Source organism: Tractidigestivibacter montrealensis, from assembly GCF_024741235.1.
Lineage (GTDB): Bacteria > Actinomycetota > Coriobacteriia > Coriobacteriales > Atopobiaceae > Tractidigestivibacter > Tractidigestivibacter montrealensis.
In genome coordinates this window covers 115,344-173,014 of the sequence record NZ_JANSKA010000001.1, presented here as the reverse complement: position 1 = coordinate 173,014, position 57,671 = coordinate 115,344, and the positions used below count along the sequence as shown (strand labels likewise).

Below are 57,671 nucleotides of genomic sequence, written 5' to 3'. Positions count from 1 at the left end.
TTGACGTCGCCGTGCTGGAGCTTCCCTACATCTTTGGCACCCAGCCCGGCCGCAAGCCCGTGTGGGTCTTCCTCGTGGAGAGCATCCGCGGCATGAAGGGCGCCACCATGTGGACGCGCGGCGGCACTGCCATGGTCACGGTGCGCCAGGTTGGGCAGGCAATCGCGGGCGCCGTGGAGAGGAACCGCGGTGGCAACTGCTATCCCATCGGCTGGTGGAACATGACCTGGGAGCAGATGCTGCGCATCGTCCACAAGCACATGGGCTGCCCCGACAAGCCCATCCGCACCATCCCCAAGTGGATGTACGCCATCGGCGGCTGGAACCTCCGCCGCGACCAGAAGAAGCGCGGCATCGATGGTGGGCTTGACATGGTGCGCTATGCATATCTGCAAACGTCGGAGCTCTTCATCGACAAGTCCCTGGGCGCCGAGCCCCTCGGCGTGACCGACGACGACATCGACGCGGCGATTGGGGACTCCATCCGCCTCTCGCTTGCTGTTGCGGACAAGAAGGCCGACGTCATCTCGATGAGGGGAGAGTAGCGATGGTACAGGCAGGCGAGAAGAACAGGGCGGCCTCGGTAGGGAGGCCGCGCGTCTTCATGACCGGTGCCTCGGGCGGCATGGGCATGGCGTCGCTCAAGCAGATGCTCCCAGACGTGGGTGACAAGTTCGACCTGGTAGTTCTCGTGCGAGACTCCGAGAAGAACCGTGCCGAGATGGCGCCCTTCGAGGGCACGCCGGGCCTCGAGGTGGTGTGGGGCGACCTCGACGACAACGACGCCGTGCGCCGCTGCCTTCTCAGCACCAGCCTGGTGCTCCACATCGCGGCGTTTGTCTCGCCTGCGGCGGACTACTACCCCGAGAAGGCAATGCACGTAAACTTTGGCGGCACCAAGCGCCTGGTGGACGCGATCCACGAGCTGGGGCAGGATGAGACCACTGCCTTTGTCTACATTGGAACGGTCGCCGAGACGGGCGACCGCATGCCGCCCATACACTGGGGGCGCGTGGGGGACCCCATAAAGCCCAGCGTGTTCGACTATTACGCCGTATCAAAGGTGGCTGCCGAGCGGTACGTGATTGAGTCCGGGCTGGCGCGCTGGGCTAGCCTCAGGCAGACGGGCATAATCGGCCCCGCCATGGTGCAGATACGAGACGCCATCCAGTTTCACAACTGCCTCTTCAACGTGCTCGAGTACTGCTCGGACAGGGACTCCGGTCGTGCGATGGCGCATCTTGCGGAGTACGACGCGGCGGGCACGCTTGACCCCTCGTTCTGGTGCCACATATACAACATCGGCGGCGGCGAGCCGTGTCGCGTGAGCACCATCGGCATGTACCGCAAGCTCTACGGCGAGCTTGGCTTCACGAGCCTCGACCCTGTGGTGGACAACAAGTTCGTTGCCACTCGCAACTTTCACGGCCAGTACTACCTGGACTCTGACAAGCTGGAGAACTACCTCCACTTTAGGGGCGACTCCATGCAGTACTTCTACGACGAGTACCTCAAGGCCATGGGGCCGGCGGCAATTGGCTTTGCTCGCTTCCTTTGCCGCATCCCCGGCGGCCAGCGCCTCATGGGATCAATCATCAAGGAGTCAACGTTCGACGCACTTCTCGATGCCGAGCACGGCACACGCCACTTCATCCAGGCAGGCATGGATGACAGAATCGATGCCTACTGGGGGAGCCGTGCGGCGTGGGAGGCACTGCCCGGGAAGGTGAGCGACATGCCCGAGTTCACCGACTGGGAGCACGTGGTGCACATCGACCACGGCTACGACGAGTCCAAGCCCGAGGAGGAGCTCTCGCTCGAGGACGTGCGCGGCGCCGCGGAGTTCCGCGGCGGCAAGCTGCTCTCCACGCAGATGCGCACTGGCGACTGGCGCGGCAAGCTCCGCTTTAGGTGCGCCTTTGGCCACGAGTTCGAGGCGAGTCCGCGCCTGGTGCTGGAGGGAGGGCACTGGTGTTCCGTCTGCGAGGCCAAGAGCTGGAACTACGGTGCCCGCGCGAAGGTGGACCCCTTCTTCGCACAGGTATGGAACCCGCTCCACTCGCCAGACGAGATGCGCGAGTATCCCAAGGAGTGCTAGGCGGCACGCTGGGCCACAGGGGCCTGGTATGCCTCACTCACCCCATGGCCCGTCGCTTGGGAGGGCGTCCCGCGCGGGCGCCCTCCTCCTTTCTGCGGTCAATGCTTTCGCAGGTGACGTAGGTGTGCCGACCAACTCGATAGCCATCAAGGACTCCCGAGTCAATCATTCTCGTTATTCTACCGGGGCTTACCCCCAACTGACGTGCGGCCTCTGCTGCGGAAACATGCGGCCCGGGAAGCACGTAACCTGCGCTGGTCTCGAAAAAGACGTAGACAGACTCCGAATCCTCCGGGCACGGGGTGTTTGTGGGTGCGGGGGGCTGCTCTCCTTGTGCGAGAAGAGCCGCCACATACGTGCGCATGGCGTCTCCCGCTTGCGCAAGGGCTTCCATGCGGCTCTCGCCATAGGTGAAGCATCCGGGGAGGTCGGGAACGGTGACGTCCCATCCGCCTTCTTCGTCCCGCGTGAGAAGTACCCCATAGATGAACTTGGCCATGTTGCCTCCTTACAGCCATCCGGCAGTCTTTGCGATGTTGCGGTATGTCCCAATGGGTATCTCGTGCTTTGATGTGGGAACGACGAGCATCTGACCACGCTTGCGAAAGACAATGTGGCTCCCGCGTCCTGGAACTTCCGTCCATCCTTCGCGGCGAAGCCGACTGAGTACGTTGCGAACTTCGCGCTCCTTGGGCATACCGTTCACCTCATAACTATAAACAGTTGACAATTAATGTCAAGCAATATATAGAACGTATGTTCTATATTATCATCAAAAGGCCAGCTGCCAGTTACTTGCTCTGCCGCTGACGGCCAAAATAACGCCGCTTAGCGGTGTCTGTACAACAACGACAATTAAACGACAAATACGTAAGAACTCACCTACGCCTACCCCATACAGTACGCACAACAGGAATGCGGGCCCACAAGGCCACGCGCGGGAAGGGAAACGGCATGGCAGATTCTCGGCTGTCGTTCATCAACAAGCCAGTCTTTGACTCTCGGGTGAAGTCCGAGGAGGTGCGCCCTGCCGAGAAGATCCTCGGCTACCTGGTGGGGCCCGTTGGCCCAGCACTGGTAAACGCGGTGCTGGCCAGCTACCTCAACGTCTTCTACACCGACGTCCTTGGCCTCACCCTGCTCTGGGGCGGTCTCTTCCTTCTCGTCTTTCCCATCATCTCGAAGGTTGCCAACGCCGTGGTCAACCTCTGGGTGGGCAAGCTCATCGAGCGCACGCACACGCGCCAGGGCAAGGCGCGCCCGTACCTGCTCATCTCGGCACCCATCTTCCTTGTGACCACGGTGCTCTGCTTCACGGTGCCCCAGCTGGGCCTTGTTCCCGAGGTCATCTGGGTTGTGGTGAGCTACAACCTCTTCTACCTCTGCGCGAACTCGTTCTACACCATGGCGCACAACCTCATGGTGCCGCTCTCCACGCGAGACTCCGAGGCCCGCGGCAGCCTCTCGGTCATGAACAACATAGCCATGACCATGGCCACGGGCATCATCATCGCGATGCTCTTCCCCATGTTCGTACTGCCCGTGATTGGCGCAAGCCGCGAGGCATGGGCCGTGATGGGCTGGATTCTTGGAGCCGTCGCGCTTCCGCTCATCCTTATGGAGTACTACTTCACCCGCGAGCGCGTGACGGAGGAGCAGGGCGAGCAAGCCGCCGAGGATCCCATGCCCTTCCGCGAGCAGATTCGCACCGTGCTCACTGACCGCTACTGGGTCATCCTGATGCTCTACCTCTTCATCTACACGCTCTCGAGCAACTTCAAGAACCTGTCGCTGCTCTATTACTGCAACTACGTGCTGGGTTCCTACAACGACGGCATCACGCTCACGTTGGTCAACGTGATTGGCGGCATCCCCATGGGCCTGGGCATCTTTGCAGTGTGGCCCATCGCCAAGCGGGCGGGGCTTCGAAACACCACGCTCTGGGGCTTTGTGATCGTGGCAGTGGGCTCGGCCATCTGTGCCCTCTTTCCCACCAACATGCCGGTGGTTCTCGCCGGGCAGTTCATCAAGAACGTGGGGTGCCTGCCCGCGGCATACGTCTTCATGGCACTCTTCGCCGACGTGCTGGACCACTGCGAGTGGCGCTTTGGCTTCCGTTGCGACGGCCTCTCCAGCGCCGTGTACTCCATCATCCAGACCGTCTGCGTGGGTCTCGCCAATGGCATCTTCAACCTCATGCTGGGCATGACGGGCTACGTGCCGCCCTCGGTCGTGGATGGCGTGACCGTGGCTGCCGCGCAGAGTGACGCCACCAAGGGCGTCTTCATCTTCTTCTTCCTGGTGCTCGACATCATCACCTCTGCGGTGATCGTGGTCCTGCTCTCTCGCCTCAACGTGGAGAAGACCATCAAGCAGGAGCAGGAAGAGATCAAGGCGCGCCACCAGGGTGCCGCTGACGAGAAGCCCGCAACCACCGAGGAGGCCTAGCCATGCGTGCGACCAACCTTACCGCCGAGAGCCTCACCAACCCGCTGGGGTTGGGCGTCGCCTGCCCACACCTGGCCTGGGTCGACGAGGACGGCATCTCCCAGAGCGCCTGCCAGGTGGTCTGCGAGGATGAGAACGGCGCGACCCTCTGGGACACGGGCCGCGAGGAGTCGGCGTCCATGCAGCTTGACTGGCCGGGCGAGCCGCTTGCAAGCCGCCAGCACGTCACCTGGCGCGTGCGCGTCTGGGACGAGAAGGGCGTGGCGGGTGCATGGTCTGAGCCCGCAGGCATCGAGGTGGGGCTTCTCTCGCCCGATGACTGGTCTGCCCGCTGGATCAGCGGTGACTACGACGTGCCTACCCAGCGCGTGGGCGCCCTGGGCAACTTCAAGCAGATGATTGCTGCCATGCATCCCGCCCAGCCAGACCAGGTGGTGACCGAGCCCATCCTCGAGGGCCGCTATCCCGCGGACTGCTTCCGTCGCGCCTTTGATGTTGCGGCCGGCCTGGTGCGCGCACGCCTCTACATCACGGCCTGCGGCCTCTACGAGGCGCGCATTGATGGCGAGAAGGTCGGCGGCTTCTGCATGGCGCCTGGCCACACGGACTACCGCAAACGCGTCCAATACCAGGCCTACGACGTGACCGAGGCGCTTGCGGCCGGCGGACATGAGCTTACGGTGCAGCTTGCCGACGGCTGGTACCGGGGCTCATGCGGCGCGTGGGGGCTGCTCAACCAGTACGGCACCCAGACCAAGCTCCTGGCGCAGCTCGAGCTTACCTATGCCGATGGCATCGTGGAGAGCGTGGAGACCGGCCCGGACTGGCAGTGGTCGAACGACGGTCCCATCCTCTTTGCCGACAACAAGGACGGCGAGATCGTCGATGCCACGCGCATGCCAAGCTACTCCGGCCACGCCCGCGCGACGCACCACGACGTGGTCCCCACGGCCTCGAACAACGTGCCGGTCACGATGCACGAGCGCTTCTCGCCAGCGCCGGGGAAGACCCCAAACGGCAGGCTCCTCTATGACCTGGGCCAGAACATTGCCGGTTGGGTGGAGCTGGACTTTGATGCCCACGGGGGGCAGCATGTCCTTCTCCGCTGCGGAGAGATGCTGGACGAGAACGGCAACCTCACGCTCAAGAACATCCAGTGCACGCGCGAGGGCTTTGCCACGCCGCTCCAGCAGGTGGAGTACGTGTGCCGCGAGGGGCATAACCACTACCGCACCACGTTCTGCGTCTTTGGCTTTCGCTACGTGGAGGTCGAGACGGACGCCCAGCTGGGGGCTGGCTCTCTCACGGCCATAGCGCTCTACTCCGACATGGCGCAGACTGGGAGCTTCGAGAGCTCCAACGAGCTGCTCAACCGCTTCTTCGACGCCACCGTGTGGTCGACGAAGGGCAACTCGCTCGACGTGCCCACCGACTGCCCCACGCGCGAGCGCCACGGCTGGTCGGGTGACGCGCAGATCTTCTTCGAGACCTTCTCGTACCTCTTTGACTGCCGAACGTTCGAACGCAAGTGGCTGCACGACCTCTTCGACTGGCAGAAGCGTGACGGAAAGCTGCCGCAGGTTGCGCCCGCCGGCGGTGTGGACTCCTACATGCGCTTCCTGGATGGCTCGGTGGGTTGGGCCGACGCGGGCATTCTCATCCCATATCGCTACTGGAAGCACTACGGCGACGCGTCGGTGCTCTCGGAGTTCTATGACGGCATGCGTCGCTATGCGGAGTTCATGGTGGCGCGCTGCGGCAAGACCGGCCCCTTTGCGCCGCGCGTGCGGCTCTCGCGCGAGAACCGCCGCTATCTGGTGAACATGGGCCAGAGCTACGGCGAGTGGGCCGAGCCCGAGGACGTCCACAAGATGGACTGGAAGGACACCGTGGCGCCGCACCCCGAGGTGGCTACGGCCTACACTGCCTACGTGCTGGGCTGCATGGCCCAGATTGCTGCGGAGCTTGGCCGCGCGGAGGACGAGGAGCGCTATCGCGCCTACTCCGAGGGCTGCCGCCGCGCCTACCAGGAGCTGAGCCAGCTTCCTGAGTACACGCTCGACACCGACAGGCAGGCTCGCCTCGTGCGGCCGCTCGTCTTTGGTCTGCTCGACGAGAGCCAGACGGACTTCGCGCGGGAGCGCCTGGTGCGCGCATGCGAGAACTACGGCTGGCGTCTGGGCACGGGCTTTCTCTCCACGCCGCTTATCATGGACGTGCTTGCCTCGTACGACCTGGACGCGGCATATCGCCTGCTCGAGAACGAGCAGATGCCGGGCTGGCTCTTCATGCCCAAGATGGGGGCGACCACCGTGTGGGAGTCGTGGGAGGGCACTCAGGCGCAGGGCGGCATCGCGTCGCTCAACCACTACTCCAAGGGTGCCGTATGCGCGTGGCTCTTCCGCGTGATGTGCGGCATCGAGCCGGACGGCGAGCGGCACTTCACGGTGGCGCCCAGGCCTGGTGGGCACTTCTCGCACGCTCGTGCTGCCTACCAGAGCTCCTGCGGGCGCGTGGAGAGCGGCTGGGTCCGCACTGATGGTGGCTGGCGCTTCTCGGTCACAGTGCCTTCCAACGCAAGCGCTACGGTGGTGCTGCCGGACGGCTCGCGCTACGAGGTGGCCGCCGGCACGCACGAGTTTTCATGCACGATCCGCAGTCAGGAGGACTAGCGATGGATTCCGAGTACTCAAGCGCAGCCGAGAAGGCCGTGGCAAGCCTGAGCCGAGACCAGCTGCTTGACCTGGGCGTTGGTGCGGACTTCTGGCGCACGAAGTCGTACCCGGAGGCCGGCCTCCCGGCGCTCACCGTGAGCGACGGCCCCTCGGGGCTTCGCTACCAGAAGCCTGGGACCGACGCCAAGGGCATGGTCATATCGGAGCCCGCCACGTGCTTCCCCGCGCTGGCGACGGCCGCCGCCACGTGGGATTCGGATCTGGTGGAGCAGATGGGCGCGGCCATTGGGCGAGAGGCGCGCTCGATGGGCGTGGGCGTGGTGCTGGGGCCGGGGCTCAACATCAAGCGGAGCCCGCTCTGCGGACGCAACTTCGAGTACTTCTCGGAAGACCCCCTGCTTGCGGGCACGCTTGCCACGAGCCACGTGCGCGGGGTGCAGTCCACCGGCGCGGGCTCGTGCGTCAAGCACTTTGCCGTGAACTCGCAGGAGTACAAGCGCTTTAGCAACGACAGCCTTGTGGACGAGCGCACCCTGCGCGAGATCTACCTGCGCGCCTTCGAGATGGTGGTTCGCGATGCCAAGCCGCAGATGGTGATGAGCGCCTACGTGATGCTCAATGGCATCTACTGCAGCGACAACCGCCACCTCCTGCGCGAGATCCTGCGCGACGAGTGGGGCTTTGACGGCGTGGTGGTGACGGACTGGGGTGGCATGCACGACCGCGGCGCCGCCTACGAGGCCGGCTGCGACCTGGCCATGCCTGGCGGCGGCAAGCACCTGCAGAGGCAGGCGGCGGCCGCGCTGGAGGCTGGCACGCTGCACGAGGAGCGCGTGCGCGAGAGCGCCCGCCGGCTGGCGGCCCTTGCCATCGCGCACGCCGGCAGCGCGGACGAAGCCGCCGTGGACGTGGCGGCAAACCGCGAGGTGGCGCGGCGCGTTGCCGCCGAGGGCCACGTGCTTCTGGCCAACGATGGAACGCTTCCGCTTGCAGCAGGTGCCCGTGTGGCGCTCATTGGACAGATGGCCGAGAAGCCCCGCTACCAGGGTGGCGGCTCGAGCCACATCAACGCTCGCCAGGTGGCTACCATGCGCGAACTGCGCCCTGGCTGGACGTACGCCGCTGGCTACGACGCGCGCACCGGCGAGACGAATGACGCGCTGATAGATGAGGCAGCGCGCGTTGCCCGTGACGCGGAGGTCGCCGTCGTGGTGGTCGGCCTGCCCGAGACCATCGAGTCCGAGGGCTACGACCGCGAGGACATGCGCCTGCCCGAGGGCATGAACCGCCTGGTAGCCGCCGTGGCTGCTGCAAACCCGCGTACCGTGGTGGTGCTTCAGTGCGGAAGCCCCGTCGAGCTGCCCTGGGAGGCCGACGTTGCCGCGGTTCTCTACGCGGGCCTTGGCGGCGAGGCCGGTGCCGAGGCCACGGTCGACGTGCTGGAGGGCGGGGTGAACCCGTCGGGCAAGCTGCCGGAGACCTGGCCGCTGCGCGCGGAGGACGCGCCGTGTGCGGAGTGCTGGGGCAAGCCGCACCGCCAGTCCCAGTACCGCGAGGGCGTCTTTGTGGGATACCGGTACTACCGGACCGCGGGCGTGCCCGTGGCGCACTGCTTTGGGCAGGGGCTCTCGTACACGAGCTTCTCCTACGACCGGCTCGCGGTGGATGCCGCCAGCCGGACGGTGAGCTTCGACATAACCAATGCGGGGCAGGTGGTGGGGGCCGAGGTGGCGCAGGTCTACGTTGCCGCGCCCGAGGGCGGCCTTCCGCACCCGCGCGTGCAGCTTGCTGGCTTTGCGCGCGTGGAGCTTGCCCCCGGCGAGACCCGCCGCGTGGGCGTGCCGCTTGACGAGAAGAGCCTCTCTGTGTGGGACAACGGCTGGAAGGTTGTTGGCGGCATCTACCAGGTGCTTGTTGGGTCCTCGGTGGAGGACGTGCGGCTGCGTGGTGCGCTGGACATTGCGGGCAAGGGCATCGCGGCGCCGGGCAAGTACGCAGGGACCTGGTATCGCTCGCCCAAGGGCAAGCCCACGGAGGCGGACTTTCGCGTGCTTCTCGGCAGGGCAATCCCGCCGGAGGCACATCACACCAAGGGCACGTACGACGAGACGGACTCGCTGCTCGAGATGGCGGAGACCTCCGGTACCTGCCGCTTTGTGGCAAACCAGATTAGGGGTGCGGTCGAGCGCCAGTACGACGACCCAACAGACCCGCAGTGCCGCATGTCCATCGCGTCGAGTGCCGGCTGCGCGCTGTTTGGGCTGGTGAACTGCTCCGGTGGCGCCATGCCCGAGGGCGTTGCGCACGCGCTTCTCAACCTGGCAAACGGCCGCGCGCCGTGGCACAGGGGCTAGCCCAGGCTGTGCTACTTGGCAAGCTCCTCGAAAGAGTGGAAACGCTCGTCTGCCGCCGGCAGCTCCTGCGGCACGCAGGAGCCCGTGAATCCAAACGTGTAGACGCCGGCTGCCTGCGCCGATGCTACGCCGGAAGGTGAGTCCTCAAACGCCACGGCCTCCGCGGGGGTCGTGGCGAGCTTCTCGAGAGCGCGGGCGTAGGGCTCCGGGTTGGGCTTGTGGTGCTCGACGTCGTCCCCGCCAATCACGACGTCCACGAGGTCGGCAAGGCCAATGCGCCCGAGGACGGTCTCCACAAGTGCGTGCCGCGTGGTCGAGACAACGGCGATGCGTGCGCCGGCAGCGCGTAGACGGCGCATGACCTCCCGAGCGCCCGGCGAGGCCTTTATGGGTAGCTCTTGGTAGATGACGTCGCTTGGGCGGCGGTGCGCGAAGAACTCCTCGGCGCTTACCCCAAGGCCGTGTGCATGGAAGAGCGCTGGAATTGACTCCAAACCATCTGTGCCCGAGAGCGATGCCTTCTCGGCCTCCGTTGGCGTGATGCCGTAGTAGGCGTAGGCCTCCTCGTCCAGCTCGATGCCAAAACGCTCGGTGTCTGCGAGCGTGCCGTCAAAGTCGAAGAGCGCTGCCTTGATGTGCGCGGGCCCGAGCGGCTTGTCCATGCTTTCTCCCAGGTTTCGAGGGTGTGCGTGCCCATTGTAGTGTCAGTTGCCTTTGCGATGACACATCCTGCCTGCAGAGTGATGCAGAATGGAGCCGAGGATTTGTTTGCGACGTTAGGGGCGACATGGGCAAGAAGCATGGTGGCAAGGGCGGCAAGAAGGATGTTGTCTGCGGCTGCAAGCACGTTACCAGGGAAGACGTTGAGGCGGCGGTGGACGCCGGCGCAACGAGCATGGCAGACGTCAAGCGCATGACCGGCGCGACTACCAAGTGCGGCAAGTGCAAGGGTCGCGTGAAGGAGTGCCTTGAGCAGGCGCTTGAGACGAGGGCTGCTGTGGAGGCTGCGGCGCCGGCACCGTCGGAGCCCGTGCCTGCGACTGAGCCCGCCGTCGAGAATCCCCTCGTCATCCACGGAATCTACCGCCACTTCAAAGGCGACTCCTACCTCGTGGAGGACGTTGCACATGACTCTGAGACCGGCGAGGAGGTCGTGGTCTACCGCAAGCTCTACGGGGACGGTTCGCTCTGGGTGCGGCCGAAGGCGATGTTCCTCTCGCCCGTCGATCGCGAGAAGTACCCGGAGGCAACGCAGCGCTGGCGCTTCGAGCTTCAGCACGTAGAGAGCGTGGCCAGAAGGGCGTAGGAGTGCCGTGTTGGCGTGAACTGCCACCAACCGTAAAAGTATGCCAATCTCGGGTTGCTGTGCCCCCCGGCCGTACAAAACCCTCCGGCTGTGCTAACGCATCCTCGGAACGGAAGCCCAGCGTGTTTCACGGCTCAGCCTCCGACCTGGAACTCAGAACCCAGAGTAGAAACCATTCTGGGCGGGTTCCAACGCTTGGAACCTGCGGAGTCGATTATCACGTGCTGCAGGGGGTGGCTCCCGGCTCATTGGCGATCCAAACTCAAGTCTGCAAATCAGAATCTCCATAGGGCAGAATCGAGCCAGGCAACAGAGGGGGGGCGGGTTGGTGGCACGCGAGGACATGCTGGCGTTTCTCGGCGGCACGGGCGCGGGACTCTCGCCTGCGGCGCAGACGGACCTTGCGCGGGCGGGGCTTTTGCTGGACGAGAAGGACCTGCAAGCCCTTGACCAGCGGCGACGCGCGGCACTGGGCTCGCTGGAGCGCGTCGAGCTGGGCGGAGGCGTGCTCTCGGTGCTCGTCGAGGCATTTGCGGACTCTCCCTACCTTGAGCGGGGCCGTCTGGCCGAGCAGCTGGGGGAAATCCAGGATGCCTTCTACGAGCTGCGCGACCAGGTTCCCATGGGCGTGGCGGACGCGCGCGTGGCGGAGGCGCTGCGCGAGGCGTTCGACTCGGCGCAGGGAGATGTGGACGCGCTGTTCGGCCTTTCCGCCGCAGACGTCTGCGGGCCCGGGGAGCTGGGCGTGGAGGACGCGTGGGAGCATAGCCCGTGGCGCACGGAGGAGGACTGGTGAGCAGGGAGATTGCGGAGACCAATGGCGCTGATGTCAGCGGCGGTGACCTTGACCGCGCGCGCCGCGGGGCTGCGCAGGTTTTCTCCCGCCTGGTCTGGCTCTACACGGCGGGGGAGTCGACCTCGATTGCCGAGGGGGAGGCCGAGCTTCTGCTTGGCTCGATGGCGTATGTGCTGGGCGTGTACGGAAACTCAGTGTCTGCCAGGAAGTTGTTGAGCGAGGTCTCGATGGCGTCCACCACGGCGTCGTAGTAGCTGCCCGAGGTGTAGGCTCCTTCGCCACCCTCCTGGAGCACCAATGTGGAGCCATTCTCGTTAACGAGTCCAAGGTCGTTGACGTAGGCGGCGAACTTCTCGGCAAGGTCGCCCGAGAAGAGCTTTGTCCACGTGCCTTCCGCGCGGGTGCCGGTGGTTGCAAACTGACCCATCATCCACTCGTAGGCCTCGTTTGCGATGTCGAGTGAGGTGATGGGGCACCAGCACATGGAGCCGGTGACGGCGTCGCTTATCGCGCTGCCGGAGGCGTCCGTGAACAGTGCGCCAATGGACGAGAGGTACGGCGCGTAGAGGGCGGAGTCGCCGGTCGCGCCCATGAGGGCGCTCTGGGCGCCGCCGCCAGAGTGGCCAAACGTGAAGACGCGCTCGGCGCCGCCGGGGATGGCGGAGGCGTTGTAGCGCAGGTAGCGCACGGCGGCCTTGAGGTCGGTGACGCCCCAGGGCGCGCCGCCGGCGAAGCTCGTGCCGTCCGAGTTGGTGCCGTTGCTGCGACCTCGGCACCCGGGTTAGGCGTAGACGAGCCCGGCCTCTGGGTAGTCCGTGAGGCCGTCTGCGCTGTATTGGGTGGGCGCGGCTTGGGCCGAGTAGCCGGCCGTGTTCACGGGGATGACCACGGGAGCCGTCGCCGCGGTGAAGTTGCCCACAGCGGCGGATGAGTTTACCGTGCAGGTATAGGTGCCGTCACCGTTTGAGGTTGCCGAGAAGTACGCGCCGGGGACGTAGATGCCCATGGTCTCGTAGTCTGTGGCGGCTGGCGTCGCGCAGTACTGGACGCCGATCTGGTAGTAGATGTCGTTCGTCTCGTCGTAACTCCACGCGGCGGGGTCTATGGTGACGGAGGAGAGGTCCGCGGGGTTGGTGCCCAGGGCCTCCGACGTGGCGCTGGTTGCGGAAGCGCTTGTCTCGCTTGCCGTCGTATCCAAAGACGTGCCGGTGGAGCAGCCCGCGAGCGCAATGGCTCCGAGAGCGCCTCCCGAGCCGGCTATAAAGGACCTGCGCGTGATGGTGCTGGTAGTTGCGTTGCCGTGAGAGGTTGCCATGATGTCCCCCAATCTCGAACCGCGTCGCGCCAAGGTGTGAGCCGGCTGTGGCACGTTCTTCGTCTTGTGGGGTTAGCCTGCGGTTAGGGGGATTCTATCCAGCGGGTCGGCGCGCTTGCCTTGCTTTGGCACCCAACATAACAGAGGCACATGGCTCAAGATCCCTGAAAGACCGTTCTCTGGGTCCTTCGATAATCACGCCAGGTCGTGGGATACTGTACTAAGAGAGCCACTACGAGTCCGGAGGCAGCATGACTTCAGGGACAGGGCGAGTACCCATAGAGGATGTTTACGCACAGGTAGTGCAGTTCTCGCGTGAGTCAGGCGCCCAACGAGTGATTTTGTTCGGCTCGAGGGCTCGGGGGACTAATCGTCCGAAGAGTGACATAGACCTCGCCGTCGAAGGATGCTCCGACTTTGCGGGGCTGTGCGACCGGCTTCAAAATGAGCTGTGGTGTCTCTTGAAGTTGGACGTCGTCAATCTTGATGATGACCTCCCCGCAGATTTGCGTGGCGAGATCAGGCGGGATGGGAGGGTGCTGTATGAGAAGGTTTGATAACTATCACAATGTCCTTGCCGCGCTTGGACAGGCGCCCAGCTAGGACATTTCCAACCCCTTCGTTCAGGGCGGCATTATCGATAAGTTCTTCATTCAGTTTGAGCTTGGGTGGAAGCTCTTCAAGGCTCTTCTTGCGTACGAAGGCGATCCAGTCTCAGCTTCGGGGTCTCCTCGCGACATCATCAAGGCCGCCTATCAGTACTTTGATTTCATGGATGAGACGTTGTGGCTTGAGATGTTGAGAGATCGAAACAACACTGCGCATGTCTATGATGAGAGCAGCGCGTTGCTGCTGGTACATGCTGTGGTTGATGCGTATATCCCGGAATTCCAGCGCGTTGAGCAGGGCTTGATTGCTCGATATGGAGATGTGCTCACGAGTTCTGATACACGCTAGTCGCGCTGCCCCCTCGACGCATGGCGCGCCTTGGCGTAAGGTTGGCGCATGGAGAAGAGACTCACATACCAGGATTACGCCCGCTTTGCGCGGCTATGCTTGACGGAGCTAGCACGCCAGTGCGAGGCTGAGGCGTTTCGTGCCACCGGTCCGGGTGGTCAGGGCGTCAACACGACAGACTCTGCCGTGCGCATGCGCCACGTGCCCACCGGCATCACCGTTGTGAGCAGGGAATCTCGTAGCCAGCTCCAGAACCGCGAGTGCTGCCTGGAGAAGATCCACGCCGAGCTGCTGCGGCGTTCGCGCAGGCCAAAGAAGCGCCATGCGACTAAGCCCACGAGGGCGTCCGTGCGTCGCCGTCTTGACGAGAAAGGGCGTCGTGGGGCAGTGAAGCGTCTTCGGCGCCGACCCGGTATGGACGAGTAGGGTAGGGGACGCATCCCCATCTCGCTTTGACTGGCTCTGGGGGATGACTCGGGGCTGCCTTACTGCACAAAATCGGGCTATCGAACGGAGATTTCTATGTTGCTGCATGAAAACGCCCTATCGGACGGCGCTTCGAGCTCGCTGACATCAAGGTTCTAATTAAGTATTGACTAGAGTGCATATTATATTTGAAATATGCAAAATTATGGAACAGTAATTTGACATTTGATGACAAACGCAGATGGCAGCCGTCCGATAGAGCATTTTTATGCAGCGACTACGAGAAAGCCGTCCGATAGAGCGTTTTTGTGCACAAAGTCATTGAGATTGGGCCGGCGAGAGGCCTGCGAAGCCAGAGCTAGACCTCCGAGACTGCAAACGCCAGCCGCGCTACCCCTCCTCCTCCGCGAGGAAGTCGAGCAACCGAACAATGCGCAGGTCGGGGACTATCCACAGCAGAAACGCGATGACCAGCGCCACAAGCGCAAGGTGGGAGCTGGGCAAAACCAGGGCAATGACCAGTCCAACTACCTCAAGCCCTAGAGTGAGACGCTCTTTGAGCAGCGACCGCTTTTCCACCATCGCACGGCGCTCTGCCTCCCTCTCATTGGCAGGGTTGGGCGGGCAGGACTGGCTCAGGTCGCGGCGAATGACGCGCTCGAGGTTCATGTATGTGAGCGACACCAGCATGTTCACAACAACGTAGCAGGTGGTGGGCAGTGCCGCGAACCCGGTCTTCTGCATCCAGTCGGTGGCAAGGGGGAAGAACGAGAGCACAAAGAGGAATGCGAGGTTCGACCAGAGCATCCGCCCGCTCACGCGGTTCACAAGCTTGAGCAGGTGATGGTGGTTGTTCCAGTACGTCCCCACGCCAATGAAGCTCACTGCATATGCGGCAATCGCCGGAAGCAACCCCAGCAGGTCGGCCAGCCTGTCTCCCTCCGGCGCGGTTATGCCAAGCACCATGATGGTGATGATGATGGCAATCACGCCATCGCTGAACGCCTCCATGCGGCCCTTGTCCATGCGGCTCCTCTCGCTGCAGTTACTGCGGACTCAGGATAGCGCGAGAAGGACGCGCCCCGCGGCGACGTTTCTGGAACTCTCGGTGCTACCCTAGAGACCTATCCAGAGAGGGGATGCCATGACAGGAAGCGAGACCCACGGAGGGGTCGTCGACGCAATTCTCCAGCGCTACGAGGGCCTTTCGGATGCCGAGAAGGCAGTTGCGGACTTCATCCTCAACCACAAGGGGACCGTCTCGTCGCTTTCGGCGGTAGAGATAGCCCGTCTGTCGGGCATCTCCAACACAACCGTCTCGCGCTTCGTCCGCTCGCTGGGTTACGCAAGCTTCGCGGACATGCGCTACGCCCTCGCGCGCGAGGAGACCGCGAGCAAGGAGCGCTCGTTTGACGACTCACGCGGCATTGGCCTTGCCGACGTCCAGGGCTCGCTCGACTACGTGCTCGAGACGAAGGTCGAGGAGCTGAGAAGCACGTTTGCCGCGCTGAGCGAGGAAAGCGTCACCAAGGCCGTGGGCATCCTCTCCTCTGCTCGCATTGCCATGTTTGTTGGCGTGGGCAGCTCCCTGCCCATCGCGCAGAGCGCTGCCATCAAGTTCTCGCAGGCAGGCGTCAACGCCATCTCTCCCTCCACGAGCGACGGCGCCATGATCACCGCATCGCTCATGCAGCCGGAGGATTGCCTGGTAGTGATTTCCAACTCCGGCCGCTCGGACCGTCTGCGCAAGGTCATGAACAACGCAATCGACCGCGGCGTCTCAACCATCGTGATCACGCGCAACGAGGAATCGCCCCTCGCCGAGCGCGCGGACGTTGTCCTTAAGGTGGTCTCGCGCGACCACCTGCTCGTGAACGACTTCGACTTCTCCCACAACTCGATCAACTACGTGCTGGAATCGCTCCTGCTGCTCCTTTTCCACAGCTCGCGCGACGCCAACGAGTACAACCTCGAGCTCTTCAACCGCACCATTGCAAGCGAGAAGGAAGGCTAGCGAGAAGGAAGGCCAGCGAGCGAGAGCGCCGACAGGCAGCAACGCTGACGAGCAGCAACGCCGGCGAGAAAAGCCGGCCACGTGGGATTTCCCTCACCATCGGGCGGCGCTTCCCACAGGGGAACCCCGCCCATTTCCATGCAACGGAGATAACGCCAATCGGTGAGACATTGCGCTCACAGACGCTCGCGGTACCACTGACGGAAAATCATTTTCAGAAAATCTAGCAAATATGGCATGCTTTTTTACGAAAACGGCATGAGTGCCGCAGAGACTGGCCGCATGGATGGGCCGCGCAAGCGGCGGATGGCTTGCGGCCGGCAATCACGCAGTTGGAGGGAGCAATCGGATGGGGATAGAACAGAAGCAGGTCACGCGCCGCGGTGCTGTTGCCCTTGCGCTGTCTGCCGGCCTCGGGCTGACGGGCGCACATGGCGTCGCTGATTCCTGGAGAGGGACCATCGACTCTGCGCTGGGTACGACGAGTACCGAGCAGACTGCAGACGACAAGTTCACGCCGAGCATCGCTTCGACGGACGACCTCGTGAAGGCCCACGAGGACCTTGGCCGTCGCGTTGGTCAGGAGGGCACCGTCCTCATGAAGAACGAGGGCCAGGCCCTGCCGCTTGCCAAGGGGGCCAAGGTCACGCTCCTGGGCATGGGCTCGATGTATCCCTTCCTGGGTGGCAAGATGGGCTCTTCGATCACCACGGAGGACGCCGTCGACCTTGTCTCGGCGCTTGAGCAGGGCGGCTTCGATATCAACCCAACCATGACCAGCATCTACGAGACCCTGGGCGCCGTTGAGGACACCACGGCGGTAAACCCCACGCCCTGGATGCAGTCGGTTGCCTACAAGTATCGTCCTGCCGGGTTCGCGACCCCGTACGTGCCCAACGAGCCCTCCTTTGACACCTATGTGAGCGAGGGCGGGGCGAGCGAGGACTTTGCCAGCAGCTTCGCCGAGTACGGTGACGCGGCAATCGTGGTGATCTCTCGTCCCGGCTCCGAGGGCAGCGACTACTACCCCGGTGCTGCCGGCATCGACGCCGAGACATACGGGACAAAGAACCCGCTGGGCATCTGCACCAACGAGCGCGCGCTCATCCAGCTTGCCGAGGAGAACTTCGACAAGGTCATCGTGATGGTCAACAGCGGCTCGACCATGGAGCTTGGCGACCTCAAGGATGACCCCAAGATCGCGGCGATCCTGAACATCGGCTTCCCGGGCGCCTACGGTACGCTGGGAATCGCGGATATCCTCAACGGCACCGTGAGCCCCTCTGGCTGCCTGGCGGACACGTATGCGGTGGACACCGCCATGGCGCCCAGCTCCCAGAACTTTGGCTCGATCAAGGTCGCCGATACGAGCATGGTCACCTGGCCAGACTCCCTCATGGGTGCCATGGGCACCGACATCGCGGGCGGTTTCCTCGGCGGCGAGAACAGCACCGCCTCGGCCTACTACGTCATTGAGGCGGAGGGCATCTACACGGGCTACAAGTACTACGAGACCCGCTACTACGACTCCGTCACGGGTTCCGGCAACGCAACCGGAGCGGCCGGCGCCTCCAACGGCGCGTCGTCGTGGAACTACGACGACGAGGTCGTCTACCCGTTTGGCTACGGCCTCTCCTACACCACCTTCCAGCAGACGCTCGACGACGTCCAGATTAACGCGGACGAGAAGACCGTCACCGCTAAGGTCACCGTCACCAACACCGGCTCCGTTGCCGGCAAGCACGTGGCCCAGCTCTACGTCTCTGTCCCTTACACCGACTACGACAAGAAGGCTGGCGTCGAGAAGTCCGCCATCCAGCTGATTGGCGTTGCCAAGACCGACGATCTCAAGCCTGGCGACGACCAGCAGCTCACCATCACCGCCGACCTCTACGACATGGCAAGCTGGGACTCCTCCGCCAAGGGCGGCAAGGGCGGCTGGATCCTCGATGGCGGCGACTACTGCTTCGTGCTTGCTGAGGATGCCCACGATGCCGTGAACAACGTCCTGGCGGCGCAGGGCAACGGGGCCACGGGAGACGCCTCCCTGGTGAGCATCAAGCCCATCGGCTCCGAGGGCACGGTCGATGAGTCGACGCTCGCCAAGTCCAAGAACGGCACCGAGATTGAGAACCAGCTCGCAGATGCCGACGTGAACTACTACCAGCCCGGCTACGCAACACCTCTCTCGAGAAGCGACTGGAACGGCACCTTCCCGCGCACCTACGACGACCTCACCATTGGCGGAGGCAAACAGGAGGAATGGGTCAGGAACCTCTGCTGCGAGGAGTACCAGATTACGAAGAACGGCGAGGTCGCGGACGTCAACGGCGCACCCGCTGGCCTCACGCTCTCCAGCCTTGCGGGCGACGACAACATCGACGACGCCCAGTGGGATAAGCTCGTCGACGAGATCCCCGTGGACACGCTCTTCGCGAAGATCATCAAGGGCGGCAGCCAGTCCGACGTTATCCCCGAGATCGAGAACCCCGTGGTCTACCAGAACGACGGCCCCAACGGCTTTGGCACCACGCTCGCCGGCCGCGGCCTGCACGCCGACGACGTCAACGCCAACTACGTGCTCAACACCATGGCTAACGAGACGACCATCGCTAGCACCTTCAGCGAGGACATCGCCAAGAGCTGGGGCGAGCTTCTCGGCAATGACGGCCTCTGGAGCGGCAACTACCTCCTGTGGGGTGCTGCGGCGAACCTGCACCGCTGCCCCTACAACGGCCGTAACTTCGAGTACTACTCCGAGGATCCGGTGCTCTCGAGCCTCATGTCCGCGCGTACGGTCGAGGGCGCGCTCGAGTACGGCATCATCATCGGCCCCAAGCACTTTGCCTTCAACGACCAGGAGACCAAGCGCGCCGGCGTTGCCCCGTACATGACCGAGCAGAAGGCCCGCGAGGGCGAGCTCCGCGCTTTCCGCGCCTCCTTCGAGGACGCTGGCGCCCTCGGCATCATGACCGCCTTCGGCAGGGTCGGCGCAACTCCCGTCAACGGCTCCTGGGGGCTTCTCCGCAACATCTTGCGAGGCGAGTGGGGATTCAAGGGCCTCATGTCGACCGACATGGTGAACAACCCCGGCTATTTCCGCCCGGAGACGTGCATCTACGGCGGCGTCACGATGATGGCCGACTTCTCGACCGACGAGACCCTCACCGATGTCCAGGAGAGCTGGCCGTACATGACCCACGACCTCATCGCCAGCGACGCGACGCTCGTCGAGTATGCCCGCCAGAACATGAAGTACCAGCTCTACGCATTTGCCCAGAGCGCTGCGCAGAACATCAAGACCGTGCGAGTGACGCCCTGGTGGGAGATGGCGCTCAACGGCGCCACGGTGGCCGGCTACGGACTTGCCGCAGTGTTTGGTGCGCTCTACGTCCGCGATGCCGTCAAGGGTGCGCATGACGCCACGGAAGCCAAGGAGGAGAAGTAATGGGATCTGCCAAGAAGTCCATGGGGGCAGCCGGCGTCTTCTACGCCATTGTCTGCCTGCTGAGCATCGTGACGTTCGTGCTCTACGTGATGAACGCGACCCGCGCGTACTACGTCGACCTCAATCCGGTCATCGCTGCCCTGCTCGTTGTTGCCATTGCGGCGGAGGTCATCGTCCTTGCCCTTGGCCGTGGCAAGGAGGGCTATGCCCTGGCCATTGTCTCTGACGTGCTGCGCGTTGCCGTGCCCTGCTGCCTTGCGGTTGCCGGCGTGATGTTCATCTCCGCCCGCGTCGAGTCCCTGGCGCAGGTCCTTGGCTCGAACCTCGAGCTGGGTAACGTCGAGGCGCACGAGGCGGCCACCCAGGCCGTTGCGGTTATCGTCATCTCGCTGGTGACCTGGCTCTTCTCCGTGATTGCCGCCTTCCTGGGCCACGGCAAGAGCGCAAAGTAGCCAGACCTTGGCCGGCGGGCGCACGTCGGCGAGAATTGACCGTACTGGGCGGGCAGGGGATGCGTCCCGTGCCCGCCTTTCTTTGAAGTGGGGGATTGCATGCTGAAGCTACGGCGTTTTGCCTGCGAGGGCCTTGAGACCGGTTGCGTGACAGACGAGGCACGCCCTCGCTTCTCCTTTGCCTTCGAGAGCGACCGGCAGGGCGCGAGCCTGCGGGAGGTCGTGCTTGAGGTCAACGGCTGGACATGGCGAGGCACAGACCAGGTGGCGGTGCGCTACGATGGCGCGCCCCTCTCGCCATGCACTGTCTACCAGGCACGTATTTGTGCAACGGATGACGCCGGCGAGTCCGCCGAGGGAACGCTTAAGTTTGAGACGGGGCTTCTCGGAGGCCCGTGGGAGGCAGAGTGGATCAGCGACGCCGCTTACCACTTTGGCGAGAAAGGCGTGGCGCCTGTGCCCATGGTCTTCAGGCATAGCTTCACGCTTGGCGGCGAGGTGCGTCGCGCTCGCGTCTATGCCACGGCCTTGGGCATCTACGACATCTCGCTCAATGGCCAGCGGATGGAGGAGCGCTACTTTGCGCCCGGCTTCACCTCGTACGGCTCGACGCTGCAGTACCAGACCTATGACGTGACGGACCAGCTTGGCTCCTCAAACGAGCTGGTAGTGACCGTTGCCGGCGGCTGGGCTGTGGGGCCCTTCTCCTACACGCGCAAGAATAGGGTCACCGCAGACAGGCAAGCCCTACTCCTTGAGGTGCGCGTGGAGTATGCGGATGGCACAACGCAGACCCTGGGTACTGGCGAGGACTGGCAGGTCACCGAGGATGGACCCTGCCGCATGGCCTGCTTCTACGATGGCGAGACGTACGATGCCCGTGTGAGCCTGGGCAACGTCACCTGGCGCCCTGCTGTGCGCGAGGCCCTGCGCGTGAGCCCCGTGCTTGTCGCCGAGGATGGCGCCCCCGTGCGCGCCCATGAGGTCATGCGCCCCGTGAACTGCACAAAGGTGGGCGACGAGCTGGTCTATGACTTTGGGCAGAACTTTGCCGGCGTCGTGGACCTTGCGGTTGACGGGCACGAGGGCCAAACCATCACGGTGCGCCATGCAGAGATCTTGAAGCCAGACGGCACGCTCAACACTGACTTCCTGCGCACGGCCAAGGCAACCCTCACCTACGTGTGCCGAGAAGGGCGCCAGGAGTTCTCGCCGCACCTCACCTACATGGGATTTCGCTACGTTGCGGTGAGTGGCGTCGACGAGGGAGACATCAAGATTTGCGCCCACGCGCTCTACTCGGACCTTCGCACCACCGGCGAGTTTGGCTGCTCTGATGAGTGCCTCAACCGCCTGCAGCAAAACATCGTGTGGAGCTCAAAGTCTAACCTCATGGACATCCCCACCGACTGCCCGCAGCGAGACGAGCGTATGGGCTGGACGGGTGACATTGCCGTCTTTGCCCCAACTGCCTGCTACAACTTTGATATGGGCCGCTTCCTGCGCAAATGGCTGCGCGACCTGCGCTCCGAGCAGTACCGCACGGGCGGCATTCCCGTAACGGTGCCGGCACAGGGCTTTGGCTTTCCCACAACCATACCGCCCATGGCGGTGGACTTCTGGGGAGACGCCTGCGTCCTGGTGCCGTGGGCGCTCTACCAGGCCGAAGGCGACGTTGAGGTTCTCCGCGAGAACTTCGACACCATGAAGCGTTACGTTGACGCCTGTCGCTTCTGGGCGGGATTTGGCGTTGGCGACCATCGCTACATCTGGCACACGCCGGCCGTGCTTCACTTTGGCGACTGGGTTGCTCCCGACGTGCCCAAGATGGGCCAGTGGCAGGCTCGCAGCAAGTGGACGGCAACGGCAAGCCTCCAGCACACAAGCGCTCTCGTGGCCCGCATTGCAAAGATCCTTGACGAGAAGGACGCTGCCGAGAAGTACGGCAGCCTGAGCAAGTGCGTCTCCAGGGCGTACCGCAACGTTTTCACCGACGGTCATGGCAGGCTCAAGCAGGAGTTCCAGACTGCCTATGTCCTCCCCATCCAGTTTGGCATGCTCGAGGGAGACGAGCTTCACGCGGCAGTGGAGCGTCTGTCTCAGCTGGTTGAGCAGGGCGGCTACCGCATTGGGACGGGTTTTCCTGGCACGCCGTACATCCTCTTTGCCCTTGCGGATAACGGCGAGAAGGATGCTGCTTACCGGATGCTCGAGTGCACGTCCTGCCCCTCGTGGCTCTACGAGGTGGTGCATGGTGCAACGACCATCTGGGAGCGTTGGGATGGCCTGGACGAGAACGGCAACTGCCCCATCGGCGACGACGGCACGGACATCATGATCTCGTACAACCACTACGCAAGCGGCGCAGTGGGAGACTTTCTCTACCGTCGCGTGGCAGGCCTAGAGCCTCTTGAGCCGGGGTATCACAGGTCACGCGTGCAGCCGCTTGTTGGGGGAGACCTGCGCTCTGCCCACGGCGCGGTTGAGACGCCCTACGGCCGGCTGGCAAGTAGTTGGAAGCTTGATGGCACGTCCTTCTCACTAGAGGTCGTGGTGCCCCTGGGTACCATCTGCGAGGTCGTGCTGCCCGACGGGAGCACGCACGAGGTAGGGTGCGGCTCGTACTCGTTTGCATGCGAAGTGGAAGGTGCATGATGAGGAGCCTTTCGTTCAACGAGGGATGGCAGTTCAGGCGCATTGCCCTTGACGGCGAGAAGGATGCGCCGTTCAAGGCGGTTGCGCTTCCCCACGACGCGATGATTGGCGAGACGCGTAGTCCCCAGGCTGTCTCGGCCCAGAACAGCGGCTGGTTTGAGGGGCGCGACTACGAGTACGTCAAGACCTGGACCCCGTCCGAGGAGCTTGAAGGCAAGTCCCTTCTCCTCGAGTTCGAGGGCGTCTACCACCTTGCCCAGGTGTGGATTGACGGCAAGCTTGTTGCCGAGCGGCCGTACGGCTACACGAACTTCTACGTTGACCTTGCTGGGCTCGTGGAGCCTGGAAGGCCCTGCGAGCTGCGCGTTGTTGCAAAGAACTCCGACCAGCCAAACAGCCGCTGGTACTCCGGGGCCGGAATCTATCGTCCCGTCACGCTGTGGGTGGGGGAGCCGGTTCACCTGCTGCCAAGCGGCATTGCCGCACGGACGCTCTCTCTGGACGGCAGCAGCGCCCGCGTCGAGGTTTCGCTTGAGGCAAGCGGTTCCGGGCTGGCAACGGTCGAGCTGCTCCCCGAGGGTTCCCAGGAGCCAGTGGCAACCGGTCACGTTGAGCTGGGCGCAGACGGCTCTGGGTCGGCGGTGCTCGAGGTGCCGCAGCCCCGCACCTGGTCGCCGGACCATCCGGACCTCTACCTTTGCCGCGTTGACCTTGCGGCAGGGGGCGATGCCGTCGACCACGGCGAGACGCTCTTTGGCATCCGCACCCTCGAGTGGGGTGATGACGGGCTTCTTCTCAACGGCGACCGCATCGTGCTTCGCGGCGCCTGCATCCACCACGACAATGGCGTGCTGGGTGCCTGCGCCTTTGCCGACGCGGAGTGGCGCAAGGTCCTGCTCATGCGCGAGCAGGGCTACAACGCCGTACGCTCTGCCCATAACCCCTGCTCGAAGGCATTGCTCGACGCCTGCGATCACCTGGGCGTGCTGGTCATGGACGAGTACGTGGACCATTGGTACATCCACAAGACGCTCCACGACTACGTTGAGTACTTCGATGCGTGGTGGCGCCGCGACCTTGCCGACATGGTCGAGAAGGACCGCAACCATCCCAGCGTCGTGCTCTACTCGATTGGCAACGAGGTTGCCGAGACTGCCCAGGAGCGCGGCGTTCTTCTCACCCGCCAGATGGTCGAGCACCTGCATTCCCTGGATCCCACGCGACCCGTTACCTGCGGCGTCAACATCTTCTTTAACCTGCTGAGCTCGCTCGGGCTGGGACAGTACTCAGACGAGAAGGCGCGTCGCGAGGCCGAGCAGGCGGCGCATCAGGGCGCCTCGCCACACCGCGCGGTAGGAAGCGAGTTCTACAACAGGCTGGCCGGGCTTCTCGGCGCGGGATTCATGAAGAAGGGCGCTGCGCTGCCCGCATGCGACCGCGTCACGCGGGATGCCTTTGCGCAGATGGACATCGCGGGCTACAACTACGGCATCGACCGCTACAGGCATGACCTTCGCGTGTACCAGCATCGGCTTATCCTGGGGAGCGAGACTTTCTGCTCCGATGCGCAACGCTTTGCCGAGCTGGCTGAGAAGGAGCCGCGGCTTATTGGCGACTTTGTCTGGGCTGGCATGGACTACCTGGGCGAGACTGGCGTTGGCGCCTGGGAGTACAAGGACTACGCCCCGCGCGAGAGCGGGTTTGGATGGCTTACGGCGGGATCCGGGCGTGTGGACCTTACGGGCAAGCCGTTGGGCGAGGCCCTCTACACGCGCGTTGCGCTTGCCGGGGAGGCAGGCCCTTACCTGGCCGTTTGCCCCGTTAACCACACTGGGGAGCGGCATTCGCCGAGCGCCTGGAAGATGTCGAATGCCATCGAGTCGTGGAGCTGGGACGGCTGCGAGGGGAGAGCTGCCAACGTCGAGGTATACGCGCGTGCGCACGCGGTGGCGCTGCTCCTTAACGGGCGCGAGGTGGGGCGGAGGCTCCTCAAGGGTTCTTGCGTGGCTCGCATGTCCTGCCGCTACGAGCCGGGGACGCTTGAGGCCGTTGCCTATGACGAGGACGGTCGCGAGCTGGGCAGGCGCTCGCTGAGGAGCGCAGACGATTCAACGGAGCTTCGTACCGAGGTGGAGTATGCCGGCGTGCCGGGCGGGTTTGTGCGGCGCGACGTCTGGCATGATGGTGCGCCTGAGGAGGCCGCGGGTGTTGGCGCCGGCAGGCTGGCATTTGTGCGCGTGCGTTATACCGGGGCGAATGGCGAGACCCGGCCACTAACGAGGGGCGTGCTCACGGCTTCGGTTGAAGGTGGCGATCTTCTCGGCTTTGGGTGTGCCTCGCCCTTTAACGAGGGAAGCTTTGTTACGGGGGAGACCCAGACCTACTTTGGCGAGGCGCTTGCGGTGGTGCGCCCGGCCCCGGGGTCGGGCTGCGTGCGCCTCTCCGTTACTGATGGCACGCTTTCGGCGTCGTTGGAGCTGCCTGTCGTGTAATTTGCGGGCGAGGCCATCTTGTTGCTGGGGCTGCCGGGCCGTTTTCGGACAGATTGCACACCTTGGAGTGTCCATTCTGTCGGAAATATGCCCGGCAGCCCCACTTGCTTGCTCGCACTGCGGGCTCTTTGCGCGCGACCTCCCCTTGGTGCAAGAAATCCCCTCCGGCAATCGCTCACCGGAGGGGACGGGGAAGGGAGGGGCTTGTTCAGGTGGCAGATGGGCGGCTTGGCTGCCGCCTGCGGGGCCTACGCGCGCTCTGCCTCGGGCGCCGCGCCCTCGTTGCGCTCCTTGAGGGCTGCCTGCTCTGCCGGGAGGTTCTTCTCGACCGTGAAGAACAGGAGCAGAACTCCGCAGATGGCAAAGGCAACGGTTTCCACCCAGATGTAGCAGCCGGCGATTGCCGTCTGCGCCGCGGCGGTCTGTGCCGCAACGCCCAGCGCGACGTCGGCGGCCTGGTCGTAGCCAACGCCAGCAAGGATACCCGAGAAGATCGCGTTGCAGATGGGCGTGGCGGCCACGGCAATGCAGCTGTAGATCGACATGGTGAGGCCGTCGGTGCGGATGTGGTTCTTGTACTCGATGTGGTCGATTACGTCGGCGAGCATGGCAAGGATCATGTAGCCAAGCGGCGCGGACCCAAGGCACTTGATGGCAACGCCTGCGGCGACGGGCACAATGCTGCTCCCACCAAGCCCGGCGATGATGCCGCCAATCACGCCCACGATCATGCCCACGATGCACACGCGCTGCTTGCCAAACTTGTTGCACAGCGGGATCACAAAGAGGATGGCCGCCGCCATGGGAAGCGCGCCCATAATGCTGAGCAGCGACTGCGACGCTCCCCAGGCCTCCGCAGTGCCAAAGTAGCTGTTGTCTAGGACCCACTTGCAGAAGTACACCATTGAGCCGTTCTTGAAGGCGCCGCTGAACTGGTAGAGCAGGTAGGCAACAATGATGATCCACCACATGGGCTCGTGTGCGACAGAGGACAGCTGGCGCGCGAGGGACGGCGCTTCCTTCTGCTCGCCCTCGGTCTGCGAGGCGCTTACCTCCTCGGTAATGCGCTCGCGCGTGAAGCGAAACTGCAGGTAGACGGTAATGAGGGTGAAGAGGGCAATGGCACCCATCGCAAGAAGCCAGAGGTTCTGGTCCTCCTTCAGGAAGAACGAGACCAGGATGGGGAAGACCATGGTGCCGGCGCCCATGACGCCAAAGCCAGCGATGTTGGTGAAGGAGGCCATGGTCCCGCGCTTCTCGGTATCGCGCGTTGAGACGGCGACAAGGGTCGAGTTGGCGGTGTTGTAGATGGGGTAGGCCACCGAGTAGTACAGGTTGAAGGCGATGGCGATCCACACCATGCGCGCCATGCCCTCAAACGGCACAAAGAACATGAGGACTGTGGACACAGCAAGCGTGAGGGCCGAGAGCAGAATCCACGGGCGGGCCTTGCCGGCAAGGCAGTGCGTGCGCTCGATGAGCTGGCCCACCATGAGGTTTGCAATGACGATAAGAACCGTCGAGACAAGCTGCAGCGCCGTGAGGAACGAGAGATCAAGGCGCAAGACGTCTGTGAAGTAGTTCTGCAGCTGGCTTGTGAAGATGCCAGAGGCGAGAAGTCCGCCAAAGGGGCCAAGGAAGTAGCCAAAGATCACCTCGGGCGGCGTGACGCGGTCACGCTTTGCAAGCGAGCTGGTAAATGGGCTTTCCCAGAGCCCCTTGCTCTTCTGCGGAGCTGTTGCTTTCTCGGTCATGTGATCCCCCTGTCAGGCTGCGGTCCTGAGGTCCAACAATGATGACGAATTCGACAGATACTTGTTATGGGATATGTTAACAAGATTCTAGGTAAACGTGAAAACGATTTGCAGACGGTCGGGTTCTCGCGGTGACAGGTTTTCTGGAGAGGAGCCTCATGCCGATTAGAAAACAATTACCAACGTTTAGCGAAATTTTGGGATGAATTACCAAATTCCTGCTTGGAAGCCGGGAACAGGCAGGTATTGTAGACGCCAACAGGGGGCTAGACCAACATTCAGGGAGGCACCATGGCTTCGCGCCATCTTGCAATAGACATCGGAGCGTCGAGCGGCCGCGCCATCGTGGGCGAGCTGGACGAGCAGGGCCGCCTGCGCCTCACCGAGGTCCATCGCTTCGAGAACGGCCTCCTCCGCCGCAATGGCCATCTGTGCTGGGACATCGACGCCCTGTGGGAGAGCGTCCTTCACGGTCTCACTGCCGCGCACGAGCAGGGCCTCACACCCACCACGGTAGGTATCGACACCTGGGGCGTGGACTTTGTCCTGCTCGATGCCCAGGACCGTCGCCTTGGCGATGCCGTGGGCTACCGTGACGCGCGCACCCAGGGCGTTCGCGAGGAACTCGAGCGCACGGGCGCCCTTACCTTCCAGGAGCACTACGCGCGCACGGGCATACAGTACCAGCCGTTCAACACGGCCTACCAGCTCTGCGCCCTCAAGCGCGAGCACCTCGAGCAGCTTGCCGCCGCCCACGCCTTCCTCATGGTGCCCGACTACCTCAACTTCCTGCTCTGTGGCGAGAAGGCCAACGAGTACACCAACGCGTCCACAACCGCGCTGGTGGGGGCCACGTCGCGCGACTGGGACCGCGAGCTTCTCGGCCGCCTGGGCCTTCCTGCAGACATCTTCCTGCCCGTCCGCATGCCGGGCTGCTCGCTGGGCCACCTGCGTCCCGATGTCGCGCGCCGCGTGGGCTTTGACGCCGAGGTGGTGCTTCCCGCCACGCACGACACCGGCTCGGCCTTCCTGGCCGTTCCCACGCGAGATGACCATGCGGCCTTTCTCAGCTCCGGCACCTGGAGCCTTCTGGGCACGGAGCTTGCAGCGCCCGTGACCACACCCTCAAGCGCGGCCGCAAACTTCACAAACGAGGGTGGCTACCAGGCACGATACCGCTACCTCAAGAACATCATGGGCCTCTGGATGATCCAGTGCGTGCGGCACGAGTCCGCGCGCCCGGACGGCACCCTTCCTAGCTGGGGCGAGCTTGTCTCTGCCGCCGAATTCGCCCACAGGCAGGGCTTCCGCGCGCTTGTGGACGCGGAGGACACGCGCTTCCTCTCGCCGCGCTCGATGGTGGCCGAGGTCCGCGCCGCATGCTCGGACGCCGGCCAGCCTGTGCCCGCCACGACGGGCGAGGTTGCGTGCGTGGTCTACGATTCCCTGGCCGCAGACTACGCGCGCACCGTGCACCAGATGGAAGGGCTTACCGATACCTCGTTTACCAGCGTGAACATTGTTGGCGGGGGCTCCGCTAATGCCTACCTCAACCAGGCCACGGCCAACGCCTGCAACCTTCCGGTCTATGCCGGTCCCACCGAGGGCACGGCTCTTGGCAACCTCATCGTGCAGATGATCCACGCGGGCGAGCTTGAGGACCTCGCGTCCGCCCGCGCGGCCATAGCAAGCAGCTTTGACATCAAGGAGGTACTACCCCATGAGTGACGCAGGTATCACCGCCTACGAGGCGGCACGCGCGCGCTATGCAGCCTACGGCATTGACACCGAGGCCATTCTCGCACGCCTGGCGGCAAAGCCAATCTCCATGCACTGCTGGCAGGGCGATGACGTGCAGGGCTTTGACCAGGGCGATAACCCCGCCTCGGGCGGCATCATGACCACGGGCAACTATCCAGGCCGCGCCCGCAACTTCGAGGAGCTCACGGCGGACTTCGCCTACGCCGCAAGCCTCATCCCCGGCGCCAAGCGCGTGAACCTGCACGCAAGCTACGCGGTCTTCTCGGACGAGAACCCCTGGCACGACCGCGACCAGCTCACCTACGAAGACTACCGTCCCTGGGTCGAGTGGGCGCGCGAGCAGGGCTTTGGCATCGACTTCAACCCCACGTTCTTCTCGCACCCGCGCGTGAACCACGGCCTTACGGTGAGCTCCCCGGATGCGGAGACCCGCGAGTTCTGGATCCGCCATGGCATCTGCTGCCGCCAGATTGCCGAGAGGATCGGCGAGGAGCTAGACGACGAGGTCCTTCTCAACTTCTGGATCCCCGACGGCCTGAAGGATACCCCAACCGACCGCTATGGCCTGCGCAAGAACCTGGTGGATGCGCTTGACCGCATCTATGCCGAGCCCGCGCCGCACGTGGTGGACGCCTTCGAGCAGAAGGTCTTTGGCCTGGGCGTCGAGGGCTTCACGGTGGGCGACCAGGAGCTCTACGAGGGCTGGGCTGCGCGCCACGGCGGGAGCGCCTGCGTGCTTCTCGACACCGGCCACTTCAACCCCATGGAGAACGTGGCAGACAAGCTCTCCGCGCTGGCGCTCTTCTTTGACCACCTGCCGCTACACGTGACGCGCCCCATGCACTGGGACTCGGACCACGTGACCCTCTTCAACGACGACCTGCGCGAGCTTGCCGGCGAGATCGTGCGCGTGCCGGGTGCTTGGGAGAAGTCGATGATTGGCATGGACTTCTTCGACGCAGCCATCAACCGTATTGGCGCGTGGGCGTGCGGCATGCGTTCCATGGAGAAGGCCCTGCTCTTCCAGCTGCTCCAGCCCACGGACCAGCTCAAGGAGCTGCAGAACACGTTCCAGGACTCGCGCAAGATGCTGGTGCTCGAGCAGTTCAAGTGCATGCCCTTTGGCGACGTGTGGGACGAGTACTGCCGCCGCGAGGGCGTGCCGCTCGAGGGCGAGCTGTGGGACAAGGTCAAGTCGTACGAGGACGACGTTCTAAGCACTCGCGCATAAGCGCAGGCGAGAAGGGAAGCAACACTCATGGCAATGGTTGATCTGGACTTTGTGCAGGGCTTTGTTCGCATGTGCAACGACGGCTGGCTGCAGGGCTGGCACGAGCGCAACGGCGGGAACCTTACGTACCGTCTGAGCGAGAGGGACGTGGAGGCCGCGCGTCCGTTCTTTGGCGAGCCGCGCGAGTGGCACGAGATCGGCGTTGCCCTGCCAAACCTGGCGGGGGAGTACTTTGTGGCGACGGGCTCGGGCAAGTACCTGAGAAACGTGGCGCTTGACCCCGAGGCAAACATTGGCATCTGCGAGTTGGACGAGAAGGGCGAGCGCTGGCGCGTGGTATGGGGCCTTTCTGGCAGCGTCCCCACGAGCGAGTTCCCCACGCACCTCATGAACCACAGCGTGCGCAAGCGCGTGACCGACGGCGCCAACCGCGTGATCTACCACTGCCACGCCACCAACGTGATTGCGCTCACCTACGTGCTGCCGCTCACCGACCGCGACTTTACGCGCGCGCTCTGGCAGAGCGCCACGGAGTGCCCGGTGGTCTTCCCCGAGGGCGTGGGAGTGGTGCCGTGGATGGTCCCCGGTGGCGTTGACATTGCGCGTGCCACGAGCAAGAAGATGGAGACCTACCAGGCCGCAATCTGGGCCATGCACGGGCTCTTCGTGAGCGGACCGGACTTCGACACCGCGTTTGGGCTTGCGCATACCATCGAGAAGAGCGCTGACGTCTACGTGCGCGTTCTCTCCTGCGGCGGCGTGAGGCAGACCATCACCGATGACGACCTGCGCGCCATTGCGCACGACTTTGGCGTGACGCTCAACCCGGCGATGCTCTAGGGTCGTGGGCGCCCGGGGGTGCGGGCGGAGAGCCAGGCGGTGGCCTAGTCGATTGGCATCGAGACGACGATGAGCCTGGTGTCCCCCTCCGTGCTGGAGCTGACCGACCCACGGTGCGCGTCGACCACGCGCCTGGCAAGGCGGTCCAACTCGCGGCGCGTGACGCGTCTCTCGTCCTCGCTCTGCTCCGCCTCGTAGCCCTGCGCCGAAATCGTGACCATGTCCCCGCGTCGCCTCACGATGAACGAGATGTCGCGCTGCGAGGGGTCTCCAACGTGCCGAACCTGGTCGATCACAAGGTCAAGCACCCCGCCGACCAGCACGTATATCTCGGCCGGTCTCAGGAACGCCAGCGCCTCGCCATCCGCGATGGGCGAGAGGCTCATCCCGTTCGACTCGCAGACGAGGCTCTTCTCGGTGAGCACGGTGTCCAGCGCCTCGTTTCCCGTGCGGATGATGGCGTCGTAGTGGTTGACCTCGCTCACCATCTGGACGAGCAGGTCATTCACCTGGGGGTTGTCGAGCGCGCCCATCTGGCGGGCGTCCTCGGTGGTGCTGCGGACAATGTCGTGCATGCGCCGGTTGACGGCCTCGATGGAGAGCCTGCTCTCCTCGTACTGCCGGCTCCGCTCCTCGAGGATGTGCCGGTCGACCGTCGCCTCGGTCTCCAGGCGGGACCCAACCAGCGAGCGGTACTCAAAGCCGAGGAGAAAGGCGCAAAAGGCCAGGTGGACGCAGCGAAGCGCAAGGATGGTCGAGGGCGCAAGCCCTTGGGACTCAAGCTGCTTGAGCAGGACGTCCAGCCCGATCACCGCAAGGATGCACATCCCAAAGGCGGGGAGCATGCGCCCGTCTGCCACAAGCTCGAGGCGACTCCTGCGCACTTTTCGAACAAACAGCAGGTAGAAGCCAATGTACGTGACGAGAAGAACCAGGTCGTCGGGAATCGCGGCGAGCGATTCGATCTGCGTCAGCCGCGCCGTGCCTCGGAGGACCCCCTGAACGCCGGTGGCGAACCCCTGTGCGGTGTAGCCGGCAGAGGAGCAGAAGAAGGCAGTCCAGACAGACGTCGAGAAGACCGCCCACACCGAAGCCGCCGAGAGCAAAAGGAGCGAGGCAAAGGTGAGGAGGTAGCCTGCAACGTCAACCGTCCCGTCTCCCCAGGACGCAATGAGGTGCAGGGCGACGGGCGAGAGAAGCGCGGCTACGACAAGTACGCGCAGGGGGAGGGGAACCTTGCGCGTTGGCAGTGCGTCTGCCAGAAGGAAGACGGGGATCTCGATTTGCAGCAGAAGCCAGAGCGGCCCGATCACGCCTGCTGCCCCTGCCGCCCCGGTCATACCGCTCATCTGGCCCCTCCCAGGGTGCCAAAGAACGCGTTGACCTTCTCGACCACAGACGTGCGCATGGTGCGGCCTACTGCGAAGGTGGTCCCGTCGAGAAGCACGACCTCCGATGACCTGTACCGCTTGATCTGCACCATGTTGACGATGGTCCCCTTCGAGACGCGCACGAACTGCATCGCGGGCAACCTCTCCTCCACCGAGGCGAGCGTTCCCCGCTCGACCGCCGTCTGCCCGTCGGTTAGATGGAACTGCAGGTCATGGCCGTGCGAGTCGATGTAGGCAATCTCCGAGACCCTCACCACGGTGATGCCGCCCTGGGTCTTGAGCACCAGCGAGCGCGAGGCGTTTCTCTCCATCACGCGAAGCGCCTTGTCCATGCGCATGCAGAACGCCCCGTAGCTCACGGGCTTCACCATGAAGTCCAGCGCGTCGACCTCGTAGCCGCGAACTGCGAATTGGGCGAGGTTGGTTACAAAGATGATGGGGGTGGTGGCATCGAAGGTTCGCATGAGCGTCGCCGCCTCCATGCCGTCAAGGCCGGGCATCTCGATGTCCATGAGGATGAGGTCGGCCTTCTCGGAAAGCTCCACCAGCGAGCGGGCGGAGTCCCGCCAGGTAACGGCAAGCTCCACGTCATGCTCGCGCGAGTAGCGCCTCACATGGGCGAGAAGCGACTGCGCGGCAGCCGGCGAGTCCTCAAGAAGCAGCACCTGATACACCAAAGCCCCCCTTCACGTGCGACAAACCCGATGGTACACGAGCCGAGAGTGGCTGCCTGCCCTTCTCGACAAGTGGCCGCTGGCGAGTAACGCCGTGTCGTTCGAAGCCAAAAGGCTACTGGTCGCGACGTGGTCGAGACGTGCCGTCCCACGCGAGGGAGGATGACCCTCGGAAGGTTGCGGGGAGGGACCCGCACGCACACGAGGAGGGAATATGGCATCAACTACCAGGAGGAACTTCATTCTTTCGTCTGCCATGGCGGCGGCCTCGGCAACGGTGCTCGCGGCATGCGGGACCTCTGGCGAGGCGTCTGACGGCAAGCTGCCGGCTGCAGACTCGTACCCCATCAAGCCGGACGCCTCCGGTACCAAGGCCAAGTGGAGCGAGGAGGAGAAGGACGGCTACAACCTGATCACCCAGGAGGGCGGCGCGACCCTCTCGTACAGCCCCGAGTCAGGCCTGGGCATCATTCAGGTCGACGGCTATGCGTTCAAGGACCTCAACGGCAACGGCGTGCTCGACCTCTTTGAGGACTGGCGCCAGAGCCCCCAGGACCGCGCGGCCGCATGGGCGAAGGAGCTTTCGGTCGACGACGAGCTCCCCCTCATGCTCCATTCCTCCGTCATGGTCGAGGAGGCCAAGGACCTCTCCGCCGGCGGCGAAATGGCCGTGAGCAATCAGTTTGACCTGGGCGTTCGCACGGCGCTGAGCTTTGCCACCCAGGGTGACGGCAAGTCGCAGTCCGACTGGAACAACGCCTGCCAGGCGTACTGCGAGGCCAAGCCCAACAGCATCCCGTTCAACCTCTCGACCAACCCGCGCGACTTCGGCAAGTTCCCCACGAACCTCTCGCTGGCCGCGAGCTTCGACCCCGAGCTTGCGAAGTCCGTCGCCGACCAGATCTCCAAGTGCTACCGCGCCGTGGGCGTCACCTGCCTGCTCGGGCCGCAGATCGACATGTGCGGCGAGCCCAGGTGGAGCCGCATCACCGGCGCCTTTGGCGAGGACCCCGCGCTCTCGCGCGACCTTACGCGTGCCACCATCGACGGCCTGCAGTCCACGTACGTCGACGGCAAGGACACCGGTTGGGGAGCAGAGTCCGTCGGCACCCAGATGAAGCATTTCCCGGGTGACGGCGCCGGCGAGTCCGGCCGCGAGGCACACGGCGACTTTGGCAAGTTCAACGTCTACCCCGGCGACAACTTCAAGGCGACGCTCGTGAACTTCCTGGACGGCGGTCTCAAGCTGGACGACTCCACGGGCCAGGCCTCCGGCGTCATGACGTCGTACTCCATCGCGTACTCGAAGGACGAGGAGTACGGCGAGCTGGTCGGCTCGGCATTCTCAAAGTTCAAGATCGGCATCCTGCGCGACCAGTGCGGCTACGACGGCCTGATCTGCTCGGACTGGGGCGTGACGGACGACCCCGGCGGCTTTGTCTCCACCCCCTGGGGCGTGGCTGGCCTCACCAAGCCCGAGCGCTTCAAGAAGATCATCGACTGCGGCCTCGACCAGGTTGGCGGCGGTTCTGACCTCGAGTCGCTCAAGGAGGCCTACGACATGCTCGTGAGCGAGCTTGGGCAGGACGGCGCAGACGAGCGCATCCGCGAGTCCGCGCGGCGCATCCTCGTCACCTACTTCGAGCCCGGCCTGGTCGACAACCCCTACACCGACTCGAAGGCAGCGGTCAAGCTGCTCGAGGGTGACGAGCTTGCCGCAACTGCGCGCGATGCCGCCGACAAGTGCGTCGTCCTTCTCAAGAACGAGGGCAACGTGATCTGCGAGCGCTCCCAGAAGCCCAAGGTCTACGTGCCGGTGAAGTACACGCCTGCTCAGGCGGCCGGTGCCACGGGCAACATGGCGACGGGTGCCACGATGAAGCTCCCCCTCGATGCGACCAAGGTCGCGGACTGCCTTGACATCGTGAGCGACTCCATCGGCGACCCCACCGGCCCTGCTGACCAGGACGGGAAGCCCACCTATCAGGAGTCTGACCTCACGCGTCTCACTGCCGACCAGGTTGCGGACTGCGACTTCGCGATCGTCTTTGTCGACTCGCCTGCCACGGGCGACGGCGCAATCCCCAACGGCGACGGCTCCTACACCTACGTGCCCAAGACGCTTCAGTACCGCACCTACACGGCAGACGGAGCAAACGTGCGCAAGACCTCGATTGCGGGCGACAAGCTCGCGGATGGCAGCCAGGAGAACCGCGCGTACTTTGGTCAGTCCACGACTGCCCAGAACGAGAGCGACCTTGACTCCATCCTCGACACGGTCGAGCTCATGGCCGGCAAGCCCGTGGTGGTTGTCATCAACGCCAGCACGCCAATGGTCTTCTCCGAGTTCGAGGACAAGGTCCAGGGCATCGTGATGCACTTTGGCGCTGCCGACCTTCCGCTTGCCGACATCCTTGGCGGCAAGGTCGAGCCGAGTGGCCTCCTGCCCCTGCAGCAGCCCGCGGACATGGACACCGTCGAGGCGAACGACGAGGACGTGCCCCGCGACCTGGTGTGCCATGTCGATTCGGCGGGCAACGCCTACGACTTTGGCTTTGGCCTCGACTGGAAGGGCGTCATCGACGACGACCGCGTGACGACCTACGCCAAGGTCGCCCCGCTCACCGAGCCCCAGACCGTCTCAATCCAGCTGTAGGAACGTCTGAGCAGCCATAGCTCAGCAAGCGACGAAAAGCGCGGCACCCCATCGGTTCCGGTGGGGTGCCGCAAGAGGCGGTGCGTTGCCTACCATGCCTCTCGTGAGAAGTCCGAGAGCAGGTGCCTAATTCGATAGATGACCACGTGCTCGTCGTCGACGTAGTAGAACACCTTGAAGTTGTAGACGTTGACAGACCGGTACTCGTGAAGCACTGGCAGCGGTGGTTCAAAGTGGTAGATGGGGTGCTGCTCCGCCTCTTGGAACAGGCGCTCAAAGGCGGAGAAGAACTCGTCCTCAAGGCGCTCGACGAAGGCCTCGTCCTGATAGGTAAGTACGTAGTCCTCGAGTTTGCCGAGGTCCTTCACGGCCGCGTCGGTGAGCAGGTATTCCCTGCGCTTCACGACGTTCGTCTCGCCTTGAGGGCGGCTCGCGCCTCCTTTGCGCTCAGGAGGGTGAGGTTACCCGTCGCCTCGCTCTGCTCGGTCTCTCGAATTGCCTGCGAGAACGACCTCTCCTGCGCGCTTGCTGCGGCGTTCCAGGTGTCGTAGTCAACCATCGCCCACTTGGGGCGCCCGTTCTGGGTGAGGACAACTACCTCGCCCTCGTCGGTGAACTGGGAGACGGACTTGATGTCTGCGCGAAAGTCGCTCACGGGAACGATTCGTGGCATAGCTCTCACCTACCCGCTCTAGAAGAAATTTCTTCTATTGTAGCGATTGGAGTCTGTAGCGGCCTTCTGCCCCCCAATGCCTTCGTTCTTTAGCGATTTATTGAGAACTGAGACCGACGCTTGCCCAGGTCGCGCGAATCGCTTTTCTCAGCTTCCGCTAAAGAACGAGAGCAGGGTTCCGCGCGCAGGCACCCCTACTTCTTCTCGCCGCCCTTGCCGCTGGCCGCGCGGCGTGCCATGTCCTGCAGCTCGCCCGCGGCGTCGTTGGCCTTGCTGCGCCACTCGGTGACCTTGGTCTTGTTGTGGGCGTTCTCGTACTGGGTGGCAATGAGCAGCGCGAGTCGCATGCGCTGCTGCGGCCCCTTTGCCTCCTCGTAGTGCTTCTCCATCTCGGGAATGTGGCTTGTGTCGTTCTCGGCAAAGATCTCCCACATGAGGCGCGACTCCTCGGCCACGGGCTTCTCGGCCGTCTTCTCGATCTCCTCGAGCAGCGGCTTTGCGTCCTTGTAGCGCTCGTGCTCCATGTAGAAGCGATAGGCCTTCACCACGACCTCGCTGCGCTGGTTCTTCGACGAGCGCATGGTGAGCAGGACGTCGAACTGTCGAGACGCACCCTCGACGTCATCCTTCACGAGGTAGGCGTTGAGCTTCATATACTCCCTGTTGAACGGCGGGTAGAGCCACTTGGAGCTGGGCTTGTCGAGAAGCTCGAGCGCCTCGTCGCAGCGGCCGTCGCGCAGGAGCAGCGCAAACTTGTTGAGGCGCGTGCTGCGCATGACCTGCTCGACGATGAAGTATGCCGCTGCGGCGGCAATGAGCGCGATGGTGATGGGGTTGAAGTCCATGGGGTCTCCGCACGACGTCGGGTTACTGCAGGCAACAGTGTAGCCCCGCGATGAGACAAAGGATGAGACAAAGGGACAGTCCCTTTGTCTCATCGCGGGGCGTGGAGCGCCGGCGGGATGCGCTAGCTCCCAAATTTGCGAGCTTATCTCCCAAAATTGGGAGCTAGTCTCGCGCCAGTCGGTTGAGAGAGCTATCTTCGGTAGGGAACCTGCGGAACCCCGCTCGAGACAACGGAGAGACGGCATGGCAAAGGTCACGCTCAAGGACATAGCGCGCGAGGTGGGTCTCTCGCCCACCTCGGTGTCTCTCGTCCTCAACAACCGGCCGTGCCGCGTGAGCGAGGAGAACCGTCGCCGCATCAAGGAGGTAGCGCGGCGCAAGCACTACATCCCCAACCAGATTGCCCGCAGCCTTGTGATGCAGCAGTCGCACTCGTTTGGGCTGGTCGTGCCCAACATCCAGAGCCGCTACTTTGCCTCGCTTGCCAACAACCTCGAGGTTCTCTGCCGCGAGAGGGGCTACCTGCTCCTTATCACCAACTCCGTGGGCTCTTCCGAGAGCGATGCGGAGCTGGTCCGCCTGCTGGTGAACCGCGGCGTGGATGGCATCTTCCTTGTGGTCTCGGACGAGTTCACCACCGACAAGGAGCTGATAGACGACCTCACGCAGCTGCCCGTTCCTCTCGTGATGGTTGACCGTTTTATTGACGGAGTAAGCTGTGACCGCGTGCGCTACGACAACGAGCTTGGCGGCTACCTGGCCACGGATCACCTGCTGCGGCACGGCCACCAACACGTGGCGTGTATCATCAATCCCGATTCCAACACTGGTCGGCTGCGCCTTGCGGGCTATCGCCGCGCCCTGGGCGAGCACGGCATTGCGTTTGACCCCGGGCTGGTCTTCGAGAGCGACTACTACATTCCCGACGCCTGGCAGGCGGCCGAGGGGCTTCTCGCCACTGACGCCACGGCGGCGTTTGCAAGCAGCGACAACATTGCGCTGGGGCTGCTCAAGCGCGTGTACGAGCGTGGGCTGCGCGTGCCCGAGGACCTCTCGGTGGTGAGCTACGACAACAGTGCGGCGGACTCGCTCTTCGAGCCGGCGCTCACCTCCATCGAGCAGAACGCGCCCGCAATCTCTGAGGTCGCGGTGCAGATGATGCTTGCGAGGGTGGGGGAGCATGCTAGGGACGACGATGTGGCGGCGCCGGTCGAGCGAATCCTCACGCCGCGGCTGGTCGAGAAGGACAGCGTCCGGGCGCTGTAAGGGCGTCGAGCGACGGTGGCGCGCAGCCTTCTGGCACGAATTGACGGTTGGTGGCAGTTTTTCTCGGTACCCTAAAGTATCCGGCGGTTCGATGTTTGATAAACTGCAGGTCAGCGAATTGTTCCATCAGCAGTGACGTATAAGGAACTGAACCAAAACTGCCGCCAACCGGAAGTTGCGTTGCTGGAGACCTGGCACGGACCTGAAATCACGGCGTCTCCGTGCCCTCCCCGGTGGAGTCTAGCTCCATTTCTTAATACGGTTTCGAGCCAACTGCGGAAACGTGAAAGGCTTTTTAAACTCGTCGGAGAGGGTGACGGACGGGTCTCCGGCTGTAGGCTGGTTCGGTTGAGCTGCGAACGCGTCGCGCCGGAGGGTACGCTATCGCGGCGATTCCGTATGAGAGAGCCCTTCAGGTGTCGGAATGGCGCCGGAGGATACGTTGCAGCAGCAACTACGTACAAAAGGGCTCCTCCGGCGTCGGAATGGCGCCAGAGCGTGCGTTATCGCAGCAATCACATATGAAAGGGCTTCTCGGGCGCCATATTTACACCGGAAGGGAAGTTCTCGCAGCGGCGTCGTACAAACCACGCTTTGGGCGTCAATTGTGCAGAACTTGCGGCGCTGTCAAGATTTCTGAGTTCTTCTCGTCTAAGTAAAACGTTTTACCAACTACACTGCAGCTGTGAGTGGTAGAGACAAGTTCGTGAGCGGCAGCCGAAAGGTCTGCGCAGCGGCAGCCGAGAGGTCCGTGTGCCAGGCACTGGCGGAAAAGCCCGTGCCAAACGTCGGCCGAGCGGCTCACCAAAGAGGCGGAGCCACATGGCCCGTCAGCGAGAGGAGAAAGAATGGCTCAGCCTGTGTTGGGAACCCCATGGAAGAAGCTCGACGGCCCGGTGAGCGAGGATGAGATCGCGTGGGTCGACAAGTACTGGCGTGCCGCCAACTACCTGTCCGTCGGCCAGATCTACCTGCGCTCCAACCCCCTCATGCGCGCGGACTTCAAGAACCAGGACGGCCCCGACGGCTTCACCCGCGAGGACGTGAAGCACCGCCTCGTTGGCCACTGGGGCACCACGCCCGGCGTCAACTTCCTCTTTGGCCACGTGAACCGCCTCATCCGCGACCACCAGCAGAACGCCATCTTCCTCATGGGCCCCGGCCACGGCGGACCTGCCGGCACCGCGCAGTCCCTGCTCGACGGCACCTACCGCGAGATTCGTCCCGACATCACCAACGACGAGGCCGGCCTCCAGAAGTTCTTCCGCCAGTTCTCCTACCCCGGCGGCATCCCCAGCCACTACGCGCCCGAGACCCCCGGCTCCATCCACGAGGGCGGCGAGCTTGGCTACGTGCTCTCCCACGCGTACGGCGCGGTTCTCGACAACCCCAGCATGCTCGCGGTTGCCGTGGTGGGCGACGGCGAGGCCGAGACCGGCCCGCTTGCCACCAGCTGGCAGACGAACAAGTTCATGGACCCGCTGACCGACGGCATCGTCCTGCCGATCCTGCACCTCAACGGCTACAAGATCGCCAACCCCACGATCCTCGCCCGCATCTCCGACGGCGAGCGCGACGAGTTCTTCCGCGGCATGGGCTACCACCCGTACAACTTCGTCGCCGGCTTTGACGAGGAGGACCACGCCTCCATCCACCGTCGCTTCGCCGCGCTCCTCGAGGAGGTCTTCGACGAGATCTGCGACATCAAGCGCCGTGCGGCCGCCGGCGAGGCGTCCCGCCCGTTCTACCCGATGATCATCTTCCGCACCCCCAAGGGCTGGACCTGCCCCAAGGAGATCGACGGCAAGAAGACCGAGGGTTCCTGGCGTGCGCACCAGGTGCCCCTGGCGTCCGCCCGCGACACCGAGGCCCACTTCGAGGTCCTCAAGGGTTGGCTCGAGTCCTACGAGCCCGAGGGCCTCTTCGACGAGAAGGGCGCCATCCGTCCCGAGGTCACCGAGTTCATGCCCGAGGGCGAGCTGCGCCTTGGCGCCAACCCCAACGCCAACGGTGGCAGGCTCCTGAAGGACCTCAAGCTCCCCGAGACCTCCAAGTACGAGGTCGACGTCAAGAACGGCGGCCACGGCTTTGGCGCCACGGAGGCCACCCGCGTGCTGGGCGAGTACACGGCCGAGCTCATCAACAACAACCGCGACATGTTCCGCATCTTTGGCCCCGACGAGACGGCGTCCAACCGCCTGCAGCCGAGCTACCAGGTGACGGACAAGCAGTGGTTCAACGGCGACCTCAACGACGACCCCGCGAACGACGAGCACCTCTCGCCCGTGGGCAACGTCATCGAGCAGCTCTCCGAGCACCAGTGCGAAGGCCTTCTCGAGGGCTACATCCTCACCGGCCGCCACGGCCTGTGGTCGAGCTACGAGTCCTTCGTGCACATCGTCGACTCGATGGTCAACCAGCACTGCAAGTGGCTCGAGGCCACCGTGCGCGAGATCCCTTGGCGCAAGCCCATCTCCGGCCTCAACATGCTGCTCTCCAGCCACGTCTGGCGCCAGGACCACAACGGCTTCTCGCACCAGGACCCCGGCTTTGTCGACGTCCTTCTCAACAAGTGCTTCAACAACGACCACGTGGTGAACATCTACTACCCGGCCGACGCCAACCTGCTGCTGGCCGTGGCGGAGCGCGCCTACACCTCCACCAACTGCGTGAACGCGGTCTTCGCCGGCAAGCAGCCCGCCCCCACGTGGGTCACGCTCGACGAGGCCCGCGAGGAGCTCGCGGCCGGCGCCGCCGAGTGGAAGTGGGCGTCCACCACCGCTGACGGCGAGGAGCCCGACATTGTCCTCGGCTGCTGCGGCGACGTGCCCACGCAGGAGACCATGGCCGCGCTCGAGCTTCTCGACAAGCTGGGCGTGAAGTGCCGCCTGGTGAACGTGGTCGAGCTGCTCAAGATCCAGAACGCCTCCGAGAACGACGAGGCCCTCACCGACGAGCAGTTCGAGGCGCTCTTTACGGCCGACAAGCCCGTGCTCTTCGCCTTCCACGCCTATCCCGGCACGGTCCGCCGCCTCATCTGGGACCGCCCGAACCACGACAACTTCCACGTCCACGGCTACGAGGAGCAGGGCTCCACGACCACGCCGTACGACATGCTGCGCCTGAACCACATGGACCGCTGGGCGCTTGCCGCCGACGCGCTGCGCATCCTGGACGCCGAGAGGTGGGCCGACCAGATCGCCGAGTGGGAGCAGTTCCGCCAGGACGCCTTCCAGTTTGCCGTCGACAACGGCTACGACCACCCCGCCTTCACCGACTGGGTGTGGCACGACGCCAAGGACACCGCCGCGGCGATCAGCGCCACCAAGGCCACCGGCGGCGACAACGAGTAGCCGCTTGCTGCGCGCTCGTCTCGCATGTCTCGTCCGTCTCGCATAGCTACGCTTTAGGGCCCGTCGGCTTCGTGCCGGCGGGCCCTTCTGGTGAGCGCTTGCTGCTGTCTGCCGCTTTGTGGCTAGTCCTCGAACTCGTAGACCGTGGCGTAGAGCGGGCCCTCGCCCTCGTGCACCTCCACGATCTTCTCGACCTCCTCGGGAACCTTCGCCGTGGGGCAGGGCGCAGGGCCTGCGTACCTCACGCAGGTGCCGCAGCTGCTGCTGAGCGAGCGCGGCACGGGGGACATGCGGTTCTGCCAGCCGGTGCTCGTGAGCAGCTTGGCGTAGCGCGTGGCGCCAAAGTGCGAGTAGAAGAGGGCGATGTAGCTCTTGTCGGCCACGGTATCGCCCTACGCCTTGGTGAGGGTGAGCTTCCACCCATCTTCGGTATCCTCCACGGCCACGTCGTAGCCCTGGCTCTTGCCGAACCTGGTGACGTTCTCGCGTGCGGCCACGGCGTCGACCAGCACGGCCACGCCCTCAGGGTTGTCCTTCACGGCGTTTCTGGTGAGCACGACCGGCTCCGGGCACGAAAGCCCCTGTGCGTCGATAGTCTTCATGGCTACTCCTTTGCGGTCTTGAGGTTGGTGAAGGCAATCACGGCAACGACGACGATGCCAATCACCACGGCGATCATGCCGTTGACGGTGGGGCCGTCGCCACTGGCGGCGAGGCCAAAGTTGTGTGCGAACGCGGCGCCAACAAAGAGGCCGAGGATGGTCACGGCGCTATCGGTGTTGCCCTCGCCGGAGAGGATGAGCTGGCGCAGTGGGCAGCCGCCCAGGAGCACGCAGGCAAAGCCGGTGAGATAGAGGCCCAGGAAGTTCCACAGTCCGTCGCTGTGGGCGATGGGCTGGTTCTCGAAGCCCAGGTTGAAGTACGAGGTGCCGGTGGTGGCGGAGAAGATGAGGTTCATCGCCAGCGCGGAGACGAGCACGGCCACAAAGCCCAGGAGCAGGCGGTTCTCGCGGAAGAGAATCATGTCGCGGATGCCGCCCACCATGCAGAAGCGGGTGCGTTGGGCAAGCGCGCCCACGATGATGCCGGCGATGAGCGAGATGGCGAGAGGCGCGTGCATCGAGCCGGGGCCCTTCTCGCTAAAGAAAATGAAGGCGGGGGCAGCAACGATAAGCACCAGGAAGACGAGGGCGATTACGGGAAGGATGCTGCCCTCGGACTTGGAGACCTTACGGGTGCGGCTGAGCGAGTAGCCGCGGTTGAGGAACAACACGCCGGTGGCTATGCCGCAGACAAAGCCCACGAAGGCCACGATGGCGTTGAGGTCGCCGCCGGCGATGCGCAAGATCATGCGGAACGGGCAGCCCAGGAACATGAGGGCGCCAATCATGGCGAAGAAGCCCAGCACGAAGCGGGTCATGGGCGCGGAGCCGCCGCGGGGCGAGAACTCCTTGGTGGCCAGCGCGGCGAAGAGGCTGCCAAAGATGAGGCCGATAATCTCGGGCCTGATGTACTGGACCACCTCGGCTCGGTGAAGCCCAACGCCGCCGGCGGTGTCGCGCAGGAAGCACGCGATGCAGAAGCCCATGTTCTTGGGGTTTCCAAAGAGCACGAGCGAGGCGCCGATCACGCCCATGATGACGCCGGCAATGATCGTCATTGCCTTCTCGTTCTTGCTAAGGTTCATGTGGCACACTCCTTTCCTGACCGTCCGTGTGGGGCTGGGGACTCATATATAATTGTTTGGACTCATGAAAATTTGTTTGTTATTAGGCGAAAGGTACTGGTAGACCGATGAACGCGTATTTGGATAACGCCGCCACCACGTTCCCCAAACCAGACTGCGTGCCCCAGGCCATGTACGAGTTCATGACCACATGCGGCGCCAACGTGGGGCGAGGCTCGTATGCCAGCGCGTTTGACATCGAGGGTGTGGTGCTGGAGACCAGGGAGGCGCTCGCCGCGCTCTTTGGCGCGCCGGACGCCCGCGACATCGCTTTTACTCGGAACGTGACCGAGTCGCTCAACCTTCTCATCAAGGGGCTTCTCCACGAGGGCGACCACGTCATTGTCTCGTCCATGGAGCACAACGCGGTCATGCGGCCCCTCGTGCAGCTGGGGTCGCGTGGCGTGAGCTTCACGCGCTGCCCATGCGATGAGACGGGCATGCTCGATGTGGGTGCGCTAGCGGGGTGCCTGCAGCCAAACACGCGCGCCGTTGTCATGCTGCACGCCAGTAACGTGACGGGCACCGTGATGCCTGCGGCCAAGGTGGGGGAGTTCTGTCGTGCGCACGGGCTGGCGTTCATTCTCGACGCGGCGCAGACCGCGGGCGTGCTTCCCATAAACATGGAGGCTATGGGCATTGATGCCGTGGCGTTCACGGGTCACAAGGGGCTCCTCGGCCCGCAGGGCATTGGCGGCGTGGCGTTGACGGAGGAGCTTGCGCATCGTGTCGAGCCGCTGGTGGTTGGGGGTACGGGCTCCGTGAGCGACAAGGAGACCATCCCGAATTTCATGCCGGACCGCCTTGAGGCAGGCACGCCCAACCTGCCGGGTATCGTGGGGCTGCATGCGGCGCTGGGATGGCACGCCGCGCAGGGGAAGGGTGCCGTGCTTGCGCATGAGCTTGGCCTTACGCAGCGGTTCCTGGAGGGCTTGGAGCCGCTGGAGCGCGCGGGGCGCGTGCGCGTGTGTGGGCGCCATGACGCCGAGAAGCGCGTAGGCGTGGTTTCTCTCGCCACGCCGGGGCGTGATGAGGCCGAGGTGGCAACCCTCTTGGACGAGCTCTATCACATTAGCGTGCGCGTTGGGCTGCACTGCGCGCCCTCCGCGCACAAGACCATTGGCACCTTTCCCACAGGCACCGTGCGCTTCTCGTTTGGCTTCTTCAACACGCAGGATGACGTGGACTACGCGCTTGACGCGCTGAAGGAGCTCCTGGAGAGACGCTAGCTGTTGAAGCAGGGTGGTGGCGCGGGGTGCGCAAGCGTGGGATGTGGCTTTGGCAACAGGTGCGTCTTGCCACAGCCTGCCGCAGCCTTGCCACAGCCTGCCGCATAAGAGTAGGACACCTTGCTAGTTACCGGTACGTGGGATTCCCTTTGCGTTTCCGCAGGTTTTTGCCGAGAGGCGCGACGGGCCGGTAAGAACGGATGCAGCGCGGAGCGGCAGTGCGCCACGCTCCGCGTTCCGCGCGTGCAAGTACTTCTCGATGTGCACTTCATCCCATTCAACGCAGGCGTAATATCACGTGTAGTTATGCAAGATTGACTGCTTCGATGCAGGGATTTCCTCGCCGTTGCCGTATCCTTCTTGCATGACCGCATGAAAGGAACCAGGCATGGCGCGAAAACTTACCGACGCAGAACGTATGAACCTTGATTATCTGAGGGAGGCTCTCTGCCAAGTTCTGGAGCCCTCGCAGAAGAACAAGGCCGCGTCCGTGGCGAGCTCTCTAGTGCGCGTGCGGGGCGACGTGGTGACCGACGAGGACATCCAGCGGATCGTGGGCAAGTATGGCAAGGGCGCTCAGGTGGCGCTGACCGCGGCCATTCTCGCCGAGGCGCTCGACCCCGTGGAGGGGCAGGAGGGCGTCTACACCCTGCGTGTTCCGCCGCAGGTAGAGGACGCTGGCGAGAAGAACGAGGGCCTCGCGGACGCCACGGGTATGTCGGCAGAGAGCGAGCCCGCCCCCGCGGTGGCCGAGCCGCCCGAGGCGGCACCCACGGAGGACGATGCCGCCACAGCCAATGAGCCTGCTGCCGCGGCAGCTCCCGCGCCCGCCAATGCCCCAGAGCCCGAATCGCCCGCACAGCCCGAATCGCCCGCACAGCCCGCATCCCCCGCGCAGCCCGAATCGCCCGCGCAGCCCGAAGCCCCCGCGCAGCCCGCACCCCCCGCGCGCGCGGAGAAGCCCGGTCGCTCCTCGGCCCCGCGCACCCAGCGCGGGCGTCTGCGTCGGGTGGGGAAGGGCAGTCCCTCTCATCCCACGCAGCTCTCCGAGGTTCCCTACGTTCGCCGCGGCGGCCCCGCCGAGACCGAGGTCCGTGCCAAGATCCTCGAGCTTGACCAGCGCTTCTGGATGAACGGTTGGCTGCTCAGCCACCCCGGCGCGTACACGCTCTTCGAGCGCCAGCTCACGGCTATCAATGACGCCCTGGTAAACGGTGCGCTTCCCGGTGACATTACGCGTCGTCAGCTTGCCTACCAGATGGGTGGCGACGAGAAGTTCTTTGAGTACGGGTCCGACGGCCACAAGCTCCTGCGCGCGATGGGCATGGAGGACGTCATCCGCCACCGACCTATGCCCAAGCCTGACCTTCTCTACCACGCGCCGCGTCGTAGGAAGCACATGCGCGTGTTGGTGACCGAGAACCTCGATCCCTGGCTTGACGTGCACGACCTCATGTACGAGGAGGGTCGCACAACCATCCTGGGCGAGCGAATCCATGCCGTGGTGCTGGGCGGGGGCACGCCCATCCTCGAGCATAACCGCCTGGCGCTGCTTCTTGACACGCTGGGCGCGGACTCCGTTGAGGTCCTCTACTGGGGCGACATCGACCGAGCGGGCATCGACATCATGGTGCGTCTGCGTGACGTTTTGGGCGAGCGCTACCCCTTTGCGCCCTTCACCCCCGCCTACCAGCTCATGATTGACAAGGCTCAGGACCGCTACCCGGATCCTGCTGACAACGAGCAGACCTGCCAGGTGAACCTTGGCATGCCGGACATGTCGCTCATGTGCGAGGGCCTTACCGAGGAGGCTGCCGCCTATGCGCGCAGCGTTGTGGAGGGCTGCCGCCTGATCCCGCAGGAGATCCTCACCCGCCGCGACCTATGAGACAAAGTGAGACAAAGGGACAGTCCCTTTGTCTCATGCGAACACGAGGAGAACACCGTGAACAAGCCGCTCTTCATCGAGTACCCCAAGTGCTCTACCTGTAAGCGCGCCAAGAAGTGGCTGGACGAGCATGGCGTTGCATACGCTGACCGTCATATCGTGGAGGAGAACCCCACGGCGGCGGAGCTCGCGGAATGGCAGGCCCGCTCCGGGGTTCCTGTGCGGCGCTTCTTCAACACCAGCGGGCAGCTCTACCGGCAGCTAGGCGTGAAGGCTCAGCTGGATGCGGGGATGAGCGACGCGGACGCCTTCGACCTTCTCGCCACCAACGGCATGCTGGTCAAGCGGCCTCTGGTTGTGGGAGAGGACTTCGTGCTTGTCGGCTTCAAGGAAGCCGAGTGGTCTGAGCGCCTCCTCTAGGCGGGATTTTTATACCGGGTAATGGAATCCCGTTACCGGGTAATGGAATCCCGTTACCGGGGAGAAAAATCCCATCACGCGTGGCGAAGGATCTTCTCGAGCGGACGCCCCTTGGCCAGCTCGTCCACCAGCTTGTCCAGCACGCGTACCCGATGCATGGTGGGATCCTCCACCGCCGCTACGTCAATGCCGCAGACCTTGCCGCCCACCAGCGCCGCCGCGGGGTTGTATGCCGGCGCCTCGTCAAGCCAGGAGGCAAAGCTCACCGACCCTAGGCGCTCGTCGGCAAGCTCATCGGGCGCATAGCCGAGAAGCCACTCGATCACGGCGTACAGCTCCTCTCGGCTCCGACCCTTGCGCTCTACCTTGGCGGCGAGAAGGTCAACGTAGCGCTTGGCCGGCCCGTCCGCCTGCGCACAGACGAGCGTGACATCCACGCTCTCGCCCGGCCCCTTGCCAATGGCAGCGCGGATGTCCTTGCGAATGCCCAGCACGTAGTCGCGCCCGCCGTCATCGCGCTTGAACGCAACCACGCTTCCGTCGTAGGGCGCGCCATCAAAAGTTGCGTGCACCTTAATTCGCCCGGCGCCAAACACTCGCGGCACGTCGAGCGGCACCCGCACGAATGCGCCGTCGATGCCCTCGACCTTCTCGATTGGCGCGCTAAAGCTGTAGGTCTTCACGCCTGCTCCTCTCGGCGGCCTTGTGGGTAGTATTTTGCCCCGCGAGAAGTATACGCATGCGCCGGTGCGTCGGCTCCTCGCTGTTCCTGCGGCCCATCGCCGGCGCGGCGGCTTTCGCGGGTCCCATGTTTTCGTCGTGATATCCCGCTGGGTCAAGTTTGTTGCCATGCGGCACGCGCTGCTATGCGTCAGGCCCGCGCGTGCTATATCCAACGCATCGACGAGAGGGGAGCAACCATGGCGTTCCAGCTGCCTGCCTATCACCACCCAGATTTCTCAGCGCTTGGCTTGGACGACGCGCCCAACGTGAGGTGGGGGACCGTCGAGCAGAACGGCGTGATACCAGAGGGCTTCCACAGCACTTCAATGTACCCTGAATATTTCAAGATTGATGGCAAATGGAAGCTGGCGTCCTCTTCTCGCATGGATGCCTGCATCGTTCTGAGAGACGACGGCACCCTCCATGTGGTCACCGGCCGTCACCTCAAGCAGGGAGACCTTGTCGCCCTGGGAAGAAGCGAGGACGGCTCTGACGGAATCTACGTCCACACGGACGGCTTTGCGGACCCTGCCGCGTCCAATGGCGAGAAGTTCTCGTTCCGTCAGGGCCGCAGCCGCGAAACCGCCTACACGCGCGACTACGACGACCTCATCGAGCTGCTGAAATACGAGCGCGACCACGGGTTTGTCGAGTGGGTGATGGGCCCGGCGTTTGCGTTTGACGCGGATTCTCGTCATGCCATGCAGCGGCTGGTTGAGGAGGGCTACGTGGACGCGCTCTCCGGTGGCAACGCCCTTGCCACGCAGGACCTCGAGGGCGCCATGTTCCACACCGCGCTTGGCCAGGACATTCGCACGCAGCAGAGCATGCCAAACGGTCACTACAACCACTTGGATACCATCAACCGCGTGCGGCGGTCCGGATCGATCGCGCAGTTTGTTGATGACTATGACCTGCACGACGGCATCATGTACGCGTGCGTGAAGAAGAACGTCCCGTTCCTGCTAGCTGGGTCGATTCGCGATGACGGCCCGCTGCCCGAGACCATCGCGGACGTGTACGAGTCCCAGCACCAGATTCGCGTGCTCTCCCGCAAGGCCACGACGGTCATCTGCATGGCCACCATGTTGCACACGATTGCGACCGGCAACATCACTCCCAGCTATCACGTCGACGACGATGGCACCGTACGGCCGGTCTTCATCTATGCCGTCGACGCCTCGGAGTTTGTAGTAAACAAGCTGCACGATCGGGGGAGCCTCTCGGCAAAGACGATCGTCACCAACGTGCAGGACTTCATCTTCATCGTGGCCAAGGGCCTTGGGGTGATCTAGTGAGACAAGGGGACAGTCCCTTTGTCTCATTGGGGATAGCGCTGCAGTCGGAGTGAGACAAAGGGACTGTCCCTCTGTCTCATTGTGGAGCGCGTGTGACACTCGGGCAGTGGCAAGCACGCCGAGAAATAACTACTCACACTGTGCAATACTTCACACGGCGTGAATTAGTTCTCACTGTGTGAAGAAATGGGGGGCCAGGGCTTGAGCCAAAACGTCAGCGACGTTTCGCCGGCCGCACGCGATGTCCAACCGGCCGCAAGCGCAGAGGACACCCCGCAGGTCACGGACCGTCGCACGCGTCGCACGCGCCTCGCGCTCCGGGACGCGCTTGCGGAGGAGATATCCGCCACGGGCGACCTCTCTCGTGTCACGGTGACCGCTGTGACCAGCCGCGCGGGCGTCACGCGTCGCACGTTCTACTCGCACTACAAGGACATCCCGGACCTCGTGAACTGCATCGAGAAGGAAACGGTCGCGGAGCTCCGTCCGCTGGTGGCGCAACTTGCCAGCGTGCATCTCGACCAGCTCGCGGATGCCATAAATCACCAGGAGCCCTGCCCCGGCTCGCAGGAAGTGCTCTCCTACTTCAAGAAGCGTGGCTCGTACCTGCGCCCGCTTCTGGGCGAGGGTGGAGACCCGGCCTTCTCGCAGTGCATTCGCTCCATGGTCCACGAGGTCGTGGCCGGCCGCGCGCTCGACGGCATCGACCTGCGCGCTGTGGGCGCCTTCTTTGACTACTACCTCACCTTTGCGATATCTGCCGAGGTCGGCGTGCTTCTCCGCTGGCTCGAGGGCGGCATGCGCGAGAGCGTGCGCACCATGGCTCGCATCATGACCGCCCTCATGTTCGTGCGCCCCGGCGACCTGTACGACAGCCCCATAGAGCTCGACCTGCCCAGCTTTGCGCTGGCAGTCATGCTTCCCGACGAGGAGGACAACAACTGATGACCGAGAACAACGCAACTGCAGAGCCGCTCGAACTCACCGAGAACGGCGCGGAGCTCTATCCCGCAACGCCGCAGGACTTCACCGGCGCCGACCTGCGCCTGGGCATCGACGTGGGCTCGACCACGGTCAAGCTTGCCGTCATCGACGCCTCGGGGAACCTGGTCTACGCCAACTACGAGCGCCACCACACCGACATCCGCGCCACGGCCAAGGAGCTCTTCGCGGGCGCCCAGCGCGTGGTGGGCAACGTCCCCATGCGCGTCTCGATTACCGGCTCCGGCGGCATGCTGCTTGCCAAGTGGCTCGACCTCGAGTTTGTCCAGGAGGTCATCGCGTCCAAGCGCGCCGTGGAGGCCCTCATCCCGCAGACCGACGTCGCCATCGAGCTTGGCGGCGAGGACGCCAAGATCATCTACTTTGACAACGGCATCGAGCAGCGCATGAACGGCACCTGTGCCGGCGGCACGGGCGCCTTCATCGACCAGATGGCAACCCTGCTCAAGACCGACGCCATGGGCCTGAACGAGCTGGCCAAGGGCGCCACGCAGATCCACCCCATCGCCAGCCGCTGCGGCGTCTTTGCCAAGTCCGACGTCCAGCCGCTGCTCAACGAGGGTGCCCGCCCCGAGGACGTGGCCGCCTCCATCTTCCAGGCCGTGGTCACGCAGACCGTCTCGGGCCTGGCATGCGGCCACCCCATCAAGGGCTACGTGGCATTTCTCGGCGGGCCCCTCCAGTACCTCTCCGAGCTGCGCCGCCGCTTCTACATCACGCTCGACCTCGACGAGGAGCACCGCGTGGTTCCCACTAACGCGCACCTCTTCGTGGCCACCGGCGCCGCGCTGGCGGGCGAGTCCGAGAAGCGCGTGTCCTTTGCCGAGGTCATCCACTCGCTCGAGCAGCTGAGGGACGTCCAGGGCTCCGAGGTCCAGCGCCTGGACCCGCTCTTTGCCACCGAGGAGGACTACAAGGAGTTCAAGGAGCGCCACAACAAGGAGGTCGTGCCCAAGGGCGACCTGGCCAGCCACCGCGGCCGCGTCTTCATTGGCATCGACGCCGGCTCCACCACCATGAAGTGCGCCGTGGTGGGCGAGGACGGCGAGCTTCTCTACACCTGGTACGGCAACAACAACGGTGACGTCCTGGGTACCGCGCGCCACATCATGGACGGCATCTACGACGCCATGCCCGAGGGCACGACCATCGGCCACGTGACCACCACCGGCTACGGCGAGGGCATCCTCATCGAGGCCCTGCGCGCGGACTCCGGCGAGATCGAGACCGTCGCCCACCTGCGCGGCGCGAAGGCCTTCGTCCCCGGCGTCGAGTTCATTCTCGACATCGGCGGCCAGGACATGAAGTGCCTCCAGGTGCGCAACGGCGTCATCGAGCACATCATGCTCAACGAGGCCTGCTCCTCGGGCTGCGGGTCGTTCATCGAGAGCTTCGCCAAGTCCATGGACATGAGCGTCCAGGAGTTCGCGAAGGTCGCCGTGACCGCAAAGGCCCCCGTTGACCTGGGCAGCCGCTGCACCGTCTTCATGAACTCCCGCGTCAAGCAGGCGCAGAAGGAGGGCGCGACCATTGGCGACGTGGCCGCGGGCCTCTCGTACTCCGTGATCAAGAACGCCCTCTTCAAGGTAATCAAGCTGCGTGACTTTGACGAGATTGGCACGTACTGCGTGGTCCAGGGCGGCACCTTCATGAGCGACGCCACCCTGCGCGCCTTCGAGCTGCTCACCGGCCGCCAGGTCATCCGCCCCGACATCGCCGGCTGCATGGGCGCCTACGGCGCGGCCCTTCTCGCCCGTGACCGCGCGGGCGCCACGGGAACCTCGACGGTCCTCTCGCGCGAGGACATCGACAACCTCAAGGTCAAGCACACCAACGTCCACTGCGGGCGCTGCGCAAACAACTGCCTGCTCACGATCAACGACTTTGGCGGCGGCCACCGCTTCATCACGGGCAACCGCTGCGAGAAGGGTGCGGGCCGCTCGGGCAAGACCAAAAACGACGCCCCCAACCTCTTCGAATTCAAGAACAAGTTGCTGTTCGACCGCCCCTGCCTGGACGCAGAGACCGCGCCGCGCGGCACGGTGGGCATCCCCCGCGCGCTCAACATGTACGAGAACTACCCCTTCTGGCACGCATTCTTCACCAAGCTGGGCTTCTCGGTGATGATCTCTGACCAGACGTCCTCGAAGACCTACGACGCCGGCATCGAGTCCATGCCCTCCGAGTCCGCGTGCTATCCGGCAAAGCTGAGCCACGGCCACATCATGAACCTGCTTGCCAAGGACCCGGACTTCATCTGGATGCCCTGCATCCGCTGGGAGCGCAAGGAGGATGACACCGCCACCAACCACTACAACTGCCCCATCGTGATGAGCTACCCGCAGGCGCTGGGGCTCAACGTGGACGAGCTCTCGGACCCCAGTGTGGAATACCTTGCGCCCTTCGTTCCGTATGACGACAAGCGCGAGCTCAAGCGCCGCCTGTACGAGATCATCTCGGTCCAGCGCGAGCAGGACGCCGCCAAGGGCAAGGGACGCTTCCACGGGCAGCACATCACCCGCGCAGAGATCGACGAGGCCGTGAACGTTGCCTGGCAGGCCGACATCGACTTCAAGAACGCCATGCACCGCGCCGGCGACGAGGCCCTGGCCTGGATGGAGGAGCACAACGCCCACGGCATCGTGCTGGCAGGGCGCCCCTATCACAACGACCCCGAGATCAACCACGCCATCCCCGAGCTGGTTCACTCCTTTGGCTTTGCGGTGCTCACCGAGGACTCTGTGGCGCACAAGATGAGCCCCGAGCGCCCCATCCGCGTGGTTGACCAGTGGATGTTCCACAGCCGCCTCTACCGTGCCGCCCGCTTTGTGGCCACCCGCAACGACCTCGACCTCATCCAGCTCTTCTCGTTTGGCTGCGGCCTTGACGCCCTTACAACCGACCAGGTCCAGGAGATCCTCGAGGCCTCCGGCAAGATCTACACGGTGCTCAAGATCGACCAGGTCTCCAACCTTGGTGCCGCCCGCATCCGCATCCGCTCGCTTATGGCGGCCCTGAAGGAGCAGCAGGAGCAGCTTGAGGAGAAGACCGCCGAGGGCGAGGCCAAGGAGGTCGAGCCCGTGGGCGTGCACCTTGCCGACGGCTCTCTTGAGCGCGCCCGCAAGACCGACCTCTCGCGCCGCACGCCCGTGTATCGCGAGGCCAAGAGCGCTGCCTTCCAGAAGGTGCGCTATACCAAGGAGATGCAGGACGCGCACTACACCATCCTCGCGCCGCAGATGAGCCCCGTGCACTTTGAGCTGGCCGAGGCGGTCCTTCGTGACTACGGCTACAACCTGGTGCTTCTCCCGTCCGTTGACCAGGGCGCCGTTGACGCGGGCCTGAAGTACGTGAACAACGACATCTGCTACCCGTCCATCCTCACGGTGGGCCAGATCATGGAGGCCATCGAGAGCGGCAAGTACGACCTCTCGCACACGGCCGTCCTCATCTCGCAGACGGGCGGTGGCTGCCGAGCTACCAACTACATCGCCCTCATCCGCAAGGCGCTGCGCGAGAGCGGTCACCCCGACATCCCCGTGATCTCGATCAACATGGCCACGGGCCTGGACGAGGACAACCCCGGCTGGTCCATCAAGGACCCGGCCCTTCTCACCAAGGCCATCTACATCCTGCTCTACGGCGACCTCATGATGCAGTGCGTCTATCGCACGCGTCCGTACGAGGCCGAGAAGGGCTCGGTCAACGCGCTGCACGACAAGTACATGGCGCGCATGAAGGCAGCAGTGCACACGCTCAACAAGCGCAGCTTCGAGCAGATTTGCCAGGAGACCATCACGGCCTTCGACCAGGTGCCGCTCGTGAACGACCGCTCCAAGCCGCGCGTGGGCGTGGTGGGCGAGATTCTCGTCAAGTTCCACCCCACGGCCAACAACCAGCTGGTCAAGGTCATCGAGGCCGAGGGTTGCGAGGCCAACGTGCCCGGCCTTGTCGACTTCTTCCTCTTTGGCCTCACGAGCCCCATCAACATGAAGGGCGAACTTGGCTCCAAGGCCTCAAAGCGCCTCACGCACATGGCGGGCATCAAGCTCATCGAGGCGGCGCGCAAGCCCATGGACCGCATGCTGGCGAAGTCCTCGCGCTTCGAGCCGTACGAGGACATCTTTGAGCTTGCCGAGAAGGCCGAGCAGGTCCTGTCGCTCTGCAACACCATGGGCGAGGGCTGGCTGCTCACGGCCGAGATGGTAGACCTCATCGAGCACGGCACGCCCAACATCGTGTGCGCGCAGCCCTTCGCGTGCCTGCCCAACCACGTGGTGGGCAAGTCCGTGATTAAGCGCCTGCGCCAGATGCACCCCGAGAGCAACATCGTGGCCGTCGACTACGATCCCGGCGCCTCCGAGGTGAACCAGCTCAACCGCATCAAGCTGATGATCAGCGTGGCCAAGGAGAACTACCGCAATGACCACTCGCGCGGGTTCCGCCTGGAGAACCCCAATGACCCCACGGTGAACGACGCCGTGGCGCCGTACGTGGACGAGTCGCGCTACCACCACGATTCCATCGTGAACGAGGGTGGCGTGGGGCACGGCGTGCCGGCGATTCACCTCTCGGACGAGCAGCTCGCCCAGATCGAGGACGCCAAGCGCCGGGCTGGCGTGATCAAGTAGCGCGGGATTCTTTTGCCCGGCAACGGGATTCCATTACCGGGTAATGGAATCCCGTTGCCGGGTAACTTAATCCCGCAACCGAGAGGAGAAATCACATCGTGCTCAAGCTCGTCTTTGTCGATATGGACGATACCTTCCTCACACCCGAGAAGACCATCACGCCGCTCAACCGCCAGGCCCTCGACCTTGCGTACGAGCGGGGCATCCAGTTTGTGCCGTGCACCGGCCGCAACCACACCGGCCTTCCGGAGGAGTTGGTGCGCCATCTCAGCGTGCGCTATGCCGTGTGCTGCAACGGGGCAATCGTTCGCGATCTGCGCGAGAACCGCAACCTGCGTGAGGTCACGCTCGACCACGCACTTGTCCACGACCTCTGGCACCAGCTCGAGGCACGCGAGGTGACCTTTGACCTCTTTGCCGACGGCGGCGTCTTCACGGCGCGCGACCGCTGGCACATCATCGACGAGATGGACGTCTCCGAGGCCACCCGCTATGTGGTGACCTCCGTGCGCACCTGCTGCGACAAGAGCGTGGACCAGATGATCGACGCGGTGGGCTCCATCTGCCGGGTGAACGTCTTCTACCTCAACGAGAATGACAAACGCGCCGTGTGGGAGGCCGTGGACGCGCGCCCGGAGCTCACGCGTGCGTCGTCGCTGCCCTGCAACGTCGAGATTACCCACGCAGGTGCCGACAAGGGCGCAGGCCTCACGTGGCTCTGCCACTACCTTGGCTTCTCGACCGCAGATGCCGTTGCCTTTGGCGACTCGTCAAACGACATCGCCATGCTGCGCGCCGCCGGTGACGGCGTGGCCATGGCAAACGCCACCCCGGAATGCCTGGCCGCGGCGGATCACGTGACGGCAGGCTGCAAGGACTCCGGTGTGGCGCGCTACCTCATGGGGGAGGGAAAGCCCCTCTTCGTGGGGGCGTAGGCCTCTCTGCGCTTCTCGGCTACAGCGCTGCGCCGGGCACCCTCGGCGCCCCTCTCCGCAAGGGTGTAGACTTTCGGCTGGTGAGCAAAACGGCCCGCACGCGGCGGGCCACCACACGGCAATCCGAAAGGAAGACCGCATGAGCGACGTTCTCGAGCGCTTCCTGCGCTACGTGCAGGTTGATTCCCCCTCCGACCCGGACAACGAGGAGGAGGTGCCCTCGAGCCCTCTGGAGCACGGCATGGCGCGACTCCTGGCGGACGAGCTTTCCGCCATGGGCTGTCAGGACGTGAGTGTGGACGAGCACGCCTACGTGCTGGGTACCGTTCCCGCCTCCGCCGGCGCCGAGAACCTCCCCGCCCTCTGCCTGTGCTCGCACCTTGATACCACGGCCGACGCCCCCTCGCTGGGCGTGCGCCCGCACGTGGTGCGCTACGAGGGCGGCAGCCTCGTGGCGGGTGTCGTTGACGGCCAGACCATCGAGACCACGCCCGAGCAGGTGCCGGATCTCGCGGGCTTTGTGGGCAAGGACATCGTGTGCTCCGACGGCTCGACGCTCCTCGGCGCGGACGACAAGGCCGGCATCGCCGAGATCTGCGCGCTGGCGGCTCGTCTCCTCAAGGATCCGTGCATCCCGCACCCCACGCTCAAGCTGGCCTTTGTTCCCGACGAGGAGATTGGCCACGGAGCCGCGCTGCTCGACCTTGAGAAGCTCGGCGCGGCCTGGGGCTACACGGTTGACGGCGAGGCGCTGGGCGAGTTCAACTACGAGACGTTCAACGCCGCCGAGGCCCTGGTGCGCGTGCGTGGCGTGATGGTGCATCCGGGCTCGGCCAAGAACGTGATGGTGAACGCCATCACGGTTGCCGCCGAGTTCGATCAGCTGGTGCCCGCTGCCGAGAGGCCCGAGCACACCAGCGGTCGCGAGGGCTTCTTCCACCCCACGGTGATTCGCGGCACGGCGTCCGAGGTCACACTCTCCTACATCGTGCGCGACCACGACTCGCGGATCTTCTCGCAGCGCCAGCAGACGCTCAAGGACATCGCTGCGTTCCTGAACAAGCGCTACGGCGAGGGAACCGTCAGCGTGACCTTGCACGAGCAGTACCGCAACATGGCCGAGGCCTTTGGCGACTGTCCCTTCCTCATCGACAATGCCCTTGCCGCAAACCGCGAGGCAGGTGTGGAGCCGCAAGTCATCGCCGTGCGCGGCGGCACCGATGGCTCGCAGCTCTCGCTGCGCGGCCTGCCGTGCCCCAACATCGCCACCGGTGGCTACAACGCGCACTCGGTGCGCGAGTTCATCCCCGCGTCCTCGCTGGAGACCACGGTCGACATCCTGCAGAACCTTGTTGCCAAGTTCGCCGTACCGCAGACGGCCGGCGATCGGGCGCCCGTGCCTCAGGCGGCGCGATGAGCCCCCAGGTGGCAGATCTCTTCTCGGTGGCCGCCGCCGTGCTGCCTGTGCTGGCCTGCCTTGTCGAGTGGGCCGGCAGCGTTGGCATCTCGGAGCGTCACCACAGCCACCACGACACCTACGTAATCTCCTCGGCGCTCTCGCGTTCGCTGGCGTTTGCGATGGTACTCATGGGGGCCATTGGGCTCATGCTGGGCTGGCTCTGCGACGTGGGCGGCTTTGGCGCCAGCGCGGACGTGGTGGTGCCGTTCTTCTCGTCATTCGTGATCGTGGTCTTTGTGCTGTGGGCGTTCATGCGGCGCTACCGCGTCTCGCTCTACGACGACTTCATGGACGTGCGGCCCTACATTGGCCACATGCGCACCGTGAAGTACGACCAGATCGAGCGCATGGAGTGGACTGGTGTGCGCTGCGGGACGGGCTTTAGGAGCCTCGTGATTTACCCACCGGGGGAGCACCCAGTGAAGCTGCCGGGCGTGCTCGACCTGGAGCACATCCTCGTGCGCATCGACCGCGATGAC

General features: G+C 64.1%; 46 protein-coding genes (2 of these 46 cut by a window edge). 30 read left to right on the top strand and 16 right to left on the bottom strand.

Translation table 11 applies throughout. The features are described 5' to 3' along the window. A protein-coding gene (locus tag NVS32_RS00700; RefSeq protein WP_258498322.1) for an NAD-dependent epimerase/dehydratase family protein crosses the window boundary here: on the top strand, window positions 1–545 show its 3' portion. 469 nt of this gene lie to the left of the window's left edge; only the last 545 of its 1,014 coding nucleotides appear in the window; the start codon falls outside the window, past its left edge; its stop codon occupies window positions 543–545. A gap of 2 nt (window positions 546–547) precedes the next feature. Next, window positions 548–2,098, top strand: coding sequence for an NAD-dependent epimerase/dehydratase family protein (locus NVS32_RS00695; protein WP_258498321.1), 1,551 nt, complete (start codon window positions 548–550; stop codon window positions 2,096–2,098). A 37-nt stretch (window positions 2,099–2,135) separates the two neighbouring features. Here NVS32_RS00695 and NVS32_RS00690 read toward each other — a convergent pair whose 3' ends face one another. After that, a complete protein-coding gene (locus tag NVS32_RS00690; protein WP_258498320.1) occupies window positions 2,136–2,597 on the bottom strand; it encodes a type II toxin-antitoxin system HicB family antitoxin in 462 nt (153 codons plus the stop codon). Between the two features lie 9 nt (window positions 2,598–2,606). Further along, a complete protein-coding gene (locus NVS32_RS00685) occupies window positions 2,607–2,795 on the bottom strand; it encodes a type II toxin-antitoxin system HicA family toxin (protein ID WP_258498318.1) in 189 nt (62 codons plus the stop codon). Between the two features lie 257 nt (window positions 2,796–3,052). Between NVS32_RS00685 and NVS32_RS00680 the strand changes: the two genes are divergently transcribed. From NVS32_RS00680 to NVS32_RS00670, 3 genes are read left to right on the top strand one after another with little or no spacing between them, the layout of a single operon-like run. Then, the gene (locus NVS32_RS00680; RefSeq protein ID WP_258498317.1) at window positions 3,053–4,546 is read left to right on the top strand and encodes an MFS transporter; all 1,494 of its coding nucleotides are present in this window, start codon (window positions 3,053–3,055) and stop codon (window positions 4,544–4,546) included. Window positions 4,547–4,548: 2 nt separating this feature from the next. Then, window positions 4,549–7,218 (top strand): family 78 glycoside hydrolase catalytic domain, encoded by a 2,670-nt coding sequence (locus NVS32_RS00675; protein WP_258498316.1) that lies wholly within the window; start codon window positions 4,549–4,551, stop codon window positions 7,216–7,218. 2 nt (window positions 7,219–7,220) lie between these two features. Further along, window positions 7,221–9,575: a glycoside hydrolase family 3 C-terminal domain-containing protein gene (locus NVS32_RS00670; protein WP_258498315.1), complete on the top strand. Its 2,355-nt coding sequence runs from the start codon at window positions 7,221–7,223 to the stop codon at window positions 9,573–9,575. Window positions 9,576–9,586: 11 nt separating this feature from the next. On the opposite strand, the gene NVS32_RS00665 is transcribed toward NVS32_RS00670, so the two are convergent. Further along, window positions 9,587–10,237, bottom strand: coding sequence for an HAD family hydrolase (locus NVS32_RS00665; RefSeq protein WP_258498313.1), 651 nt, complete (start codon window positions 10,235–10,237; stop codon window positions 9,587–9,589). Window positions 10,238–10,362: 125 nt separating this feature from the next. On the opposite strand from NVS32_RS00665, the gene NVS32_RS00660 reads away from it, so the two are divergent. Together NVS32_RS00660 and NVS32_RS00655 are read left to right on the top strand one after the other, a co-directional pair. After that, entirely contained in the window at window positions 10,363–10,881 is a 519-nt protein-coding gene (locus NVS32_RS00660) for a DUF1653 domain-containing protein (protein WP_258498312.1), read from the top strand. 328 nt (window positions 10,882–11,209) lie between these two features. Further along, window positions 11,210–11,677 carry a DUF6323 family protein gene (locus NVS32_RS00655; protein ID WP_258498311.1) on the top strand — a complete coding sequence of 156 codons (468 nt, stop codon included), beginning with the start codon at window positions 11,210–11,212 and terminating at the stop codon, window positions 11,675–11,677. Between the two features lie 100 nt (window positions 11,678–11,777). Here the strand turns inward: NVS32_RS00655 and NVS32_RS00650 are convergent, their stop codons facing one another. Next, window positions 11,778–12,365 (bottom strand): hypothetical protein, encoded by a 588-nt coding sequence (locus NVS32_RS00650; RefSeq protein ID WP_258498310.1) that lies wholly within the window; start codon window positions 12,363–12,365, stop codon window positions 11,778–11,780. 93 nt (window positions 12,366–12,458) lie between these two features. After that, window positions 12,459–12,992, bottom strand: coding sequence for a hypothetical protein (locus NVS32_RS00645; protein WP_258498309.1), 534 nt, complete (start codon window positions 12,990–12,992; stop codon window positions 12,459–12,461). 251 nt (window positions 12,993–13,243) lie between these two features. Between NVS32_RS00645 and NVS32_RS00640 the strand changes: the two genes are divergently transcribed. The 3 genes from NVS32_RS00640 to NVS32_RS00635 are packed head-to-tail and all read left to right on the top strand — an operon-like array spanning window position 13,244 to window position 14,375. After that, window positions 13,244–13,549 (top strand): nucleotidyltransferase family protein, encoded by a 306-nt coding sequence (locus tag NVS32_RS00640; protein WP_258498308.1) that lies wholly within the window; start codon window positions 13,244–13,246, stop codon window positions 13,547–13,549. A gap of 49 nt (window positions 13,550–13,598) precedes the next feature. Beyond that, window positions 13,599–13,949 (top strand): HI0074 family nucleotidyltransferase substrate-binding subunit, encoded by a 351-nt coding sequence (locus NVS32_RS10965; RefSeq protein WP_368407207.1) that lies wholly within the window; start codon window positions 13,599–13,601, stop codon window positions 13,947–13,949. Window positions 13,950–13,997: 48 nt separating this feature from the next. After that, on the top strand, window positions 13,998–14,375 hold the full coding sequence (locus NVS32_RS00635) for a peptide chain release factor-like protein (RefSeq protein ID WP_258498307.1): 378 nt from the start codon (window positions 13,998–14,000) through the stop codon (window positions 14,373–14,375). Window positions 14,376–14,765: 390 nt separating this feature from the next. Here NVS32_RS00635 and NVS32_RS00630 read toward each other — a convergent pair whose 3' ends face one another. Further along, window positions 14,766–15,401, bottom strand: a complete 636-nt coding sequence (locus tag NVS32_RS00630; RefSeq protein WP_258498306.1) for a TMEM175 family protein — start codon at window positions 15,399–15,401, stop codon at window positions 14,766–14,768. A gap of 118 nt (window positions 15,402–15,519) precedes the next feature. Between NVS32_RS00630 and NVS32_RS00625 the strand changes: the two genes are divergently transcribed. The 5 genes from NVS32_RS00625 (at window position 15,520) to NVS32_RS00605 (ending at window position 25,436) form a co-directional block, all read left to right on the top strand. Beyond that, the gene (locus NVS32_RS00625) at window positions 15,520–16,389 is read left to right on the top strand and encodes a MurR/RpiR family transcriptional regulator (protein ID WP_258498305.1); all 870 of its coding nucleotides are present in this window, start codon (window positions 15,520–15,522) and stop codon (window positions 16,387–16,389) included. Between the two features lie 349 nt (window positions 16,390–16,738). Then, complete coding sequence (locus NVS32_RS00620; protein WP_258498304.1) at window positions 16,739–19,837, top strand: glycoside hydrolase family 3 C-terminal domain-containing protein; 3,099 nt, start codon at window positions 16,739–16,741, stop codon at window positions 19,835–19,837. Further along, the gene (locus NVS32_RS00615; RefSeq protein ID WP_258498302.1) at window positions 19,837–20,289 is read left to right on the top strand and encodes a hypothetical protein; all 453 of its coding nucleotides are present in this window, start codon (window positions 19,837–19,839) and stop codon (window positions 20,287–20,289) included. Before NVS32_RS00620 ends, NVS32_RS00615 begins: the two co-directional genes overlap by 1 nt. 99 nt (window positions 20,290–20,388) lie before the next feature. Then, window positions 20,389–22,944 carry an alpha-L-rhamnosidase gene (locus tag NVS32_RS00610; RefSeq protein ID WP_258498301.1) on the top strand — a complete coding sequence of 852 codons (2,556 nt, stop codon included), beginning with the start codon at window positions 20,389–20,391 and terminating at the stop codon, window positions 22,942–22,944. Beyond that, entirely contained in the window at window positions 22,941–25,436 is a 2,496-nt protein-coding gene (locus NVS32_RS00605; protein ID WP_258498300.1) for a glycoside hydrolase family 2 TIM barrel-domain containing protein, read from the top strand. The genes NVS32_RS00610 and NVS32_RS00605 overlap by 4 nt, the downstream gene beginning before the upstream one ends. A 248-nt stretch (window positions 25,437–25,684) precedes the next feature. On the opposite strand, the gene NVS32_RS00600 is transcribed toward NVS32_RS00605, so the two are convergent. Further along, window positions 25,685–27,190: an MFS transporter gene (locus tag NVS32_RS00600; protein WP_258498299.1), complete on the bottom strand. Its 1,506-nt coding sequence runs from the start codon at window positions 27,188–27,190 to the stop codon at window positions 25,685–25,687. Window positions 27,191–27,481: 291 nt separating this feature from the next. Between NVS32_RS00600 and rhaB the strand changes: the two genes are divergently transcribed. Genes rhaB through rhaD form a run of 3 tightly spaced genes read left to right on the top strand, consistent with a single transcriptional unit; the run spans window position 27,482 to window position 31,022 of the window. Beyond that, window positions 27,482–28,918, top strand: a complete 1,437-nt coding sequence (rhaB, locus tag NVS32_RS00595) for a rhamnulokinase (protein WP_258498298.1) — start codon at window positions 27,482–27,484, stop codon at window positions 28,916–28,918. Then, on the top strand, window positions 28,911–30,182 hold the full coding sequence (locus NVS32_RS00590) for an L-rhamnose isomerase (protein WP_258498297.1): 1,272 nt from the start codon (window positions 28,911–28,913) through the stop codon (window positions 30,180–30,182). Before rhaB ends, NVS32_RS00590 begins: the two co-directional genes overlap by 8 nt. 27 nt (window positions 30,183–30,209) lie before the next feature. Next, window positions 30,210–31,022 carry a rhamnulose-1-phosphate aldolase gene (gene rhaD, locus NVS32_RS00585; protein WP_258498296.1) on the top strand — a complete coding sequence of 271 codons (813 nt, stop codon included), beginning with the start codon at window positions 30,210–30,212 and terminating at the stop codon, window positions 31,020–31,022. A 44-nt stretch (window positions 31,023–31,066) separates the two neighbouring features. Here the strand turns inward: rhaD and NVS32_RS00580 are convergent, their stop codons facing one another. Both NVS32_RS00580 and NVS32_RS00575 read right to left on the bottom strand, forming a co-directional pair. Beyond that, window positions 31,067–32,371 (bottom strand): ATP-binding protein, encoded by a 1,305-nt coding sequence (locus NVS32_RS00580; RefSeq protein WP_258498295.1) that lies wholly within the window; start codon window positions 32,369–32,371, stop codon window positions 31,067–31,069. Then, window positions 32,368–33,087, bottom strand: coding sequence for a LytR/AlgR family response regulator transcription factor (locus NVS32_RS00575; RefSeq protein WP_258498294.1), 720 nt, complete (start codon window positions 33,085–33,087; stop codon window positions 32,368–32,370). Before NVS32_RS00575 ends, NVS32_RS00580 begins: the two co-directional genes overlap by 4 nt. Window positions 33,088–33,301: 214 nt before the next feature. On the opposite strand from NVS32_RS00575, the gene NVS32_RS00570 reads away from it, so the two are divergent. Then, window positions 33,302–35,743, top strand: a complete 2,442-nt coding sequence (locus NVS32_RS00570; protein ID WP_258498293.1) for a glycoside hydrolase family 3 N-terminal domain-containing protein — start codon at window positions 33,302–33,304, stop codon at window positions 35,741–35,743. Window positions 35,744–35,832: 89 nt separating this feature from the next. Here NVS32_RS00570 and NVS32_RS00565 read toward each other — a convergent pair whose 3' ends face one another. The 3 genes from NVS32_RS00565 to NVS32_RS00555 form a co-directional block, all read right to left on the bottom strand. Then, window positions 35,833–36,147, bottom strand: coding sequence for a type II toxin-antitoxin system RelE/ParE family toxin (locus NVS32_RS00565; protein ID WP_258498291.1), 315 nt, complete (start codon window positions 36,145–36,147; stop codon window positions 35,833–35,835). Further along, on the bottom strand, window positions 36,144–36,416 hold the full coding sequence (locus tag NVS32_RS00560; RefSeq protein ID WP_258498290.1) for a type II toxin-antitoxin system prevent-host-death family antitoxin: 273 nt from the start codon (window positions 36,414–36,416) through the stop codon (window positions 36,144–36,146). Before NVS32_RS00560 ends, NVS32_RS00565 begins: the two co-directional genes overlap by 4 nt. A gap of 194 nt (window positions 36,417–36,610) precedes the next feature. After that, window positions 36,611–37,261: a hypothetical protein gene (locus NVS32_RS00555; RefSeq protein WP_258498289.1), complete on the bottom strand. Its 651-nt coding sequence runs from the start codon at window positions 37,259–37,261 to the stop codon at window positions 36,611–36,613. A 244-nt stretch (window positions 37,262–37,505) separates the two neighbouring features. Here NVS32_RS00555 and NVS32_RS00550 point away from each other — a divergent pair, with 244 nt between their 5' ends. Continuing rightward, the gene (locus NVS32_RS00550) at window positions 37,506–38,528 is read left to right on the top strand and encodes a LacI family DNA-binding transcriptional regulator (protein WP_258498288.1); all 1,023 of its coding nucleotides are present in this window, start codon (window positions 37,506–37,508) and stop codon (window positions 38,526–38,528) included. An 848-nt stretch (window positions 38,529–39,376) separates the two neighbouring features. After that, on the top strand, window positions 39,377–41,881 hold the full coding sequence (locus tag NVS32_RS00545; RefSeq protein WP_258498287.1) for a phosphoketolase: 2,505 nt from the start codon (window positions 39,377–39,379) through the stop codon (window positions 41,879–41,881). 122 nt (window positions 41,882–42,003) lie between these two features. Here the strand turns inward: NVS32_RS00545 and NVS32_RS00540 are convergent, their stop codons facing one another. The 3 genes from NVS32_RS00540 to yedE are packed head-to-tail and all read right to left on the bottom strand — an operon-like array spanning window position 42,004 to window position 43,568. Then, window positions 42,004–42,264 carry a putative Se/S carrier protein gene (locus tag NVS32_RS00540; RefSeq protein WP_258498286.1) on the bottom strand — a complete coding sequence of 87 codons (261 nt, stop codon included), beginning with the start codon at window positions 42,262–42,264 and terminating at the stop codon, window positions 42,004–42,006. A 9-nt stretch (window positions 42,265–42,273) separates the two neighbouring features. Beyond that, complete coding sequence (locus NVS32_RS00535) at window positions 42,274–42,483, bottom strand: sulfurtransferase TusA family protein (RefSeq protein ID WP_258498285.1); 210 nt, start codon at window positions 42,481–42,483, stop codon at window positions 42,274–42,276. A 2-nt stretch (window positions 42,484–42,485) separates the two neighbouring features. Beyond that, a complete protein-coding gene (gene yedE, locus NVS32_RS00530; RefSeq protein ID WP_258498284.1) occupies window positions 42,486–43,568 on the bottom strand; it encodes a YedE family putative selenium transporter in 1,083 nt (360 codons plus the stop codon). A gap of 107 nt (window positions 43,569–43,675) precedes the next feature. Between yedE and NVS32_RS00525 the strand changes: the two genes are divergently transcribed. From NVS32_RS00525 to NVS32_RS00515, 3 genes are all read left to right on the top strand, one after another. After that, window positions 43,676–44,836: an aminotransferase class V-fold PLP-dependent enzyme gene (locus tag NVS32_RS00525; RefSeq protein ID WP_258498283.1), complete on the top strand. Its 1,161-nt coding sequence runs from the start codon at window positions 43,676–43,678 to the stop codon at window positions 44,834–44,836. Window positions 44,837–45,224: 388 nt separating this feature from the next. After that, window positions 45,225–46,724: a Wadjet anti-phage system protein JetD domain-containing protein gene (locus tag NVS32_RS00520; protein ID WP_258498282.1), complete on the top strand. Its 1,500-nt coding sequence runs from the start codon at window positions 45,225–45,227 to the stop codon at window positions 46,722–46,724. Window positions 46,725–46,781: 57 nt separating this feature from the next. Beyond that, on the top strand, window positions 46,782–47,144 hold the full coding sequence (locus tag NVS32_RS00515; RefSeq protein ID WP_258498281.1) for an arsenate reductase family protein: 363 nt from the start codon (window positions 46,782–46,784) through the stop codon (window positions 47,142–47,144). A 74-nt stretch (window positions 47,145–47,218) separates the two neighbouring features. Here the strand turns inward: NVS32_RS00515 and NVS32_RS00510 are convergent, their stop codons facing one another. After that, window positions 47,219–47,827 (bottom strand): DUF2200 family protein, encoded by a 609-nt coding sequence (locus NVS32_RS00510; RefSeq protein ID WP_258498280.1) that lies wholly within the window; start codon window positions 47,825–47,827, stop codon window positions 47,219–47,221. Between the two features lie 237 nt (window positions 47,828–48,064). Here NVS32_RS00510 and NVS32_RS00505 point away from each other — a divergent pair, with 237 nt between their 5' ends. The 6 genes from NVS32_RS00505 to NVS32_RS00480 form a co-directional block, all read left to right on the top strand. Beyond that, complete coding sequence (locus NVS32_RS00505) at window positions 48,065–49,162, top strand: putative NPN-dependent ornithine cyclodeaminase (protein ID WP_258498279.1); 1,098 nt, start codon at window positions 48,065–48,067, stop codon at window positions 49,160–49,162. A gap of 204 nt (window positions 49,163–49,366) precedes the next feature. Then, a complete protein-coding gene (locus NVS32_RS00500; protein ID WP_258498278.1) occupies window positions 49,367–50,110 on the top strand; it encodes a TetR/AcrR family transcriptional regulator in 744 nt (247 codons plus the stop codon). Next, complete coding sequence (locus tag NVS32_RS00495) at window positions 50,110–54,798, top strand: 2-hydroxyacyl-CoA dehydratase (protein WP_258498277.1); 4,689 nt, start codon at window positions 50,110–50,112, stop codon at window positions 54,796–54,798. Before NVS32_RS00500 ends, NVS32_RS00495 begins: the two co-directional genes overlap by 1 nt. Window positions 54,799–54,896: 98 nt before the next feature. Then, the gene (locus NVS32_RS00490; RefSeq protein WP_258498273.1) at window positions 54,897–55,733 is read left to right on the top strand and encodes a Cof-type HAD-IIB family hydrolase; all 837 of its coding nucleotides are present in this window, start codon (window positions 54,897–54,899) and stop codon (window positions 55,731–55,733) included. Window positions 55,734–55,872: 139 nt separating this feature from the next. After that, on the top strand, window positions 55,873–57,150 hold the full coding sequence (gene pepT, locus NVS32_RS00485) for a peptidase T (RefSeq protein ID WP_258498271.1): 1,278 nt from the start codon (window positions 55,873–55,875) through the stop codon (window positions 57,148–57,150). Then, on the top strand, window positions 57,147–57,671 hold the 5' portion of the coding sequence (locus tag NVS32_RS00480; RefSeq protein WP_258498269.1) for a hypothetical protein. The gene runs 33 nt beyond the window's last position; the window shows 525 of its 558 coding nt (coding positions 1–525); its start codon is at window positions 57,147–57,149; its stop codon lies off the right edge, out of view. The genes pepT and NVS32_RS00480 overlap by 4 nt, the downstream gene beginning before the upstream one ends.

What these genes read in the sequence shown, in the direction of transcription:
- NVS32_RS00570 (WP_258498293.1), top strand. Translation starts at nt 33,302, where the DNA reads ATGGCATCAACTACCAGGAGGAACTTCATTCTTTCGTCTGCCATGGCG.
- NVS32_RS00630 (WP_258498306.1), bottom strand. Translation starts at nt 15,401, where the DNA reads ATGGACAAGGGCCGCATGGAGGCGTTCAGCGATGGCGTGATTGCCATC.
- NVS32_RS00495 (WP_258498277.1), top strand. Translation starts at nt 50,110, where the DNA reads ATGACCGAGAACAACGCAACTGCAGAGCCGCTCGAACTCACCGAGAAC.
- NVS32_RS00635 (WP_258498307.1), top strand. Translation starts at nt 13,998, where the DNA reads ATGGAGAAGAGACTCACATACCAGGATTACGCCCGCTTTGCGCGGCTA.
- NVS32_RS00610 (WP_258498301.1), top strand. Translation starts at nt 20,389, where the DNA reads ATGCTGAAGCTACGGCGTTTTGCCTGCGAGGGCCTTGAGACCGGTTGC.
- NVS32_RS00605 (WP_258498300.1), top strand. Translation starts at nt 22,941, where the DNA reads ATGATGAGGAGCCTTTCGTTCAACGAGGGATGGCAGTTCAGGCGCATT.
- NVS32_RS00695 (WP_258498321.1), top strand. Translation starts at nt 548, where the DNA reads ATGGTACAGGCAGGCGAGAAGAACAGGGCGGCCTCGGTAGGGAGGCCG.
- NVS32_RS00560 (WP_258498290.1), bottom strand. Translation starts at nt 36,416, where the DNA reads ATGCCACGAATCGTTCCCGTGAGCGACTTTCGCGCAGACATCAAGTCC.
- NVS32_RS00645 (WP_258498309.1), bottom strand. Translation starts at nt 12,992, where the DNA reads ATGGCAACCTCTCACGGCAACGCAACTACCAGCACCATCACGCGCAGG.
- NVS32_RS00625 (WP_258498305.1), top strand. Translation starts at nt 15,520, where the DNA reads ATGACAGGAAGCGAGACCCACGGAGGGGTCGTCGACGCAATTCTCCAG.
- NVS32_RS00580 (WP_258498295.1), bottom strand. Translation starts at nt 32,371, where the DNA reads ATGAGCGGTATGACCGGGGCGGCAGGGGCAGCAGGCGTGATCGGGCCG.
- NVS32_RS00505 (WP_258498279.1), top strand. Translation starts at nt 48,065, where the DNA reads ATGGCGTTCCAGCTGCCTGCCTATCACCACCCAGATTTCTCAGCGCTT.
- rhaD (WP_258498296.1), top strand. Translation starts at nt 30,210, where the DNA reads ATGGCAATGGTTGATCTGGACTTTGTGCAGGGCTTTGTTCGCATGTGC.
- NVS32_RS00590 (WP_258498297.1), top strand. Translation starts at nt 28,911, where the DNA reads ATGAGTGACGCAGGTATCACCGCCTACGAGGCGGCACGCGCGCGCTAT.
- NVS32_RS00535 (WP_258498285.1), bottom strand. Translation starts at nt 42,483, where the DNA reads ATGAAGACTATCGACGCACAGGGGCTTTCGTGCCCGGAGCCGGTCGTG.
- yedE (WP_258498284.1), bottom strand. Translation starts at nt 43,568, where the DNA reads ATGAACCTTAGCAAGAACGAGAAGGCAATGACGATCATTGCCGGCGTC.
- NVS32_RS00675 (WP_258498316.1), top strand. Translation starts at nt 4,549, where the DNA reads ATGCGTGCGACCAACCTTACCGCCGAGAGCCTCACCAACCCGCTGGGG.
- NVS32_RS00665 (WP_258498313.1), bottom strand. Translation starts at nt 10,237, where the DNA reads ATGGACAAGCCGCTCGGGCCCGCGCACATCAAGGCAGCGCTCTTCGAC.
- NVS32_RS00685 (WP_258498318.1), bottom strand. Translation starts at nt 2,795, where the DNA reads ATGCCCAAGGAGCGCGAAGTTCGCAACGTACTCAGTCGGCTTCGCCGC.
- NVS32_RS00550 (WP_258498288.1), top strand. Translation starts at nt 37,506, where the DNA reads ATGGCAAAGGTCACGCTCAAGGACATAGCGCGCGAGGTGGGTCTCTCG.
- NVS32_RS00690 (WP_258498320.1), bottom strand. Translation starts at nt 2,597, where the DNA reads ATGGCCAAGTTCATCTATGGGGTACTTCTCACGCGGGACGAAGAAGGC.
- NVS32_RS00555 (WP_258498289.1), bottom strand. Translation starts at nt 37,261, where the DNA reads ATGGACTTCAACCCCATCACCATCGCGCTCATTGCCGCCGCAGCGGCA.
- NVS32_RS00680 (WP_258498317.1), top strand. Translation starts at nt 3,053, where the DNA reads ATGGCAGATTCTCGGCTGTCGTTCATCAACAAGCCAGTCTTTGACTCT.
- NVS32_RS00600 (WP_258498299.1), bottom strand. Translation starts at nt 27,190, where the DNA reads ATGACCGAGAAAGCAACAGCTCCGCAGAAGAGCAAGGGGCTCTGGGAA.
- NVS32_RS00670 (WP_258498315.1), top strand. Translation starts at nt 7,221, where the DNA reads ATGGATTCCGAGTACTCAAGCGCAGCCGAGAAGGCCGTGGCAAGCCTG.
- NVS32_RS00660 (WP_258498312.1), top strand. Translation starts at nt 10,363, where the DNA reads ATGGGCAAGAAGCATGGTGGCAAGGGCGGCAAGAAGGATGTTGTCTGC.
- NVS32_RS00525 (WP_258498283.1), top strand. Translation starts at nt 43,676, where the DNA reads ATGAACGCGTATTTGGATAACGCCGCCACCACGTTCCCCAAACCAGAC.
- NVS32_RS00620 (WP_258498304.1), top strand. Translation starts at nt 16,739, where the DNA reads ATGGGGATAGAACAGAAGCAGGTCACGCGCCGCGGTGCTGTTGCCCTT.
- NVS32_RS00545 (WP_258498287.1), top strand. Translation starts at nt 39,377, where the DNA reads ATGGCTCAGCCTGTGTTGGGAACCCCATGGAAGAAGCTCGACGGCCCG.
- NVS32_RS00520 (WP_258498282.1), top strand. Translation starts at nt 45,225, where the DNA reads ATGGCGCGAAAACTTACCGACGCAGAACGTATGAACCTTGATTATCTG.
- NVS32_RS00640 (WP_258498308.1), top strand. Translation starts at nt 13,244, where the DNA reads ATGACTTCAGGGACAGGGCGAGTACCCATAGAGGATGTTTACGCACAG.
- rhaB (WP_258498298.1), top strand. Translation starts at nt 27,482, where the DNA reads ATGGCTTCGCGCCATCTTGCAATAGACATCGGAGCGTCGAGCGGCCGC.
- NVS32_RS00615 (WP_258498302.1), top strand. Translation starts at nt 19,837, where the DNA reads ATGGGATCTGCCAAGAAGTCCATGGGGGCAGCCGGCGTCTTCTACGCC.
- pepT (WP_258498271.1), top strand. Translation starts at nt 55,873, where the DNA reads ATGAGCGACGTTCTCGAGCGCTTCCTGCGCTACGTGCAGGTTGATTCC.